Genomic DNA, 56632 nt, shown 5'->3' with positions numbered 1-56632 from the left:
TCCTGGGCGCGCTCGACAACGCGCTCGACGCGCTGCGCGACTACCGGCCGCAGGCGCTGGTACTGGCGCTGGGCTTCGACACCTATATCCACGATCCCATCAGCGTATTGCGCGTCGGGCTGGACGCGTACCGTGGCATCGGTGAGCGCATCAATGCGCTGGGCGTGCCCACGGTGGTGGTGCAGGAGGGCGGCTACGAGGTGGAGGCGATCGGTCCCGCGCTCGACGCTTTCCTGTCTGGCCTTGTCCCTGCGATGGCCGGGGTATGAGCGATCCGGGGCACGCAGGCGCGGCGGGCTGGTGGCGCGGTGGCCTGATCTTTCTCTGCGCGGTGGCGTTGTTCGCCACCGTGGATGCCACCGCCAAGCATCTGGTGGGGCGCTATCCCGCGCCTTTCCTCAATGCTGTGCGCTATGCCATTACCGCCACCGTGGCCATCGCCATGCTGGCGGGCTCGGGACGCCTGCGCTTCTGGCGCACGCCCCACCGCGGGATGYTGGCGCTGCGCGGCGTGATGCTGGCGCTGGTGGGCACCTGCTTCATGACCGCGCTGCTGTGGATGCCGCTGGCCGAGGCCACGGCGATCTACTTCATGTCGCCGCTGGTCATCGTCGCGCTCTCGCCGTGGCTGCTGGGCGAGCGCGTGGGGCCGCGCAAGTGGGTGGCGGTGGCGGCGGGCTTCGCGGGCATGCTGCTGATCGTGCGGCCCGGCGGGGAACTGTCGGCAGTGGGCACGGTGCTGATGGTCGCCGCGGCGGTGGCGTATGCCCTGCTGCAGCTGCTGACGCGGCGCCTTGCCGGGAAGGTGGAGGCGGGCGTGCAGTACGGTTTCGCGGCGGTGATCTGCATGATTGCCACAGGGTTGCCGGCGCCGTTCTTCCTGCCCGCGGCATGGCCTGGCATGGCAGACTGGCTGGCCATTCTCGCCATGGGATTCATGAGCGCGATCGCACAGGTGCTGCTGATCCTCGCTCTGCAGCGCGCGCCGGCATCCACCGTGGCGCCGCTCAATTATTGCCATTTGCTGCTGGCGCTGGTGTACAGCGCGCTGTGGTTCGGCCGCTGGCCGGATGGTCCCGCCATGGCGGGTATCGCGCTGATCATCGCAGCCGGGCTGTCGCTGACGTTGCCGCAGCGGGCCGGGGCCGATGCGGGAAATCGCCTTCGTTCCACTTCCATCGCGGAATCATCATGAGTGATTTGCGCGCGCCCAAACCGGTGCGCCGCGCAGGCAATATGCACTAACGGCGGAAGGCCGGATACCCAACACGGTGCGCCAGCATCTCAAAGCGATGGTAGCGATGGGGGCGGCTTGGTCGCGCCCTGAAAATGCCGGAGTTTACTGCGAGCCGGATGGCACGGGGCTTGCTGCTGATGCGTATCCGCCGTCCTTTGGATCACGACGGTTCACTACCAGAAGCCAGGAATCCCATGACCTTCCCTTTGCTCCAAAGCCGCACCGTCGCCGCGCTGGCCGCCATGCTTGCCACCAGCCTCATTGCCGCCGCCCCTGCCTCTGCCCAGGCCCGGCATGACTGGCCCACTCAGCCGGTGCGCATTGTCGTCCCCTTCCAGGCTGGCTCCGCCACCGACCTGATCACACGCCAGCTCGGTATGGGCCTGGGCCGCGAATATGGCCAGACCTTCGTGGTCGAGAACCGTCCCGGCGCCGCCGCCATGATCGGCAGCGAGGCCGCCGCGCGCGCGCCCGGCGATGGCTACACGCTGCTGATGTCCGGTCCCGCCTCCATGGTGACCAACCGCTTTCTGTACAAGAAGCTCAGCTACGATCCCGATGCTTTCGAGAAGGTCGCGGTGGTGGCCTTCAYGCCGAATATTTTGCTGGCCAGTCCTGACCAGCCCTTCAAGACGCTGCCGGAAATGATCGCCTATGCCAAGGCCAATCCGGGCAAGCTGACCTACGCCTCGTTCGGCGCCGGTACCACCTCGCATATGGCGGGCGAGATGCTCAAGGCGCTGGCCGGAATCGATATCGTGCACGTGCCGTACAAGGGGGCGGGGGAGGCGATTCCCGCACTGCTTTCGGGACAGGTATCGATGTATTTCGATACGATCATGACGGGCCTGCCTTATGTGAAGGCGGGCAAGTTGCGGGCGCTGGGCGTGTCGAACAGCAAGCGTTCGGCGATGGCGCCGGAGATTCCTACGATTGCCGAGCAGGGGTATCCGGGGTTCGATATTGCGCCCTGGTATGGGATCGTTGCGCCCAAGGGCACGCCGGCGGAGGTGGTTGCCAAGTTGAATGCATCGATCAACAAGCTGCTTAAGGATCCAGGCTTTCGGGAGAAGCTGGCGGCTACTGGTGCCGAGCCGCGAGGGGGCTCGGTGGCGGATTTTGGGGCGATGGTTGGGGCGGAGATTCCGCGGACGGAGAAGTTGGTCAGGCAGGCCGGGGTTAGTTTGCAGTAGGGTGGTTTGGTGAATTGCAGTGTTGGAGGCTTTGACGTCAAAGGCCTTACTTCAAAAGCTTAAAGTCAAAGGCAGTTTCACCACCCCTGCGCGGCCTGGTAGGTAAACCTTCACGGCTCGCTTTGCATCGTGCTGTGTGTGGCCCGCTCGCGGGCCACACACTTCGGTTTGCTACATCATGCGGCGCGAGAAATGCCCTTGTTCTGCTCCTGCCATCAGGTCTGCGAACTGGTCGCCGCTCATGTGGACGAGTTGCTGGTGGTCGCCTGCCTCGAAGAATACTTCCGGCTGGGCCAGCAGGCTGTCATCGAGATAGGTGTGCATGCCGTAGGCCATGGCGACTGGCGGAATGGCGCCGAGATCGCAATCCTTGAAGACTTCGCGGATTTCGTCTTCATGCGCCAGTACCAGCGTGCGCCCGGTTTGCGCGCAGATGGCGGCGAGGTTGAGGTGGTGGCTGGACGGGATCACCGCGGCTACGTAGCCGATGTCATCCTCCAGCAACAGGGTCTTGGCCAGGCGATCTCCGGGAACGTGCGCAGCCTCTGCAGTGGCCATGCTGCTGAGGGTGTAGGGATGGCGGATGGTGTCGAAACGGCTGTTCCTGCTGTTGAGGCAATTTGCCAGGGTGGTAGCCAAGGCCATGATGCGTCTCCTTCGCTGTACGTGCGGCGGCCACGGGGGCGGGCCCCTGCGTTTCCTACTATAGTCCGTGCCCCCGCCGGCTGCGCTGCTATCCGCCTTGCCCGCGTTGCCTCGCGTCGCCGTCATGCCTCGTCGTCCGCTTGCGCGGGGGCGGCCTGGCGCGGCTGGGGCCACAAAGCCTGCAATTCGGTCTTGAGGAAGTTCAGCAGGTAACGCGTGGCCATGGTCTGGTAGCGGTTCGGCATGGTCAGCATATAGAGACGGCTACCGAATACGCTGATCTGGTAGTCCGCCAGCACGGGCAGCAAGGCGCCCGTGTCGAGCTCCGCGCCGACAGCGTAGAGCGGGAAGATGCCCAGGCCGAGATCGCCCATCACGCCATCCTTCAGGAAGGCGAAGTTCTCGGAACTCAGCGTGGGCTCCAGCGACACTTGCTCGCGTGCGGCGCCGCTGCCATTGCCGCGCGTGCCGAAGGCCTTGAGCTTCTGGCCGATGGGCGAGGCGCAGACGATGGCGTGGTCCTTGAGATCGGCCAGCTCGCGCGGAGGCGGCTGCGTGGCCAGGTAGCCTGGCGATCCGCACACCACCCATTCGACCACGCCGATCTCGGTCGCTACCACTGAATCCGGTGGCGTGGAGATGATGCGCAGCGCCACTTCCACATCCTCGGACACCAGGTTGTGGATGCGGTTGTCGAACACCACGTCGAGCGTGATGTCGGGATAGCGGTGCTTGAACTTCACCAGCAGCGGCGACAGCATCGAATGCCCCAGCCCGGTGGGTACCGACAGGCGTACGTGGCCTTGCAGGCTCTTGCCCATGCTGTTGATCAGCGCGTTGGCCGCCGCCACTTCGCCCAGGATGTTGCGGCCGTGCTCGTACAGCCCCGCGCCCACTGGCGTGGGTTCGACATGGCGGGTGGTACGGCGCAGCAATTGCACGCCCAGTTCTTCTTCAAGGGCCTTCAGGTGGTAGCTCACGTTGGCGCGGGTCATCTTGAGCTTGCGCGCGGCAGCCGAGAGGTTGCCGGCGTCGACGATGTCCACGAAAAGGCGCAGGGCGTTCAGGTCCATGTGGCGGGTTGGTTCCTTCGGGTGAAAACGTGCCGGCAGGCGCCGGCACGGCAGACAGTGTAGCTTTTGCGGCGGGCGGCGCCGTGCGCGGCCTCTGGCGCTATAGCGACTGCGCGACCTCCTTGAACGACTGCACGAGCTGGCTCAGCCCAGGGCTCTCCGCATTCCTGTTCCACAGCATCCCGAGCGCGCTGAAGGCGACTTCCGGCGTCATCCGCACGCATTCCAGCAGGCCCATCGCGGCATAGTGAGCGGCGACCGACCCGGACAGCACGGTCAGGTATGGCGACTCGCGCAGCAGCATCTGGATGGTGATGATGGAAGCGGTCTCGATGCGCGGCATCGGCACCGGGGTGGCGGCGTGCATGAACGCATCTTCCAGCCGCGTGCGCATCAGGGTGCCGGCCGGCGGCATGATCCAGTCGTAGGCCGCCGCCTGCGCCCAGGTCGGCTTGCGCTTGCGCGCCATCGCATGGCCCGGGCTTGCCACCACCTTCACGGTGTCTTCCATCAGCAACTCGCTGGCGAAGCCGGACTTATGAGCGCGGATGTCGAGCGGGCCCAGTATCAGGTCCAGTTCGCGGCGCCCCAGCCGCTCCAGCAAAGTCTCCAGCGTGGCCTCGACCACATGGATGAAGATGCCCGGCATCTGGCGCTGCAGCCGCGCAATGCCCTTGGGCAGGATCACCGGCGCGGCGGAGAGGATGGAGCCCACATGCAGGCGCCCCACCAGACCGGTGCGGATCGTGCCGAGTTCATCGTTTACGCGGCGCACATCGCCCAGCATGCGCAGCGCGTGACGCCGCAGCACTTCCCCGGCCGGCGTCAGTTGCAATTGTCGTCCGCGGACAAATAGCGCGGTGCCCACCACATCTTCGAGGTCCTTCAGCCAGTGAGAGACCGCGGGCTGCGTCATGTGCATCGCCTCGGCGGCCGCAGTGATGCCGCCGGATTCCACCAGCGTGAGGAAAACCTCCAGGTGGCGCAGCTTCATCCGGCGTGCCCAGAGGATGTCGTCAAGGTTCCATGTCATGCACGAATGCTAATGGAAGTCTCAAGTTATTTCATTATTAATTCATGAATAGGCTATGCATAATCGGTCGTGGATTTCACTTCGATGACACGCCCGGCGCGGGCTGGGACGACAACCGGGAGTGCAGCGTGAGGACATGGAAAAGCAGGGCGGTGGCAGGCGCGCTCGTGATGGGCGCCATAGCCGGTTTGCAGTTTGGCGCGGCATCCGCGCACGCCGATGCGGTGTACCCGGCCAAGCCGGTGCGCCTGGTGGTGCCGCAAGCGCCGGGCGGCGGCACCGATGTGGTCGGGCGGCTGTGGGCCGATTACATGTCGCGCCATCTCGGGGCGCCGGTGGTGGTGGAAAACCGGGCCGGCGCGAACGGCGTGGTGGCGGCCAGCTTCGTCGCCAAGCAGGCGCCGGATGGCTATACGGTAATGGTGGCGGGCATTTCCTATCTCGCTTTCAACCCGTATATGTACAAGGCATTGCCCTATGACCCGCAGAAGGATTTCGACGGCGTCAGCCTGCTGGTCAATACGCCATTCCTGCTGGTGGCCAGCCCGTCCACAGGGATCAAGTCGCTGGAGGATCTGGCGAGAGCGGCAAAGGCGAAGCCGGCGGAATTGAATTTTGCCTCGGCGGGGAAAGGCAACTCGACCCACCTCGTCGTTGAAATGCTGGAGCAGCGCCTGGGCCTGCAACTGACCCACGTGCCATACAACGGCGCGGCGGCCGGACTGACGAGCGTAATGGGAAACCAGACGCAATTGATGGCAGATGTGCTGAACACCGCCGCGGTGCAGGCGAATGGCGGCAAGGTGCAACCGCTGGCAGTTATCGGTACGCGGCGCGCATCGAGCGTACCCAATGTGCCCACGCTGGCCGAACTCGGCATCAAGGATTTTCCTTTGCCGGGCTGGTACGCGCTGGTAGTGCCGGCTGGCACGCCAAGGATAATCATTGACCGGCTGAATGCGGAAACCCGGAAGTTCTTTGCCGATGCTTCGGTGAAAGCCAGGCTCGATGCGCTTCAGCTCGAGCCGCTGCCATCCAGCCCGGAAGCGGTAAAGGAATGGATGCAGCGCGATAGCAGGATATGGGGTCCCCTGATCAGGCAACTCGGCCTGAGCAACGACTAGATTAGACAGCCAAAGGAAATACTGCCGTGCCAATACTTACCAAAGCCGTCTGGGACAGCCGCTATCGCAAGATGCTCGCCTTGATGGACGACATCCATGCCGATGCGATCATCTTCACCAGCAGCGACTTCTTTCAGTTCGCGACCAATTTCCACACCGATGTATTGCCCTGGGAGCGGCCGGTCTTTGCCGTGGTGCCACGCAATGGCACGCCGTTCCTGGTGATGAACGAGTTGTCCACCAACCATATGCGGTTCTCCCAGGAGCGGGAGAAAGTCTGGATTACCGATATCAGCTATTACGCCGAGCATCCCAGGCTGAGCCACCGCCTGCCCTTGCTCGGGCAAGTGCCGGAATTGCTCGCCGAGCGCCTTAAAGGGGCTGGCCTGGCGCGCTCGCGCATTGCTGTCGAAGGCGGCAGTGCCGCGCTGGCCGCCGCTGCCCGGCTGCTGCCCGAGCTGACGCTGCAGCCCGCCACGGCGGAATGCCGCAGCCTGCGCTGGCAAAAGCATGCGGAGGAACTCGCGGTGATGGCGGCCATCGGATCGATTTCCGACTGGGTCCAGGATCGCTACCGGGAAAATATCCGCCCCGGCAGGCTGGTGCAGGAACTGGATTTCGCCATGGCCTCGCTGTTCGTGCAGGAGGCGGCTGAGCGCTTTCCCGGCGAGCATTTCGAGGTGATCCGCTGCTGGACCCTGAGCGGTCCGGCATCGGCTTCGCCCCATGGCGACGGGGCCTCCTGCGGCGCGCGCATCAAGGAGGGCGACGTGCTGGTCAATATCGTGATACCGCGCCTCAACGGCCTGGCCATCGAAAACGAGCGGACATGGTTCTGCGGCCGGCCGGGCGACGAGCAGGTCAGGCTATGGACCGCGGCCCGGAACGCCAACGAAGCCGCCATTGCCGCGGCCCGCACCGGCAACCCGGTGAGTGCCATCGATGCCGCCGCACAGGCACAGATCGAGCAGGCGGGCTTTGGCGACTATATTCGCCATCGCACCGGCCATGCGATCGGCATCATCCATCACGAGTATCCGGAGGATATGGCCTTCTGCCACCGGCCTCTGCTCGATGACGAAGTGTATTCGGCTGAGCCGGGCATCTATGCCTATGGCATTGGTGGATTCAGGCTGGACGACACGGTCGTGGTCGGGCAGACGCCGCGCACGCTGACCTCCACGCCCAAGACGCTGGAATACGCGACCGTGCTTTAAAGCAATGCCATGGGCAGTGATTCAAGCCGTCACCGGCAAGCCAAGGACCAAGGACAAYGCTGGCTACAACTCTTCCTGCAGCGGCAGCAGCCGCAGCAGGCCCTGGCCGAAATGCTGGAAGACACTCATGTCGGGTTCACTGTCGTAGGTCCGCAGTAGCCCGTTGTCGCGCGTTACCCAGACCAGCTTCGGCTCCCCGCCGGCGGGGTCTGGTTCCAGCATTACCTTGTAGGCCACATCAAGCAGCTTTTCGTCCAGCGCCGCGCCAAGCTGCGTGCACAGCGTCGCGTTGTCGACCACCACGCCCATCTCGGTATTGAGCCGGGCCGAGCGCGGGTCCAGGTTGAGCGAGCCGACGAACAGCAAGCGGCGGTCGACCATATAGCTTTTGGCGTGCAGGCTTGCACGGCTCTTGCTGATCAGGCTGCGGTGCCCTTCGTGCGCCATCTCCGCATAGGCCGACGGTTTGAGCTCGTAAAGCTGGATGCCTGCCGCCAGCAGCGCCTTGCGCGTGGGCGCATAGCCGGCGTGCACGGCGCTCACGTCGGTGGCCGCGAAGGAGTTGGTCAGGATACTGACGCGCACCCCGCGGCGCGCCATGCCGGCAAGCCAATCGACCGCTGATGCGTTCGGCACGAAATACGGCGAAACCAGTGACAGCTCCCGCCGGGCGCTATCCAACAGGTGCACCAGCTTGGGGATGGCGTGGCTGCTGTTGTCTTCGGGCGGAAGCGTGACCTTGACAGCCTGGTCCGCAATCACGGAGCCCTGCCCCCAGTAAGCGGGCAACTTGCCGCCTTCCAGCGCCTGCGCCATGCCGGAATCGAGCAATTCCCGCGCATAATCGCCGCCCCTGGCCTCGGCCGCATGTTCGTCCAGGTATGTGCGCAGGRCCTGCACCTCGGCTTGCGCATCGGCAGGGGCCGGCATCAGGCTGGCCACGGGATAGCTCGCCGCGCCATTCCAATAGTCATCGAACACGGCCGATACCTGCGGCACCACCGGGCCGCCGGCGAGCACATCGAAGTCGCTAAAGTCCGTTGCCGTACTGGCGGAGAAATAGGGGTCGCCGATATTGCGCCCGCCCACCACCGTCAGCTGGTTATCGGCGGTCATTGATTTGTTGTGCATGCGCCGGTCCAGACGCCGGAAATCAGTGGCGAACTCCAGCCAGCGCGCGCTGCGGTTGGCGAAGGGATTGAACAGCCGCACCTCGATATTCGGATGGGCGTCGATTGCCGCCAACTCGCGGTCCTGCCCGCTCAGGTGCAGGTCGTCGAGCAGCAGGCGCACCCGCACGCCGCGGTCGGCCGCGGCAACCACCGCCGCCAGCAAGGTCTTGCCGGTGAGGTCGCCGTCGAAGATGTAGTACTGCAGGTCCAGGCTGCGCTCGGCGCCGCGCGCCAGCGCCAGGCGTGCCACCAGCGCATCCGGCCCGGACGAAAGCGGGTAGAAGACCGATTGGCCAGGGTGCTGCGCCTGGCCGGGGGCGAGCGCCCTGCCCAGGCGCGTGCCGGCGGTGTCGGCAAGGGCTCGCGATGGCGTCCGGCTGGCCGGCTCGGGCAGGCTGGCGCAGGCCGTCAGCAGGGCGGCTGCCATTGCGCTGCCGGCAAACAGGCCGAAGCGGCGGAGCCAGCGTCCTTGCGCTTTCCCGGCGGCCACTACCTGCGCCTCATGGATTTCCTCCAGGCAATGCGACATGGTGTTTTCCCCAAATTGGCTGTGCCAATGCCCCAAGGGGGCGGCGCGTTTTGCAAGGTACCACCAGTCCGGTTGGCATGGAACTGAAAGATTTCTGGCCAGCCAGATCTCGTGGCACGCGCGCTGCTTTTTGGAAAGGCGCGGGCGCCAGAATCCATAAGCCGGAACGCTGCCTATCAAACGCCGCAGGCGTTCCAGGCTAAAACGCAATCAACCCGGAATTGGGCAAATGCCGGGTAAAAAAAGTCGCCACAGATGCATAAGCGAGGCTTCGGCAGCGCCGATTTGCTAGTGTTTCTGGCGCGCGGATTGCCCGGCATTTCTTGCTTTGACGATCATCGATCGCCAGCTTTCCGCGCGGTTCCAGGGTGGGATTGACGGCGAGGCACGGCCCGAATTGGATGGGAAAGTGGATACTGCTTAGCATCGTGGCCGAACCCTATGCCTTTGCCTGGCAATTTCCGGAAACCCGTGCTCGCCGGTTCAGCCTTCCTTATCACATTGGCATGGCCTGCACAATGTCCGCACATCGCTCGGATTAGTCGGGCATCGCGTTTGCCAACGACTTGCAAGACCGTCCTTTCAAAGACCTTTCGGACAGAGTTGTCTTATTGCATCTTAGTGCCGGCGGGTGATTGCGGCGCCGTGGCGCACGTCAATGCCGTTAGCAGCGTGCGGGAGCAAATTGTTGAGCCGCCTTTGCCGCGCAAGCTATTACTTGAATCCGGCAATGCGCACAGGTATTCGTCTGCTTCGACGGGGCATTCCGGCTGCCGATCCTGGGTGCAATGTGGGTGTCCGCCGGGCTTTTCAATTCGCTACAATTCGGGGCGGATGTATCATCTTCTTACGCGATTGGATTTTCTTTAATCAAACGTGGTAGGCTGTGCCAGCAAAATTTCCCCTATCATTGAATTAACACCGCTCCAGGAGAATCAAAATGGCGACTTACAAGCAACTGATCGCAGAAAAGGAAGCGCTCGAAGCCAAGCTGGCGGAGATGCGTGCTAGTGAAGTGGCGGGCGTTATTGCCCAGATCCAGGGGCTCATGGCGGAATACGAACTGACGGCTGACGATATCGCCCCGAAGCGCCGCCGGGGCCGCCCGGCAGCCAGCGCGAACGGCGCCGCGGCCAAGCCCAAGTCCAGCCTGCCTCCCAAGTATCGCGATCCCAAGACAGGCGCCACCTGGACCGGCCGTGGCCGCGCACCGGCCTGGCTGGGTAAGAACCGTGCCCGCTTCCTGATCGCAGAAGCCTGATCACGCAATAGCAGACTGAAAGCGCTGGCTCCAGCCGGCGCTCGCTTGCCCACATTTGTCCGCTTGCCGGGCATGGTGGCAAGCCAATGGCCGCGCCTTGTGCGCGGCCATTGGCGTCCAGGAAACAATTCCCCCAAGATTCGATATGAAAAAAGCGCTGCTTTCAGCGTTGCTGCTTGCCGCGTCCTTTGCCGCGCATGCTGACGAAAAACTGTTGTCGAAACAGTACGGGGCCTGCATGGAGCGCCCGGATGTCACTACTGCCGGCATGCACGAGTGCATTGCGGCGGAGACCGCACGGCAGGACAAGACCCTGAATACCATTTATAAGCGTCTGCAGCAGGCGATTTCGCCCGCCAGGAAGCCCAGGCTGCTTGATGCGCAGCGTGCATGGCTGAAGTTCAGGGATGCCAACTGCGATTTCCAGGCCGATCCCGACGGCGGCACGCTTGCTGGCGTCAATGCGTCCGCCTGTGTGATGCAGATGACGGCGGACCGGGCCAAGGAACTGGCCGACCTCGCCGTCGAAGCGGGAGCGCGCTGACCAGTCGGATCGGCCATGCGGCGAGGAATGCGCCGTTTTGGCCATATTCCACCGTTGTCAAAATTTGTTATCCATTCTGTTCAAGACCGGGGGGATTGTCAAAGCCAGGTGACGGCGTACCATGTGGGCCACATCGTTGTTTGCTTTGACCGGAGACCCCCATGAGCCTGGATGCAGAATCCTTTTCGCTGCTGCGCGCGTCGGTGCAGCGTTTCATCGACGAACGCCTGAAGCCGGCGGAAGACACGCTCGAGGAAACCGACGACGTACCAGCCGATATCGTTGCCGACATGAAGGAGATGGGCCTGTTCGGGATCTCCATTCCGGAAAACTACGGCGGCATCGGTTTGTCGATGGCGCAGGAATGCGACGTGGTGTATGACCTCGGTCATACCGCTTTCGCTTTCCGCTCGGTATTCGGCACCAATGTGGGCATCGGCTCGCAGGGCATCCTGATGGACGGCACCGAAGCGCAGAAGCAGGAATATCTGCCCAAGATCGCCAGCGGCGAGCTGGTCATCTCGTTCGCGCTGACGGAGCCGAACGCGGGTTCCGACGCGGCTTCGCTGCAGACCAAGGCAGAGCTCGACGGCGATCACTACATCATCAACGGCACCAAGCGCTTCATCACCAACGCCCCGCGTGCCGGCGCCTTTACGCTGATGGCACGCACCGGCGGCGCCGGGGCATCGGGCATTTCCTCGTTCATCGTGCCGGCGAATACGCCGGGCATCTCGCTTGGCAAGCCGGACAAGAAGATGGGCCAGCGAGGCACCAAGACCTGCGACGTGGTGCTGGAAAACGTGCGCGTGCCTGCCGCCAACATCATCGGCGGCGTGCCCGGCGTGGGCTTCAAGACCGCCATGAAGGTGCTCGACCGGGGCCGCCTGCATATCTCCGCGCTGGCCTGCGGCATGGCGCACCGCCTGATTACCGATGCCGTGGCCTATGCCAAGGAGCGCAAGCAGTTCGGTCAGCCGATCGGCGATTTCCAGCTGATCCAGGCCATGCTGGCCGATAGCCAGACCGAGCTGTATGCCGGCTTGTCGATGGTGCGCGACTGCGCCCAGCGCTACGATGCCAAGACGCCTGGCAAGAGCGATCCGGAAGTCAGCATGCTGGCCTCCTGCACCAAGATGTTCTGTACCGAGATGGTGGGCCGCGTGGCCGACCGCGCCGTGCAGATCCATGGCGGCGCGGGCTATATCGCCGAGTACAAGGCCGAGCGCTTCTATCGCGATGTGCGCCTGCYGCGCCTCTACGAGGGCACCACGCAGATCCAGCAACTGATCATCGCCAAGCAGCTGCTGCGCGACTGACCGGAAGACGCGAAGCGAGGCGGGCGCAAGGCCAGCCTTGCCGTTAGCGTGCGGACCCCCGGCCCGCGGCGCGCCGGCCGGTGTCCGCGCCGGGTCCGGGCAGTGTTCGTGCCGCGATGGCGCTGCGCCCGCGGGCTAACCGAAGCGCGCACGCGATGTCCTGTTGTATTCAACGGAGGCCGCCCCGATGGCAATTGCCGCTTTCAATTTTCCCGTTCCCAGTACTGACCACCTGCGCCGGCCGCACTCGTCCGGCAACGGCACGTGGACCGATGGCGCACCGTGCTACCCGATTATCGAAGCCCTGATGGCCGGCGCCGCGCGTGGGTCAGGCGCGCCGCTGGACTGTATCCGCCTGGCGCTGGACGCGGCCGGCGCGCTGGGCCGTGCCGATCCGGTGACCTCGGTCCAGCCGGCTCGCCTGCAAAGCTTCGACGGCGCGCTCTACCGCACCGGCACCGGCGCGTGGACCATCCTCCACAGCGATCGCCTGGCAGCGTCGGATGTGCGTTTCATGATCGCTTACCTGCTGGGCCGCCAGCTTCTTGGCGGCAGCGAGATGGACTACGTGGAGTGCGCGAACGCCGACGTGATGGTCATGCCGGAAGATGACTCCGCTGGCGGCCTGGCCTACGCCTTTGCGAGCCGGTTGCTGATGCCGCTCAATGCCTTCCGCCTGGCATTGCCCGGCGCGGTGGACCTGGATGTGCTGGCCGGGCTGGCCGAACGTCTCTGCCTGCCGGTGCATCATGTGGCGCGGCGCTGGTTGTCCTATACCTCCCGCAGGGCCCGGCTGACCTTGCGGCGCGACGGTATCACGCTCGGCACCTGGGCCAGCGAGACGGCATTCGGGCTGTGGGGCGAGGGCCTCGACGGCGCGAAGGGCTTGCGCGCGGCGCCACAGACGTTGCGGCTCGACGACGGCGCCAGCATCGAGCTGGCCGTGGGCCCCAGGCATCTTGCTGCGCGGACCGGCGCGTACCAGTGCGCAGCCTTTCCCCGCTAACCCAGGCCACCCCCGGCCGGGCGCCGGCGTCAGTGTTCGTGATGCAGGTACTTGGCCTGCCGCGGCAGGCGGAAGCTGACCATGAACACGATCACCATCATCACCGTCACGTACCAGTAGAAGCTCGATTCGTGGCCCAGGGATTTCAGGTCCAGCGCGACGTATTCGGCGGAGCCGCCGAAGACCGCGTTCGCCACGGCATAGGCCAGGCCCACGCCCAGCGCCCGGATCTCCGTCGGGAACATCTCGGCCTTGACGATGCCGCTGATGGACGTGTACAGGCTGACGATGGCCAGCGCCAGGGAAATCAGCACGAAGGCGACGAAGGGACTGTGGACGCCGCCCAGCGCCGTGAGGRTCGGTACGGTAGCCAGCGCTCCCAGCGCGCCGAACAGCAGCATATTGTTGCGCCGCCCGATGCGGTCGGAGAGCGCGCCGAACAACGGCTGCATGCACATGTAGAAAAACAGGCAGCCGGTCATCACGTAGCTGGCGGTCTTGATCGACATGCCGGCGCTGTTCACCAGGTACTTCTGCATATACGTGGTGAACGTGTAGAAGATCAGCGAGCCGCCCGCGGTGTAGCCGAGCACCGTGAAGAAGGCCGCCTTGTGATTGCGGAACAGCTCGGTCAGGGTGCCGGCCTCCTTGCTCGCGCGGGTGGCGGCAGAGGTGGTTTCGTGCAGGGTGCGGCGCAGGAAGAGCGCCACCACTGCCGTGACGGCGCCGATCACGAACGGAATGCGCCAGCCCCAGGCCTTGAGTTCCTGCTCGTCGAGAAACTGCTGCAGCACCACCACCACGAGCACCGCCAGCAACTGGCCGCCGATCAGCGTGACGTACTGGAACGACGAGAAAAAACCGCGCTGGCCCTTGAGCGCCACCTCGCTCATATATGTGGCGGTGGTCCCGTACTCGCCGCCCACCGAGAGCCCCTGCAACAGCCGTGCCATCAGCAGGAGCGCGGGCGCCCAGGCTCCGATGCTGTTGTAGGTGGGCAGGCTGGCGATCATCAGCGAGCCGCAGCACATCATCGTCACCGAGATCAGCAGCGAGTTCTTGCGGCCATGCCTGTCCGCGATACGGCCAAAAAGCCACCCGCCGATCGGCCGCATCAGGAAACCCGCGGCAAACACGCCCGCGGTATTCAGCAGCTGCGCCGTCGGGTCGGATTTGGGGAAGAAGGATCCCGCGAAATAAATGGCGCAGAACGCGTAGACGTAGAAGTCGAACCACTCGACGAGATTGCCGGATGAGGCGGCGACGATGGCGTAAATGCGCTTGCGCTTTTCCTCGGCGCTCGGCGGTGCGTCGAGAAGGGGGGCGGACAGGTCAGTCATGATTTGTCTCTTCCTTTCGGCATGCCGCCCCACGTGAAGAGCCGTGGTGCGAGATCGGCACGCAGGATTCCAGTGTAGTGCGCTTGCGCCGAACTGCCGGGCCGCCGTCAGGCCGGGAACTGCGTGGTGGACAGCACCTGCCTGAGCATCAGGAAGTCAAAGACCTGCCGCACGCTGGGCAGTTACACCAATTGCCTGGCGTGCAGGCGGTTGAAGCTTTCGCTGGCCCGAGTGCGCAGCAACCCAGTCCGTGACGGCCGATCCGCAACCGGCCTGGGGCCAAGCGTGGAGGGAGYCGGGGGAGGGGTGCGATGCCTGTGAAGAACGGCGTATCGCCTGGATTGGACCGGGAGGCGTCCGGTGCGCGGGGAGCATCGCCGCACATAAACGATGCTGGCCGCATCGCGCGGCTGGGCAAGCGCCGCTAAGCCGCTTCAGTTGCGAGGCGCCTGGCCTGGACGGCTGTTTTCGACGTGGATAGCGCCTCTTGCTACCACTTGCCGCCTTATTGCGTGGGTTCTTGCGTTTCTTGTGCTTCTTGCGGCCAGACTCCGTCCACATCCCTTAGCAGATGACCTGCCAGGATGTAGTCGCCCAGTCGGGTCGCCTTGGCTTCGAGATCAAGCAGTTCATGATCGGCCAGCGTGCCGAGATCGAACTGGCAATACAGGTTGCGCTGCCGGAAGGTGGTCTTGGTTTTGGCCAGGCCCTCGATCAGGGCTTCGCGCGAATGGACAGCAATGCTTTCCTGTCCGCGGTATTGCACTTTGATGCCGCGCTTTTCTCCGAGCCGGCCGAGTTCGACGGCGTCCTGCCATCCGGTTTCATAGTCCAGCTCAAGCGCCAGCACATCTTTCGATGCGAGAAGCCGAAGCGCTTCTGCTTTGCTGCTAGCTCGCACTATTGACATCCACACCTCTTATATCGTCTTATACTGTACGAATATACAGTCAACGCGTCATTGCGGCAAGGGGTTGCCCCCCGGCCCTTTGGACTACTCTTGGGCTACCGCGCCGGCGGCGTCTTCCGCCGCCCCGCGGTACCGCTATTTTCCTCCAGTCTGGCCCTTTTAGGGGGCGGGTGTGGTCTCGGTGGCCGCACTATCCGCCTTTATGGTCGCTCCGGCATTTTGCGCTGCCGTGACAGAAAAATCGCCCGCATAGACATGCACCACCCGCGCCGGGTCCAGGTACCTGCGGATTACCGCGTTGACCTGTTCGACGGTCGCCGTGGCGATAGCTTGCTCATATTCCGTGACAAAGCGCATCGTGCGCCCCAGGAATAGCTGGTTGGCCAGCGCGCCGGCCAGTGCCGAATCGCTGGTGCGGGAAAGCGTGCCTAGCTGCAGCAGGCCGCTCCTGGCTTGCGCCAACTCCTCCGGCGTAATCCCGGTATCCGTAAGGCGGGACATTTCCTCTTCGACGCCGCGCTTGAGTCTATCCAGGTTCTGCGGCGCATAAAGCGCTTGCATGCCAAACCTGCCGTTGGTGTCGAGCGCGCCCACTTGCACGAAACTGCCGACACTGTAACTGATGCCGTCGCGTTGGCGTAGCCGATCCGCAAGCCGGCCCTTGAGCGCGTTGCCGCCGAACACGCGATTGGCAATGACCAGGGCCGGATAATCCGGGGAATTGCTGGTCAGCTCGATCGGCAGGGCGGCCAGGTAGATGGCATTGGCCTTACCAGGTGTCTCCCGGGTCAGGCGGGCGGGCGCGAGCGGTACGAAGGGGCGGTCGACACGCGCATAGGGCGCCTGCGCCTCCCAGTCGCCGAACAGGGTAGCCAGCTGCGCCTGAGCCGCCTCGCGGTCGAAGTCCCCGACCAGCACCGCCTGTCCGTGGCTGGCGCCATAGAAGCGCGTGTGAAAGTAGCGCAAGTCGGCCAGCCGCAGCTGTCTGAGTGCTGCAATATTCTCTTGCGTCGTGGGCACATAACGCGGGTCCCCCAGCTCGTAGGGATTGCTGTGGCGGCCGAGCGCATTCGATGCAACCGTTTCGGGCTGGCTCAGCCCGCTTTCGACGCCGGCAATGGCGTTGGCACGCAGCGTCTCGAACTCGGCGGCTGGCAGGCTGGGTTCGCGCAAGATCTCGCGCAGCAGCGCCAGCGTCTCGGCAAGTGTTTCCCGCCGCGCCTCGAAACGAACGTTGACCGATTCGGCGTCGCCCTGGATCGACACCACTGCCCTGAGCGCATTCAGCCGGTCGGCGATCTGCTGCCGTTCCAGGCGAAGGGTGCCGCGCATCAGCATGGCGGCGGTCAGGCTGCCGGCCGCGTCCAGGCCCTGCAGGCTGTTCACGTCGCCCATGCGCAGGATCAGCATGCCATTGACGGTCTGCCCGCGGCTGGGCTTGGGCAGCAAGGCGAACTGCATGCCGTTGGCCAGCTTGCCGCGCAGCGTATGGGCCTCGATATTGTCCGGGCTCGGGTCGAACGCCGGCACCGCGGCCTTGGCTGGCTTGGCCTGGTAGGCGGCCACCAGCGCGGCGATATCCGGAGCGGCGGGCACGCTGGCCGACGCAGGCGTCTCGGCTGGCTTGTCCCCGGGCATGTCGAGCGGCACGAAGCGTCCCAGCGTGCGGTTGCTGGCGCGCAGGTAGTTCTGCGCCACCCGCTGCAGGTCGGCCAGCGTCACGCGCTCGGCCTGCTGGCGCGCGATCAGCAGCAGGCGCCAGTCGCCCTTGGCAATCGCCTCGGACAGGGCCACGGCATAGCCGGAGGGGTTTTCCAGCAGGCGCTCGTAGCCGTTGAGCATGCGGGTGCGGGCACGCTCCAGTTCCACCTCGGTGACCGGCCGCTCGGCGAAGCCCTCGACCTGCGCCACCAGCGTCTGCCGCGCCACTTCGAGATCCTTCGACTTGCTCAGCCCGGCGCCGAACAGGACCGAGCCGGGATCCTTCATTGACGATACCGAGCCGAACTGCCAGCTGGCCTTGCCGCTTTCCACCAGCGCCTTGTACAGGCGGCCGCCGGAGCCATCCGAGAGGATGTCCGCCAGCAACTGCATGGCCACCGCATCCGGATGGGCGCCGGGGGCAATGTGGTACTGCACGGCCACCACTTGCGAGTCACCGACGCGGCGCAGCGTGATCTCGCGCGCGCCTTCCTGCGGCGGCTCCACGGTGTACTGCGCCGGCAGCGTGCGCGCCGGGCGCGGGATCGCGCCGAAGTGCGTGCCGATGCGCGCCAGCGTGGCGGCTACGTCGAACTTGCCGGCCACCACCAGCACCGCGTTGTCGGGCTGGTAATAGCGGCGGTAGAAGTCCTGCAGGTTGCCGATGGCGACATGCTCCACGTCGCTGCGCGCGCCGATCGGCGCCTTGCCATAGTTGTGCCAGCGATAGGCGGCCGAGCGCATCTGCTGCATCAGCACGCTGCCGGGGTTGTTCTCGGCGCGCTCCATCTCATTGCGCACCACCGTCATCTCGCTGTCGAGGGCCTCGCGGGCGACGAAGCTGTTGACCATGCGGTCCGCTTCCATCTTCAGCGCCCAGTCGAGATTCTCATCGCTGGCGGTGAAGCTCTCGTAGTAGTTGGTGCGGTCGAAGGCAGTCGTGCCGTTGAACTGCATGCCGCGGCGCGTGAGTTCCTGCGCGATGGTGTTGCCCGGCAGCGCTGGCGTGCCCTTGAACAGCAGGTGCTCGAGCAAGTGCGCCATGCCGGTCTCGCCATAGTTCTCATGGCGGCTGCCGACGAGGTAAGTCATGTTCACGGTGGTGACTGGCTGCGCCGCGTCGGGCGCCAGCAGTATGCGCAGGCCGTTGGGGAGCCGGTACTCGGTAATGCCCTCCACGCTGGCCACTTCGACCGGCGCGGCGGAAGACAGCCTGGCACCTGCTGCGGTCGCCGGGACTGCCGGGGCGGCGGCAGGTACGGGTACGCTGAAAGTCAGGGCCAGCAGGCAGGAAAGGCACTTGAACGTGAGACGCATGCGGAATTCGAGGTGTGGATTGGCTCCCTTGTCGCGGAGATCTGTGCGATTCTGCGGGGCGCGGCAAGGCAGCGGTAAGGTCGGCCCGATGGCTGATTCTAGCTCTTGCCAGGCCCGTAGCGGCATGGCGCAGCGCTTTTCAGCCGGTTCGCAGTGAATTTGGGAATATTCCGCATGCTTCAAGCCGCGGCAGGGCACCGGGTGTCCTGAATCAAAATTCGTTGAATTCAGGTTCAGGACATCAAGACAAGATGCCAGCGGATTGCTGCTCCGGCCGGTCCCCGTCAACAGACCGGCAGCGCACCGGCATCATCCATCGTCGCTCTCGCCCTCCTGCTCATCCAACGCGGCCAGTTCGCTCAACACCAGCGTTTCGTGCGCAAGCACGGTCACCAGCGAAAGCAGATGGCCCTGGGTCTCTTCGGTGAGGTTGCAGAAGGTGCCGCCCGCCGCGTTCTCGATGGCAACCGACAACAACGCATTGAGCTGCGCGGTCTTTTCGGCGGCGAGGCTTAGCGGGCTTTCGGATGGGGCATGCGCGGTCAGGAAGGTATCGCGGCCCGCGCGTTGGGCGGTGATGTTGTAGCGCGGGTAGTAGTTATGCATCGAGTGCCCTCCGTCGGGATGCGCGCAGGCGCTGGCAGATTAGGGGGAGCTTGGGGGATGCGATTTGCCCGGAACGGGCGAGCGAAGACTGGGGCATGGGAGTGCCTCCTCTGTCAGCGTATTTTGACTCCGCTCCCTGCTGCTAATCGGGGTGGGCGGGCGCAAGGCGAGGTTAGCAGACCGGGACAGAGATCCGGCGAGCCCGAAGGCTCCCCCGCCTAGGCCCGCCCATAAGGACGTGCAGAGGCACGACGGACGCAAAAACGCCGCCTGGTGGCGGCTGTCCGCCTCTGTCATCCGGGCTGCTAAACCCGGCCGCTGTGGTTGCAGCGACGAGCGAAGTATAGCGTGGGGCAATGCGGCCCAACCCGGCCGCAACAAAAAGTCACGCCCGCTACGCCATCAAACCACCACCGGCACCAGATCGATCCTGCCGGCCGTCCAGCCGAGCAAGCATGCTTTCCCGTCGGTGATGTGGGACTCAGCCCCGGCCAAGCGTTCTGCGCACCTTTTGAAGCATCGGCATTCCAGCACCTCAACCGGGCGCCTGAGGGCGCAGTGCCGTCGGTTCGATGCCGAACATGCGCTTGTGCGTGCGAGTAAGGTGAGCCGAGTCCGCAAATCCTGCCTCATGCGCAGCTTCGGTCCAGGATGCGCCCGACATGACCGCCTCGACGGCCAGATTGATGCGCAGCCATAGGAGATACGCTCTGAACGAGCTCCCGGTCCCGGCGACGAACAGATGCCGAAAACGACTCTCCGACAGGGCGACCACCGAGGCCACGTCATTTAATGAGAGGGGATTTCGAATGTTCGACCGGATATAGTCCAGGGCCCGGCTAAGGCGCGGGTCCATGTCCTTGTCCGGCCTCGTCGCGGTCCCACACAACTCTGCAACGGCCAACGTTGCTGCCTCGACCATGTCTTTGGCCAACTGGCTCGACTGCAAAGCCTCGGACAGCAACCTGGCAGCCGCGCGGGCACCTGCGGCCGGGAGTTCAGCGACGGCATTCGAACCGAAGCGTGCCGTGAGTGCGCGCCCGGCGCTGGTTTCGGGTTCCACGAAGAGATGGGCCATGGTAGCGGCGCCAACAACTTCGAACTGGTGCGTGCATTCACTGGGGACGATGGCGGCCTCGTAGTCAGTCCAGGCACCATCAGCCGTGGTGCGAAAGCGGAAGCTACCGCGCAACGCGATGACGAGTTGATGGGCATGGTGCCCATGCCATTGCGTTCTGCCCTGACCTTCGCCTATCCAGAGAATGCCGCCTTGCCATAAGTAGCTGCGACCCGTGGATGTGACGGCCGAGAAACGACCGTGCGCGATGGACGGTTGCGCGGAATCGCCCTGCAGTGCTGTCACGATGCGCCCCCCCTCAACTCAGCCGTTTCGTTCAAGTTCATTCCGTGCGCGGCCCCGACAATGGCTCGCATATTAGCAGCCCATCCCGGACACCCACGATGTACCGCTCTACCTTCGCCTTTCAAATTCGCCCCCACGTCCAGGCCGAGCTCGATGCCGCAGCGGCGCACGAAGCTCGGGGCGAGTCAATCTTGGCGTTCACGCATCTCGAGCGCGCCCACATCCTTGGGCAGGAATCCACTGTGGAACACGTGCGCACCCACTGTGCGATGTTCCGCTGGGCGCTCCGCCAGAACATTGCGGGCGAAGCTTTCGGCCAGACCTGGCGAATCGTTGCCGCGGCATTGAAAACCTGGCCGGGTTGGGTGCCCATCGGTAATACCGGCGGTGCCAAAGTCAGCGGCTTCAAGCCCATGCCGGTTCCGGCAGACCTGCAGCAGCTCATCGACGCCGCTCGCTCAGTGCACTAGCGGCCACGACGCGCCATCGACGGCGCCCCCGGATTCCCGACAACTTCTTTAGGTGCCTCATTAGGGCACCCGGACTTAGCTCATTCCATCGTCATCGGAAAAAAGGACCCAACCATGTTCAAACTCTCCGCGCCGACCGCGCTCGCAGCAGTCGCCTTCTCCCTTCTCACCGCCGCCTGCGGCACACCGCCGGCGAACCTTGACCTTTCCCTGCAGCATCCTAGTTCCCAAGGCCAGTTCGTTGTCCGCATGGACCCTCCGGCTTCGGGGCCAGCTATCAACCAGATGCACGCATGGCAGGTGCACCTGGAGACACCCGATGGAAAACCTGTGTCGCGAGCCGTGATTGGCTTCGACGGGGGCATGCCGCAGCACGGCCACGGCTTCCCTACCAAGCCTCGCATCACACGCGAGGTAGCGCCTGGCGTCTACGCACTCGAAGGCATGAAGTTCAGCATGACCGGCTGGTGGGACATGCGCCTGGCAATTCAGGCCGGGGATGTGACCGACGGAGCCGTGTTCAACGTCATCGTCGGGGACTCGGGGATTCAGCGCTAAGCGTCTTGGTCAGGGAGACAGTTTAATGAGCCAGCTCCACAAATCCAAGCTGCCTGCGTCACGGCAGGCGAGCAAGCGCGGAAGGCTGACGGGCGCACTCGCCGCTGTGGCCGTGGTCCTGGCCCCGCTTGCCTTGCTTACCGGCTTCGGACGTGCCGGCGACGCCATGGACGGCGCCGCCTCGTGGTCGCAGGAGGAACGGGCCGTCCTATCCTCAACGCGCCTTAACAAGCTTCCCGCACCGCCGCCCGACCCGTCGAACGCCGTGGCGGACAAGCCAGAAGCAGTCGCGCTCGGCAGGCGGCTGTTCGCGGATGCACGCCTATCTCGCAACGGGGCGGTGTCGTGCGCCAGTTGCCATGCGCCCGACCGCCAGTTCCAGGACGGACTGCCTCTCGGAAGGGGTATCGGAGTCGGGAAACGCCGGACCATGCCAATCGTGGCGACGGCGCACAGCCCGTTCTTGTTTTGGGACGGTCGCAAGGACAGCCAGTGGTCTCAAGCGTTGGGTCCCTTAGAGGATGCTGTTGAGCACGGCGGCAACCGCGTCCAGTTCGCCCGGGTCGTGCGGACGCACTACCAGCGGGAGTATGAGTCGCTGTTTGGCGCCCTCCCGAACCTGCAGGATCTGCCGGCCGACGCGAGCCCCCTGGGCGGCGCCGACGAGAAGCGCGCCTGGTCTCGGCTGACGAACGAGCAACGCGATGCCGTCAACCGCGTCTTCGCCAATCTCGGCAAAGCCATCGCGGCCTACGAACGGACAGTGACCTACGGTGAGTCCCGCTTCGACCGGTACGTTGACGCGGTTCTCATAGGTGACCGCGCGGGCCAGAAAACGTTATCGACCCAAGAGGTCAATGGCCTTCGTCTGTTCATCGGCAAGGCTCAATGCGCGACGTGCCACAACGGCCCGCTCCTGACGGACCAGGCCTTCCACAACACGGGCGTCCCGCCCAGAGAGCCAGCACGCCCGGACAGTGGCCGCGCTCCCGCCACAGCCAAGGTCTTGGCGGACGAGTTCAATTGCCTGAGCCGCTACAGCGACGCGCCACCGCAAGTCTGCCAAGAGCTGCGCTTCATGGCCACCGGCGAACCGGGCATGGAAGGCGCCTTCAAGACCCCGAGCTTGCGCAACGTGGCACTACGGGCTCCGTACATGCACGCGGGCCAGCTCGCGACCCTGGAAGAGGTAGTAAGGCACTACGTGCGTTCGCCGGCAGCGGCTGTCGGTCATTCCGAGCTGGCACATGGTGGCACGGGGCACGCCGAGCGCAAGCCCATCCGCTTGACGGAGGAGGAGATGCGCGATGTTGTCGCGTTCCTGCGGACCCTGTCGGGTCCCGTCATGGAGCGTTCTTCTCGCTAAGAACCGAGAGGGTTGCCCTATCATTTCAGCCGCGTTGCACTGGGGAAGATGGACGCAGGTTCACCCCTCAGCCATGGCGCGCGACCATACCCTCGCGGGCAACGCATTGATTTGCGTACTGATACAGGTACTCCTGGGCGAAGCGGAATGCGTCCATCGGCAGCGTGCTGGCTCCATGCCTGCGAACCGCTACCTTCGCCGCGCGCAGGGCATTGAGGCGGAGGTCACGAAATCCACGTTCCGTCGCGGCCACGTAAATGCGGCAAGTCGTCGCAACGGCGACGGCTGGAAAGAGTAGCTTGCGGACGAGCGGATTGGAATCGGACGAATCCGTATTTTGCTGCGGAATCTTCGCAAAAATATGCATTGCATTTTAGGACTTGTCTGATTGATTTCCATGAGGAATTACGTGCAAATGGAGGGCGAATTTGCGCACATAGCCCATCCTGACGGAGATCGTATGCAGGAAGACAAACAGCCCATCTGCAGTTGGGCGGCCCAACCATGAAGCGAAGCACTGCCTGCGTTGGCGACGCGCTGGAGCGCGGGGGGAAGACCCTGCCTGATGCAGGCCAGGCTTACTGCGAAGCTTGCAACAGCACCGGCACGATTGCCAGGTCCGGGCCGGGATCTTCGGGGAGGGTGCCTGATGCAGCCGATCAAGACAGTTAAGGTGCAACATGCGCCCGTCGAGGACCGGGCGCCGGCCAAGGTCGATTTGCCGCCGCCGCGCGGCACCCTGTATTGGGGCGGTGCCGGGCTGGACGGCGGATATGTTCAGCCGCTGCTCGATGCGTTCCGGAAGGCGGGGATTGCGCACTGCTTCGCTGGACTGACCCATACCGCCAGAGCGGCCATGCCAGATGGATACGAGTTCGCTGGCACGTTGCTTGATGCCATCCATTCGGGAATGCTGATCCGCTCACGCGACGACAGCGAGTGGACGATTACGGGGCGCATGGCGGCGGAGGCGCCGCAGTTCAACCTGATCGGTTACAGCTACGGCTCTCTCCTGGCCGCGCAAACCGCATGGTCATATGCCCGCGCCGGCCACGTGATCGACCATTTGGTATTGGTGGGCTCGCCGATTGAGGCGGGATTCCTTGCGCACCTGCGCAGCCACGAGAACATCCGCAAGATCGTGGTTATCGATTTGAAGCAGCTCGGAGACCCGATCTACGCCGGAATGCCCTGGCGCGCGCTGGTCGAATCGGCACCGATGCTAAATATGCAGATGCTCGCCGGCAAGGGCGAGGGGCACTTCTACTATGCCCATGTTGTGCGAGACAGCCCGAAACGATGGGCGGCACTTGCCGAGCGCGTTGCGGCGGAGGGCCTTGAATGACGACGCGCAAAAGGGCCGTGGTGCGCATCGTTGACTGCATCGCCGTGCTTCTCGCCCTGGATGGGTTCGCCTTTGCGGTGGCCACCATGCTGACACCGATAACTCGGCAGCAGGTGACTACGGGCGCCCTCGTCGTCTATGCCGCGGTGGCATTCCTTCTGGCTGCCGTGCCGCTGCTGGTGGGGTTGGTGTTTGTGCTGGTGGCTATGGTCCGGCGGTCCGCTGGCGCATTCTCAGTTCCTACTGCATCGGGTTCGCGCTGTTCGGCGGGGGGGAGTCTTCGTGTCGGAGTGGATCGCCGCGCGTCTCCCATAGTGAACAAAGCCATTCTTGGCCGAGGATGGTTCGCGCTCCGCCGCCAACTCGATTGCAAGCTGGCATGGAATGGTCGATACCTGATTCCTTCAAAATGAAAGCGAAGATGCTAACCTTGATTGCCGCGATGCCGGCACTGATGTCGATACTGTATGTTGTGTATCGAGTTTAGAACCGCCATGCACCGGAAGTCATGTTGACCTGTGGATTGATTCTTGGCTGACCAGCAACAATACTCCCGCCCTGTTTCAACAGCGCGACATAGCAAGCGATATTTTTCCATTTCACCGAGGCCCCTCCGAGCCAGCGCCACCTCACGCCTGATCCACATCGCTTGAGGCGCGGCAGGTCAATACACGCCGTCCAGGCAAATGTCCGAATCCAGCTAGTACCGCCCTCGCAACGGAGTAGCATGCTGGCTATGAAACTCGATCCGGACACCTGCTACAAGGCCGTTGCCTCGCACGACCGCCGCTTCGACGGGCGCTTTTTCGTGGGCGTGTCGTCCACCGGCGTCTACTGCCGGCCGGTGTGCGCCGTGCGTACACCCAAGCGCGAGAACTGCTCCTTCTACGAAACCGCGGCGGCCGCCGAGAAGCAGGGCTTTCGCCCCTGCCTGCGCTGCCGTCCCGAACTGGCGCCGGGGCACGGTCTGGCTGATCTGTCGGGACGGCTGGCCCAGGCGGCGGCCACGCTGATCGACGATGGCTTCATGGCCGATGCCGGCGTCGCCGCCCTGGCCGCGCGCATCGGCGTCACCGAGCGCCACCTGCGCCGGCTGTTCGATGCGCAGTTCGGCGTCTCGGTGCTGGAGTACGCACAGACCCAGCGGTTGCTGCTGGCCAAGCGCCTGCTGACGGATACCGCGCTGACGGTGACCGATGTGGCGCACGCCGCCGGGTTTGGCAGCGTGCGGCGCTTCAACGACGTGCTCAAGACGCGTTACGGGCTCACGCCGCTGGCGATGCGCAAGCGCGCCGCCGACAGCGTGGCCGAGGAACTCGTGTTCGAGCTGGGATACCGCCCGCCGATGGCCTGGGCGGCCTTCCTGCAGTTCCTGGGGGTGCGGGCGGTGGACGGCATCGAGCAGCTTGCCGATGGCAGCTATGCGCGCACGCTGGCGATCGACAGCGGGGGCCGCACGCATCTCGGCTGGCTGCGGCTGGCGCATGTGGAGCGCCGCCATGTGATCAGGGTCACCTTGTCGGGCTCGCTGGCGCACGTGATTCCGCAGGCGCTGGGGCGCGTGCGGCGTTTGTGCGACCTGGGTTGCCGGCCCGATGTGGTCGATCAGCACCTGGGGCCCCTGGCGGCCGGGGTGCCCGGCATGCGCCTGCCCGGCGCGGTGGATGGTTTCGAGATCGCCGTGCGCGCGGTGGTGGGTCAGGTGATTTCGGCGAAGCATGCCCGCACCCTGCTGGCGCGGCTGGCCGAGCGCCATGGCCGCGTGCTGGCGCAGCCGGCGCCTGCCCTGCGCCTTGCCTTTCCCGACGCCGCCACGCTTGCCGCGGTGACGCCGGAGAGCCTGCGCGAGATCGGCATCCCGCTGGGCAAGGGCCGGGCCATCCACGCCATCGCCAGCCGCGTGGCGACTGGCGAGCTCAAGCTGGAACCCAGCGCCGCGCCGGAAGACACGCTGGCGCGCCTGCGTGCGATCGACGGCGTGGGCGACTGGACCGCGCAGTACGTGGCCATGCGCGCGCTCGGCTGGCCGGACGCCTTCCCGGGCACCGACTATGTCTTGCGCAAGGTGCTCGGCATCGCTACCGTGCGAGGCATGAGCCAGCACGCCGCGCAGTGGGCGCCGTGGCGTGCCTACGCAGCCATCCACCTGTGGCGGCGCCACGAAGACAGCAAGCCGGGACAAGAAGACAAGGAAAGGGGCGCACCATGATTGCATACCGTATCGTCGCCAGCCCGCTGGGCGAAGTCCTGCTGCGCGCCGATGGCGCGCGCTTGAGCGGCGTGTTCTTTGCCGGGCAGAAGTACTACCCGGCGGCGGCCACGCCGGATACCGATGTACCCGCCGCCGCGAAGCCGGTCTTCGAGCAGGCGGCCGACGAGCTGGCCGATTATTTTGCCGAACGCCTGCAGGCCTTCTCGGTGCCCATGATGCTGGCCGGCAGCCCCTTCCAGCGCAGCGTCTGGCAAGCGCTGTGCGAGATCCCGTTCGGCGAGACCACGTCCTATGGCGAACTCGCTGCCGGGCTCGGGCTCCCACCGACCCATGCGCGCGCGGTAGGCGGCGCGGTGGGGCGCAACCCCTTGTCGGTGATCGTGCCCTGCCACCGGGTGCTGGGCGCCAGCGGCGACCTGACCGGATACGCCGGCGGCACTGACCGCAAGCGCGCGCTGCTCAGGCTGGAGGGCACGGCCGCGGCAATGGCGCTGCCCATCCTGCGCCAGTCAGCGTTGGCGTTTGCGTGAGCGGGCACGGCGCAGGCGCCGCCGCGCAAGTTGGCGAGAGGATACCGATGGCACGCCTGTTCGTGGCAATCGAAGTCCCGCAGGCGCTCGCCGGCGCGCTGCTCGCGCGCGTGCCCCGCGTGGCGGGTATCCGGCCGGCGACGCTGAACCAGATCCACCTCACGCTGCATTTCCTCGGCGAGCAGGACGAAGCCGCGGCGATGCGCATCGAGCAGGCGCTGGGGACGGTGTCATGCGCGGCCTTTGCGCTCACTGTGAAAGAGGCAGGCTATTTTCGCGGCCGGCGCGCGAGCGTGCTGTGGGCGGGGTTGGAGTCCAACGCGGCGCTGGATGATCTGTACGCGGGCGTGGAGCGGGCGCTCGCCGGGAACGGTATCGACACGGGTATCGGGCACGATGAGAACAACGCGTTGCCGGACTCTGGCTCAAGGCCTCAGGCGCGCTTCCATCCGCATATCACGCTGGCCCGTTGCGCGCCCGCCGTGGCGCACGCCACGCTGCAGGCATGGCGCGGCTCGCAGTCCGGGCTGGTGTGCGAACCGTTCCACGTCGATCGCTTCATCCTGTATCAAAGCCATCTCCTTCCCGGTGGCGCGCAGCATGTGTGCCGGCGCGCCTATGCGCTGAATGCGAGCGAGGATCCGCCGGCAGGCTGATGGCGCATTCGGCTCAAGCCGTCACGCCAGGTTGCTCAGGCCAAGCGCAAGGCCAAGCCCAAGCAGCGCCGAGCCAATCACGCGGTCCAGCACACGCTGTCGCTTCAGCATCGCGGTGCGCAGCGCGGGCGTGGTGAAGCAGCACGCAATCAGCCCGAACCAGACCAGGTGCGCCAGCGACATGAACAAGCCATAGCCGAACTGCACGGACAGCGGCGTTTGCGTGTTCACCACCTGCGTATAGGTGCTGACGACGAACAGCGTGGTCTTGGGATTGAGCGCATTGGTGAGAAAACCCATCTTGAGCGCGCCGGACGAGGTCAGGGCAGCAATGCCCCCATCCGCCGCGAGCGGCGCCGCGCTGGCGTCCGGCACGCGCTTGCGCAAGGTCTGGATGCCAATCCAGATCAGGTAGGCGGCGCCGAGGATCTTGACCACGGTCAGCAGGCCATGCGCGTGCTCCATCAGCAGCGCCACGCCGAACATCGTGTAGAAGACGTGCACTTGCACGCCCAGCGCGATGCCGAGCGCGCAAAGCAGCCCGGCCCTGCGGCCATGCAGATAGCTGTTGCGCATCACCATGGCGAAGTCGGGGCCGGGGCTGATGACGGCCAGCACGGTGATGGTGGCGACGGCCAGGAGTTCGGTGAGGGGATGCATATCGTGTGAGTATCTCTGACGGAGATGGGCGGGGAATCTTGCGGCCCATGTTTGAAACCAGGATGGGAATGTCGCTATTTTCAGAGTCCACGCGGTGCGCCACAACCGATTTATACTCGTGCAAATCGGTGAGTAAAACTGATACATCAAGGCAATCATGCACTGGCTGGGCGGGATACGTTTTTTCGAGGCGGCGGCGCGGCACCAGAGCTTCATGCGGGCAGCCGACGAACTGCACCTGACCCACGGGGCGGTCAGCCGCCAGATTCGCCAGCTGGAGGAGGCGCTCGGCGTGGCGTTGTTCGAGCGGCGCAACCGGGCCGTCTTCCTGACCGAGTCCGGACGCATCCTGCATGCCGCCGCCACGCAGTCGCTGGAAGTCCTGGCCACGGCGGCCGAGCGCATCCGCGCGCACGGGCAGCACAAGGCGCTGGTGCTGTCGTGCGAACCCACCATTGCCATGCGCTGGCTGATTCCCCGCCTGCCGCGCTTTGCCGAGGCGCATCCGGGCGTGACGCTGCATCTGATGGCCGCCGGGGGAGCGGTCGACTTCGCCCGCAGCGGCGTGGACCTTGCGCTGCGCCGCAACGATTTCCACTTCGGCACGCAGCTGCACGTGTGCAAGATTGCCGAGGAATGGGTGGGCGTGGTGTGCCGCGCCGGCACCCCGGCGGCGCGGGCGCCGGCCTTGAGTTCGCTCGCCCGCCTGCACACGCGCTCGCGTCCCGATGCCTGGCAGCGCTGGGCCCGAGCCACCGGCAGTACGCAGCGCTTTGGCGCGGATGCCTGGTACGAGCATTTCTACCTGACCATCCAGGCCGCCGCCGCCGGGCTTGGCTGCGCCATCGCCTCGCGCCTGATGGTGGCTGACGAGATGGCCGATGGCCGCATCGCCGCGCCGCGTGGGTTCGTGCGCGACGGCTCGTCCTACCACCTGCTCTCGCCGGTGGCGTTCGAGCGCGACGAGCGGCGCCGCGCAGTCCGCGACTGGCTGTGCCAGGAGGCGCAAGCGTCGCTCGGCGCGGACCCGGCCACGGCAGCCGTGCAGGCGGGCACGGCAAATGGCCGCCGCCGCGGCAAGAGCGCAACGGACCAGGGGCGGCGTGCAAAGGCATCCTAGATCACAGGCCGGCAAAGCCCGGCGAGTCCGCGCGGATCGCCGATGCGTAAACCCGCCCGGGCGGGCTACCCCACGGAAGTCTGTCTCAAGTTTTGCCACACTCCGCCGTTGTCCAAACAAGAGCTTGCACAGCGGCGGGCGCCGCGCTTAACATGCGGCGCTGGCCGCTCGCACCCCGGTTGTATTTCGATTGCAACCCGGTAAGCGGGCAGCCCGAATTCCCCGTCGCAAGCCAGTCTGGCGCGACGCAGGCCTCTCTCAGACGTTTGCGTGATTTTCATGAGTCTCCAAGATTCCCCGGAGCAATCCGAGCTTGACGCCGGCGCGTTGCCAGACGACCGCTATCGCCTTACCCATTCCTCGCAGATCGGCACGGTGCTGCGCGACCTTGCCTGGCAGAAGTGCAGCCTGAACGTGCGTGCGCGTACCGCCCACGAGATGGTCACCACCGTGCTGCATGTGGACCCGGCCAGCCGCACTTTTGTCTTCGACTGGTGCCGCACCGAGCCCGAGCGCGAAGCGTTGCTGGCTTCCAGCGAGAATGCCTTTTCGGCGTCCCTGCGCGGCGTGCCGGTGAACTTCATCATCGGTACCCCCGAAACCACCCAGTTCAAGGGCGGCCCGGCCTTCTCCGCGCCGTTCCCGGAGAAGCTCTACCACTTCCAGCGCCGCCGCCATTTCCGTGCGCGCACGCTGGTGACCAAGGGCTACGTCTGCACAATCAAGATGAGCGACGGCACTGTGCTCACGCTCGATATTGCCGATCTCTCGCTTTCGGGTGTCGGCCTGCGCTCCAAGACCGTGGATGCCACGAAGTTGCCGGTCGGCACCACGATCCCGGGCGTGCAGCTGGATTTCGGCGCGCTGGGCAAGCTCACCCTGAGCCTGCAAGTGGTGGGCCACTGGCTCGCCGGGCACAATGACAGCGCCATCCACCACTTCGGCTGTGCCTTCTCCAATCTCGATGGCCGCATGGAGAACTTCCTGCAGCGCCTGGTGTTCGCGCTGGAACTAGCCAGCCGGGGTTGAACGACGCTGGCCGCACGCAGCGCCGTTCGCTGACGGCGCGCGCCGGCCGGCCGGCTGCCTCGCCTCGCCATGCCGGCATTGCCCGCCGGCGTCTTCCCGATTCTTGTCTTTCCTTCCAGGCATGTCTCCGGCCCGGCAGCCTGGCTGCCAGGGTTCGCCGCTTTGCGCCGATTCGCTAAATTTTGCGTATCCGCAAAATTTGGGTTACGCTTGCCGACATCGGATCTGCCGCTGAGGGGCTTCCCGCAACGGCGCACGCATGGATGAAGGAGGGCTTCGATGACAGCATACGATTCCGCGGATTTCCTGGTGATCGGCGGCGGCATTGCCGGTGCCTCACTGGCCTACTGGCTGGCCCAGGCCGGGCGCGTGATCGTGCTCGAACGCGAGGCGCATCCCGGCTACCATTCCACCGGCCGTTCGGCCGCGCTGTTCATGGAGAGCTATGGCACGCCGCAGGTACGCGCGCTCACCATGGCCAGCCGCGCCTTTATGGACGCGCCGCCGGCCGGTTTTGCCGAGCATCCCGTCCTGAGCCCGCGCGGCGCCATGACAGTGGGCAAGCCGGGCGAGGCCGCCGAACTCGACCAGCATTTCGAGGCGCTGGCGGCGCTTGGCGCACGCGCGCAGCGCCTGGACCGTGACGCCACCTGCGCCCTGGTGCCGGTGCTGCGTGCCGGCAAGGTGCTCGGCGCCGTCCTGGAGCCCGATGCCGCCGACATGGACGTGCACAGCCTGCACCAGGGCTACCTGCGCGGCATGCGCCAGCGCGGCGGCACCCTGGTGTGCGATGCGGAGGTGACGGCGCTCGCGCGCAACCAGGGCTTGTGGGAAGTGCAGGCAGGCGGGCGCGCCTATCGCGCGCCGGTGGTGGTCAATGCGGCCGGCGCCTGGTGCGACGTGGTGGCCGCGCTGGCTGGCGTCAGGCCGCTGGGGCTCACGCCCAAGCGGCGCTCGGCCTTTGTCTTCGCACCGCCCGAGGGCGTGGAGATCGCGCACTGGCCCATGTTCGTCTGCTTCGACGAGACCTGGTACCTCAAGCCCGACGCCGGCATGCTGCTGGGCTCGCCCGCCAATGCCGATCCGGTGCCGCCGCACGATGTGCAGGCCGAGGAGATGGACATTGCCCTTGGCATCCATCACATCGAAGACATGACCACGCTCGCCATCCGCCGCCCGGCCCGCGTCTGGGCGGGCTTGCGCTCGTTCGTCGCCGACGGCGACCTGGTGGGCGGATTCGACGGCCAGGCCGAAGGTTTCTTCTGGGTGGCCGCGCAAGGCGGCTACGGCATCCAGACCTCGGCCGCCATGGGCGAGGCCTGCGCCGCGCTGGTACAGGGCAAGCCCTTGCCGCAGCGCATCGCGGATTTCGGGCTGACCGAAGCCATGCTCGGACCCGGCCGGCTGCGGCGCTGAATCGCTGAAGCACGCAGGCACTCAGGCGCGGCGGCAATCCAGCGCTCAGGCCGCGCTGATGCGGATCCGGTTGCGGCCGGCCCGCTTCGCTTCATAGAGCGCCCGGTCCGTTTGGGTCAGCCACTCCTGATGGCCTTGCATGCGTGTATCGAACGCGGCCACGCCCAGGCTGGCGGTGTGGCCCCGCAGCGCGGCGATCTCCGCGCTGGCGCCGGAGCCGGGTTGCAGCGCGCGCGACAGGCGCTCGGCCATCTCTACGGCCTGCGTCAGGCTCGCGCCGCTGAGCAGCACGCCGAATTCCTCGCCGCCGTAGCGCCCCACCAGGCATTGGCGCGGTTCGCCGCGGCCCGGGGGGTGAAGTTGCACAGTGTGCTGCACCACCAGCGCGGCGAATGCCTTGAGTGCTTCGTCGCCGGCCACGTGGCCGTGGGCGTCGTTGAGTTGCTTGAAATGATCGATATCCAGCAGCACCAGGCTGGCGGCCTGGCGGCGGCCGTTCTTGCAGGCCTGGAACTCCTCGGCCAGCTTGGCTTCCCAGTAGCCGCGGTTGAGCACGCCGGTGAGCCCGTCGAGACGGCTGCTGGCCTCGACCGCCTTGCCGTGCGCAGCCAGGCGGCGCGAGATGCTGTAGGTGGTGCGTCCCAGCGCCAGCGGGTAGAGCACCAGCATGGGCAGGCTGGCCACGATGGTGGTGAGGTCAGCCTCCGGATGCCAGGCCGCGCCGAAGGCCAGCACCCCGGCCAGCGCGCCTGCCAGGTGCCAGCCCAGGCCGCGCAGCAGCAGGCGGGTGCCGCCTGCCGCCACGTTGTTCATGCTCATCATCGACAGGATCAGCACGCTTGGCAGCAGGTTGAATTTCATGCATGCCGCCCACACCCCGCCCAGTGCCGCGTCAATCATCAAGTTGCGGATTTCCGCCAGGAAGGGTACCTCGCTGTGCCTGGACCACCATGCCGCCACGTGCGGCCAGACAAAGCCGTGCAGGAACACCGGCGCCAGCAGCCAGCGCGGCACTCCCGCTTCCAGCATGGCGGCCGCCACCGCGAAGAACCCGATGGCAAGGCCGACGACGCGCATGGCATAGACGCGCCGGACAAAGCGCATGCCCTTGCCCGCCTGCGGATTGGGGGTGCCTGGCGCCACGGCTCAGGCGGCGATCAGCTTGCCGATGGCCGCCGCGGCTTCACGCATCGGCGGCAACAGGCGGGAGATCATCTCGGCTTCCGATACCTGCGCCGCGCGCACGCTTACGCTGATGCCGGCCATCACGGTCCCCGAGATGCCGCGCACCGGCACCGCGATGGCGCGCAGGCCAGGTTCCAGTTCTTCGTCGATCACCACGTAGTCCAGCTCGCGCGCTTTCGCGAAACTGATTTCCAGCTCGGGGCGCGAGATCTTGGTCTGCAGCGTGCGCGGGCGCAGATCGACGTGGTCGAAGAAATCTTCCAGCGCCGGCTCGGCGAGGTGGGCCAGCAGCAGGCGGCCGATCGAGGTGCAGTAGGCCGGCAGGCGGCTGCCCATGCCGAGCGAATAAGTGAGCACGCGCTGCACTTCCGAGCGCACCAGGTAAAGGATGTCGGTGTCGTCCAGGATGGCGAGCGCCGAAGTCTGCTGGATGCGCGTGCTCAGGCTGTCGAGGATGGGCTGGGCCAGCGACACCAGGGAGGTCGACGAGAAATACGCGTGTCCCAGGTGCAGCACGCGGGGCCGCAGCGCGAACTGGCCGGCTTGCTGGCTGACGTAGCCAAGCTGTTCCAGCGTGTACAGGCAGCGCCTGACCGATGCCCGCGAAAGCTGGGTGCGTTGGGCCACCTGGGAGATGGTGAGCGGGCGCTTACGCTCCGAGAAGGCCTCCAGCACGCTCAGGCCGCGTGCCAGCGATAGCATGAAGTTCGGGTCGCCGGAGAAGCTGTTGAGCAGGTCTGCCTGGGGCCGGGCGACGCGGACAGTGGCGGCCGTTGCCTGGCCAGGGCTGGTAGGAGGGGGGGCGTCCATGTGTGCGGGTGCGCGCGGGTTGTTCGATAATCGCGCATCTTAAACCGGCTGGGCGCCTCGGGCCAGCGCTTTTGTCAGGCACGAGCCCGGGTTTGGTGCGAGAAGGGGGCCGGCGGGCAAAAAAAACGTCGCCGTCTAAAATTGGCGGCGACCGGAAGGGGTTCGTCATCAAGACGGGGGCCTTGGCGACGCTTCCAGCATAGGACGTGGCACACAGACATTAAATACAACTTCGGAGGGGATCGGTGTGCCGTCATGGCCGCGCCCGAGGCGGCTGGCGGGATGCCGCGCCCGCCCCCACGGCGGGACGGGTAAAATCGCGTCCTTGTTGCCGCCGCCGTCCCGTCCTCCCGCCGCCAGGCATTGCGTGGTCCGGGCGACGCCCGCAGTCCACCGCGCAGCCCCGAATTGAAGCCAGCCATGACCAATCAGCCCGAACTTTCGCCCGAAACCGATGACCACGACGCCGGCGGGGACAACGCAGACAAGATCCAGGAGCCGCGCCTGTGGCGCGCCGACGGATGGACCGCCCGCGTGATCAAGAACGAGGATGACGAGGGTTGGGCTGTTGCCATGATCAAGGATGGCGAGCCGGAGCCTGCTCTGGTGGGGCCGTGGACCATGGGGCGCGACAAGAAGAACCCCAAGCCGCTCGATGCCAATGCCTTTTCGACGCTGGTCAAGACGGCTTCCGAAGTGCTGCGGCGGCATGAGCAGCAGTTGCATGCCATGTTGCACAAGAGTGTGGTTGTGGATACGGATGCTGCGCGGATCAGTGTGACGCTGGATATCGTGCCGGATGAGGATAATCCTTATGCGGTGCTGAGTGCTGTTGATGAGAATGGGGATGAGTTGGCGCAGGTGCGGGTGTCGGCTGGATTTAAGTTGAGTAAGGCTAGTGCGGGGGATTGGATTGAGGATGAGTTTCGGAAGCCTCGGTAGGGGCTGATTGACTGCAGAGTCAACTTCAACTTCAACTTCAACTTCAACTGCAAAGGCTTAAAGTCAAAGGCAGTTTCACCCCCCTGCGGGGGGCGACCTACTTTCTTGTCTTGCCAAGAAAGTAGGCAAAGAAGGCGCGCCGGATGGGGCGACACCCCCTCGGGATCCGACGAAAAGAGCGGCCGGGACCCAAACTCGCATCGCCTTAAGGCGATACTCAAACATGGGTCCCTCTTTTCCGCTCTTTTCGCCGGATCCCGAGGCGCCCCATACGGCCTGGTACACCTTSACGGCTCGCTTCGCATCGCGGGTCGGTGTTTGCCGCCCCTCGGGCGGTAAACACGGCTACACCGAATCGTTGTTCGGCGGCTGCGCTGTTGTTTTGGCCATCGGATATCGAATGTTTGGCGCTCGCTATGCCGTTGTGCCGCAAGCTTCTGGCTTCGCCTTTCGTGGCGCTGACACGTATTTCGTATCCGGAATCCCGGAATGGCAAACCAAGGCAGTGAAGCCACTGCGCCCTAGCGCCGCGCAGCCGGCGCTAGCCGCGCGATCAGCGTGGCGTGCCGTGGGTGCGTTGCCAGCAGGCTGTCGGTGTCGGCCAGCTCGAACTCGCTGAACTCGAAGCCCGGCGCCACCGTGCAGCCTACCAGCGAGAATCCGGCCGGATCGCTGCGCTCGGCGGCGAACCAGCAGCCCGCCTTGACCACGGCCTGGAAAACCGCGTCGTCTTGCGCGAGCGCGTTGCCCAGCCGGTGCGTGGTAAGGCCGCCACCGTCCTCCAGCACGTGTACGTCGAGCGGGCTGCCCGCGTAGAAGTGCCACACTTCGTCGGAGCGGATGCGGTGCCAGGCGGAGTAAGCGTTGTCGCACAGCAGGTAGTAGATCGCAGTGGAAGCGGCATGGGTGGCGGGGCCGCCGATTGTGCCTTCGCGTGCCACGCGCGCCGCATCGCGGTGGGTCTCGCGGTAGTAGCCGCCTTCCGGATGCGGCTGCAAGCCAAAGCGTTGGATCAACTGGTCTTGCGAGGCAGGTGGGGCAGACATGCGGGGCTCCGGGTTAGGTAGGCGCCATGATGCCCGCACGCGGGTGCGACAGGCAACAGGCCGGAACGCATGGCGCCATCAGGCGGTTGCCACCCGCCAGCCAGATCAGGGCGCGGCAGGATTCGCCGCCGGGCGATCCATGCGCGGCGCGCACCGCTTCGTCGTTGCGCCGGTGCGCCGGATAGACCAGGTAGTGGCCATCGCCTTCGATGACCGGCGGCGACCGGCTGGCGGCCGCGTGATGCGGCGCATGGACGGCATGGCTGAAGCCGCCGGCGCGCGGCTTGCCTGACGTCCGCGCCCGCTACGTTCTTCTTTGCATCCACGCCGCGCTGCGCGGCGTATCTGGTCTAACCGCGCGATTCACGTGCGGCCGGAGCGGCGCGATGCGCTGCCTCCCCGCAAGCCAGCGGCGATCCGCCGATCGCCAGAAGGAGACCATCATGAAGAACCATTGCCTCAAGTTGTTGATGACGTCGGCCGCTCTTGCCGGATTTGCCGCCATGGCGGCTCCCGCACAAGCCACCGGCCCGAAGGACAGCCCCGTGGCGGCGGACCGCTATGGTTACGTTTTCCATGCCTCGCGCTTCAATGTGTACAGCGATGGCGCACGGCTCGACCCGGCCGCGTCCGGCGCCGACGCCAGCCGGACGCGCAAGCCCGATCCGTTCACGGACGGCGCGCGGAAGCTGTCCGGCCTGGACCGGACTGGCGTTTCCTCCGACCCGGCACGGAAGGTCGATCCCTTCCTGGACGGTGCGGAAAAGCTGGCCGGCATGGACCGCACCGGCGTTTCCTCGGATCCCGCGCGCAAGTTCGATACGTTCCAGGACGGCGCCCACGCCTGACGATTGGCGAGCTAGCCCAGCGCCCGGGGCATCGCCCGTTCGTTCAGGGTTTTTGATGTTGGCATGCAAGACAACGCACTGCACCGCGCCGCCTTGGTGGCACACTACTGCCTATGCCCGTCGGCGCGAGCGAGTCGCTCGCGCCGAATACCTTGAAGGGCCGGAAACAGCGCAGGCGCGCAAGCGCGGGAGATCGGTGTGGGTGAGTTGCAGTCCTTGCTGGAGAGCCACGGCGTCATGCTGGTGTTTCTCAATGTGCTGGCCGAGCAGGCCGGGCTGCCCGTGCCGGCCGTTCCCATGCTGTTCGTCGCCGGCGCGCTCGGCATGCGCGAGGGCGGCCCGGCGCTGGGCGCGGTGCTGGCGGCGGTCATCCTGGCCTGCCTGATTGCCGACACGGCCTGGTACTTCGCCGGCAAGCGCCTCGGGCAACCCATGCTGCGCACCATTTGCCGCGTGTCGATCTCTCCCGACAGTTGTATCCGCCAGACTCAGTCGCTGTACCTGCGGGTGGGTCCGCGCTCGCTGGTGTTCGCCAAGCTGCTGCCTGGCGCCGGCGCGCTGTCCACGGCCATGGCCGGCATGACGTCCACGCCTTTCCTCGTCTTCCTGTTTTATGACGCGCTCGGCGCGCTGGTGTGGGCCGGCGGTGCGTTGCTGGTGGGCGCGGTGTTCACCGATTTCGTCGAGGTCATCCTGAGCACGTTCAGCACGTATGGCCCGGTGGCCGTGATGGTGCTGGTGGCTGGGTTCGCGGCCTTCGTGGCGTGGAAGTTCTGGCGCCGCGTGCGCCTGCTGCGCCGCACGCGCCTCGTGCCCCGCATGTCGGTAAGCGAACTGGAGGCGCGTCGCCACGGCGATCGCTTTCCGCTGGTCCTGGATGTGCGCAGCGACGCGGACGAACGCATCCCCGGCGCCATGACCATTGACCTGAACGCACCGCTGGCCTTGCTCTCCGACCATCCACGCACGACCGACATCGTCATCTACTGCGCGTGTCCGAACGAGGTGTCGGCCGCAATCCTGGCAGAGCGGCTCAAGTCCGCCGGTTACGCCAATACCTGGGCGCTGGCCGGCGGCTTCGACGAGTGGAAGCGGTTGCATGGCGAAGTGACACCGGACCCTGCCGAAGATAGCACCGAGGCGGCGCTCACGCCACACGCGGGCGGTCCTGGCGCTTTGCGCTAGTCCGCCGCCAGGCCAGTTGGCCGACGGGTCAGCAGCCGACCCAGTAGGCGTAGCCCACCAGCCGCTCGCCGAGGAAGTACAGGCGGTACTGGTCGCCGTCGCCATCCAGCGTGTAGAGCGTGGTGTAGGCGAGCTGTTCGAGCGGGTCATCCTCATCGCGGTCGGCGGGGCTGCGCACCTTGCCCGGCGCTTCGGCCATCTTCCAGTGCGGGTTCTTGCGCAGGGCCGCGTTGATCTGCGAGAGCGTGGAGGCCGCGGTGATGTCATGGCCTTCGAGCTTGAGCGTCAGCCCGGCCGGAATGCCATGCAGTGCGCGGATCACGGCGTCGCCGCTGCGGCCCACTTCGATCAGCGCATCCGGATAGCGGTAGTCCATCAGCTGCTCTTCATCGAGCGCCGTACCGCATTCTTCCTGGTTGGGCGTGATGTCGGGTGGCTTGCCCCAGGCGGCCTGGACGTCCGCCATGCTGCTCAGGCCGCGCAGGGCCACCAGCGGGCGGGCCAGCGGCGCGGGGGCGAAGACGGGCGTGTCGTCCGGCTGGGCGGCGGCGTCGGCGCGAGCGGCCTGCGCATCCGAGGCAGTTGCCGCCGCGGGGGCGGCCGGCGCCGGTTCATTGCGCTCGCAGCCGGGCAGCGCGGCCAGCGCCGCACAGGCGGCGAGGGCGTACAGGCAGCGGGACAGCGCGTGGCTTTCGGGGTCGTTCAGGCGGAGCATGTTGCAAGAATAGCCGCTAGGGCGGGGACTGCGTCAGGTGCGCAACCATACACCGAAGCGCGTCCGCTGAAAATGCCCGCGTGTTGCCTGCCGCACATGGGAGCGCCGCCCCGCCGGGTCTCAGCGCGCGGTGCCGGCGCGCTGGAATACTGTCATGTCGGGATAGATCGCGCGGATCTTGTCCCATTCCACCGCGTTGAAGAACTGGCACTTGCCGTTGCCGAAGCGTTTGGCGACTTCCACGCAGAAGCGTACGGCCTCGGCAATGTCGATCTCGTGGTTGGCGCTGGTGGCGCTGCCAGAGACCACCGACCGCGCCGTCAAGGCTACGCCAACGACCGGCGCGCCGGTGGCCACGTGCGGCTGCATGATGCTGTTGAAGTGATAAAGGCCGTTATGGTAGGGCGTGATGTCCTGCTGCGAGATCGGGAAGGTGACCGCCGGGCAGCCGGTGGTGGACTCCATCGTTGCCACCAGGTCGGGGCTCACGCGCAGGATATAGCCCTGCATGGCCGTCGGCGAGATCGCAAAGCCGCGCTGCTTGATGATGCTGTTGCCCTTGGACGCATCGATCGACAGGATGGCGTCCATCTCCGGCAGCACCTGGTAATCGTTCATGGTGTCGGACGACACCGGCATGCCCATGAAGGGCACCGGATCGTGCGGCTGCATCGACACGTTGGTGGACAGGTGCGTGGTCACGATGACGTCGCCGGCGAGGTGGTCGCCCTTGTGCTTCATCTGCGCCAGCTTGAGCGCCACCGCCAGGCTGCCGATCGGTCCGTCCGCGTCGGATACCAGGCCGACCAGTTCCGGGCGGGCGCCGATGGCGCCGTTGCGGCCGATCACGCCGAGCGTAGGTGCTTTGCCGCCGTTACGCTTGCCGTTTTTGCCGGGGATGACGATGGTGATGAAGTCGGTGGTGTTCTCTGTGCTTTCCGGGGGGGCGTTGTTGACGGTGGCGACTTCCACTGTCACGCCAGTGGCGGTGTAGGCGTCGAACAGTTCGCGTATCACCGTGCCGTTGGCGGCGGGGCTATCGAGGGCTTCGTGGATGACCAGGGTTTGCTGCAGGGACATGGGGTTCTCCTTGATGGGGTTTGGTTGAAGCCAACTTCAACTTCAACTTCAACGTCAAAATTCAAAAATTAAAGGTCAAGGTCAACTTCAGGGGCTTGGAGGCAAAGGTGGTTTCACCCCCAGCCGGGGGAGAGGGCGGGCGCTCGCCATGCTTCGCCGTGCGCATCCGAACCTGCGCGACGCCCGCGCACCGCGCCTTTAAAACAAGTGACGCATCCCCAGCATCACCGTCGTCTGGTTGTTCCGTCCATCCAGCGTCTTGCCGCTGCCGCCGGTCCAGTTGGTCGTGCCGTTGCCAAACAGCCCCGACCAGTCGCCGCGCACCCAGTCGTACGCCAGCGCCAGGTAGACATCGGTGCGCTTACTGAAGGCGTAGTCCGCCACGCCGTAGGCGGTGGTGCGGCTGCCGCTGAAGGCGTCGGCGCGGGTGCGGTCGTGCATCGCGCTGGCGGTCAGGGTGACCGCGGGGGTGACCGCGTAGTTGGCGCCCACGGTGAAGAAATCATCGTGGCGGCTGCCGCCGAACACCGAGTTGAAGGCCGCGCGGTTGGTGGCCGTGGCGGCGGTCGACATGCTGGTGATGGTGGCGGTGTCGGTGCCGCCCTTGGAGGAGTCGAAGCCGGCGTCGCGGTCGCTGTGGATGTAGTTGGCGAACAGGCTGGCGCGGCCCGCCGAGGCTTTCAGCCCCGCCAGGTAGATGCGCGCGGCGCGGCTCATGTTGTCGCGGGTCTGCTGGAAATCGCCGACGGCCACGATCGGCCCCGATGCGTACTTCACGCCGAGCGAGATGGACGACATCGCCGAGCCCTTGCCGGCGGTCTCGCCCAGCGCGTACTCCGCAATTACCGACACCGGGCCGTAGTTGCCGGTGTAGCTGATCGCGTTGTCGTAGCGCTGGCCGGTCAGGTAGACCATCCACGCATTGGACGGCGCGGCGCCAACGCCAAGCGGGTCAACGTAGTACAGCATGGTGTTGGCCGTGGTGTATTGCCGGCCCAGTGCCAGTTCGCCGTAGCGCTTGCTGCCGATCCGCACATAGGCCTGGCGGCCGAACAGCTGGCCCTGCTGGTCGAATTTGCCGGTGTCGGCGAGAAAGCCGTTTTCCAGTACGAAGCCCGCCGACAGGTCGCCACCCAGGTCTTCATTGCCCTTGAAGCCGAAGCGGCTGCCGGACAGGAAGCCTTCGCCGCCCTGTTGCAGCCCGGTCTGCGCGTTGCCGCTGGGGTCCGAGTGTGTCTGGTAGGTGAGCGCGGTGTCGATGACGCCGTACAGCGTCAGCCCGTCCTGCGCCATCGCGGCGGCGGGCAGGCTCAGGGCGAGCGCACCCAGCCAGTGCTTGCTTGTCATGTTGTTCTTCTCCTCCAAGGGTAAAAGGGGGCCCGCGCAGGGGTCTGTCGCCCTGCGTCCGGTGCTATTGCGTGTGGGGTTTCGCGCCGCGCGGCGCGGGAGGTCAGGTCCGGAAGTCTTGCCAGCCGTCCATGCCGGCCGGTCCGGTGATGCGCGACAGCGGGAAGGTCTCGCCTTCGCGCAGCGTCTCTACCTGGCCCTCGGCCGTGAAGTGCAGCGCATGGCGCTCGCCCAGCACCTTGCCGTTGCTGCCATCGGAGAACAGGGCCGAACCTTCCGGCAGCGCGAAGACTTGCTCTGGCGCGTTGATGTGCAGGAACTCGGCGAGGCGCTCTTCGCGGCTTTCGCCATTGTGGCCGGCGGGTTTGCCGCTGATGAAGTGCGGGTTGACCTGGAATGGCACCAGGCGCAGCGCGCGCAGCGAGGGCGGCTGCACGATGGGCATGTCGTTGGTGGTGCGGATGGTCGGGCAAGCCACGTTGCTGCCGGCGCTCCAGCCGACGTAGGGCGTGCCGGCCCGCACCTTGGCGCGGATCGCCTCGACGATGTCGGCGTCGTACATGCGCTTGAGCAGGGCGAAGGTATTGCCGCCGCCCACCGCGATGGCTTCGGCCTGTTCCACCGCGCGGCGTGCGTCGGCGCTGTGATGGATGGACTCGAGCGCGTAGCCCAGGCGCTCGAACACCGGTTTGACCATGCCTTCATATGTGTCGAAGCTGAAGCTCACGCCGGCGAAGGGGACGAACAGGACCTTGCGTGGCTCGAGCTTCAACAAGGTGTGGATCTGCGCGTCGGCATGTTCCAGGTAGCCGAGGTTGTCCTTGCGTGAGCTGCTCATCAGCAGGATGCGTTGATTCATGTCAGGTTCCGGTTGTTCAGTCGTGAAGGAAGGCTCAGGCGACGGCGGCGGCGATCAGCTCGGCCACGCGGTCGATTTCCTCATGCGTATTGAAGTAGTGCAGAGAGACCCGCGCCATGGTGGAGACGCCGTAGCGTGCCAGGATGGCATCGGCCATGAAGTTGCCCGCTTCGATGATGCATTGCTGCTGTTCCAGCGCGGCCACGATGCGGGCCGGGTCCACGCCGCGCACGTTGAAGGGCACGATGCCGATGCGGTCGGCGGCGTTGACCGGGCCATAGAGTTCGAAGCCGGGGATGGCGGAGAGCTTCTGCACGGCGTACGCGGTGAGGTTGCGCACGCGCGCTTCGATGGCGTCGACGCCGATGCGTTGCGCATAGCCGATGGCGCTGCCGAGGCCGAGGATGGCGGGCACGATGGGGCAGCCGGCTTCAAAGCGGCGTGCGCCCGGCACCAGCGACAACGCGCCGGTGGCGCGGTCATAGCTGCCGTTCCACCAGCCAACGAGCGCAGGCTCGATCGACTCGATCAGCGCGCGGCGTACATAGAGGAACCCCGAGCCCTCGGTGGCGCGCAGCGCCTTGCGCCCGCAACTGGCCAGAAAGTCGCAATCCAGCGCTTGCACATCGGAGCGCAGGATGCCCACGCTTTGCGCGGCGTTGACCAGGGACAGCACGCCGTGCGTGCGCGCCACTGCGCAGATGGCGGCGGCGGGCTGCACCGCGCCGGTGGAGTTGGGCAGGTGCGAGAAGGTCAGCAGCCGAGTGCGTGGCGTCACGGCGGCGGCAAAGCTGCCGGGAGACAGCAGCCCCTGTGCATCGGCTGCCACCATCTTCACCACGATGCCGTGGGTCTGCTCCAGGCGCTTCCACGGCAGCAGGTTACTGAGCATTTCCGTGTCGGCCACCAGCACTTCGTCGCCCGCTTGCCACGCGATGCCGCGCGCCACGATGGAGATGCTCTCGGTGGCGTTCTTGGTAAAGGCGATCTCGTCGGCCCCGGCGTTGAGCAGGCCGGCCAGTTGCGCGCGCACCGCTTCCACGCGGGCGTAGGTGGCCTTGCGGAAGGCCGGCAGGTAGATGCCCACGTGGCCGGTATCGAGCAGATAGGCGCGCACCTCGTCGAGCACGGCGTCCGGCGGCAGCGAGGCCGCCGCGGTATCGAGGTAGATGGTGGAGGCCGTCAACGGGGTGTCGGCGCGGATTGCTTGGATATCCATGAAACGTCTCGGGGTCGTGCAGGAAAAAGGGGGCTTCTTGCGTTGGCAGCGCTTACTTGCGCAGCTTGGTCACGGAGCCGAAGAAGCTGAACAACGCATCGCCCGCGATCACGCCGCCGGCGAAGGCGCTCATCGCCGCGATATCGCGCTCGCCCCGCAGGCGCAGCAGCACGAAGCGGATCAGCAGGCCGGCGAGTACCGCCCAGCCGGCCAGCGGCGAGGCGATCAGCATGCCGGTGGAAAGCAGGATGCCGAGCTGGCGCCTGGAGCCGCCCAGCAACTGCAGCAGCGCGCCGGGAATGGCCCAGATCACCAGGTTGCGTGCGATCTCGGCGGAGGAGCCGGCCTTGATCGACGCGGCGTAGACGCGGTCCACCGGCGGCAGCATGTTCTGTGAAAAGAAGGTCCCGTGGAACACGATCACCACCACCGCGGCGACGGCGAAGCCGATCATGGCGGCGAAGAACTGCTGCTTGCGCCCGGCGAGTTCCGCCTCCATGTCGCGGCCTTCGCCACGCAGCAGGTAGCCGGTCTTCAGGTCGTAGCCCATGTCGGCGAAGGCTGGGCCGGTGGCGGCGGAGAAGCCCACCAGGACCGCCAGCGCGGTCGGCGGGAAGCCGATCAGGATGCCGATGGTCAGCGTGATCAGCGCCACCGCGAAGGCCGGGAACCAGCCCGAATGCATTGCGGCGATGCCGACGATCAGCTCGTGCACATAGGCGGCGAACGCCGCGTACAGCACGAACACGACCAGCATGCCCAGCGACATGTCGGAAACATGGCCGGCCAGCACCGAGATCAGCAGCGCGATAGCCAGGTAGACCAGGAAGCCGCCCGACAGGATGCGGCTGGCGCGCGACGCCGGGACCTCGATGGTGCGCTCGTCGGCAGCCAGGGCGTTGCGCGACTTGTGGATTTCACGCGCGACCTGGAACAGCGCTACCAGCCCGGCGCCGATCATCAGGCCATGCGGGATATAAGCCTTGGCGATGTCGATGCCGAGCAGCGGCACCGAGTAGCCGCGCGTCAGCAGCCCCAGGCCGAACATGGTCAGCGCGGCGAGGTTGCCGAGAAAGGCCRCACCAAAGGCCGACATCGGAATGCCGAACCACGCGCCGCCCACGCCCACCGCGATGCCCAGGCCCAGGAAGGCCGCCTTGCGTCCGCCGCGGTCGCCCGCCCAGATCGCCTCCGCCGTGGCAATGCCCGCCGGCCAGGTGCCCGTGGCCGGGAAGATCTTGCTGCCGAACAGGAAATACAGCATGGCGCCATCGACGAACATGGCGATCACCGCGCCAATCAGCATCGGCGTGGCCAGCTCCGGCATGCCCATGGCGTAGGGCACGCCAAGCGGGATCATCAGCGAATTGGCCGCGCCGAAGGTGGCCGAGGAAATCGCTGTCTGCACCAGGTTCTGGCGCTCCAGCACACGGAAGCGCCGCGTGATTTCCAGCGGGATGCGCGAGAACACGATGGCGATCAGCGCGCCGATGATCGACGTATTGGCCGAGATCCCAAGCGAGACGATCAGCTGCATGCCGATCATCGCGCCGAACACCGACAGCCCTACCGTGACCAGCAGCAGGAAGGGTTCGGTGATGCGCGAGCGGGTGGCGGCTGTTGCCGCCAGGGGTGGGTTCATTGCTGCCGGGGCTTCCATGGTTCTACCTTTCATCATCTGTCCTGCCAGTGTTCTCCGCACGTTTTATTTAGCGGATGAAACCGGCAACCTCCTCGATTGGCCCCTTGGCCCGGCGCATTGCGTCCAGCAGGCGGGGTACGGCCTGTATGTCCAGTCTTTGCAGCGGCCCGGCGATGCCGAGCGAGCCGACCACCGCGCGCCTGTCGCGCGACCACAGCGGTACGGCCAGCCCGGCCACCGTGGCGGCGGCTTCCTCGCGGGTATGCGCCCAGCCGTCCAGGCGGATGCGCGCCAGTTGCGCTTCCAGTGCGTCCACTGCCTCGTCTTTCAAGCCGCCCGCGCGGTACACCTCGCCGCGGAAACCCTCGTCCTGGTAGGCCAGAATGGCCTTGGCATGGGCACCGGCGAACAGCGGGAAGCGCTGGCCCACTTCGATGGAAAAGCGCAACTGGTGCTGGCTCTGGGCGATATCCGTGCACAGCCCCTCGAAGCCATCGCGCCACGACAGGAAGACGGTCTCGCCGCTCTGCGCGGCCAGGGCTTCCAGCACGGGTTGCACCACTTCGCTGGGCGAGAAGGTGTTGCGGGTTGCCTGGCCCAGTTCCAGCCAGCGCAGGCCCAGGCCATAGCGTCCGGCGGCGTCCTGCACCAGGAAGCCATTGGCGGCGAAGGTGGCGAGCACGCGATGCACCACGGCGTGATGCAGCCCGGCGTGCTTGGCGAGTTCGCGCACGCCCCAGCTTGGCTGGCGCACGGTGAAGTGCGTCATCAGGCCGAGGGCACCGTTCAGGGTCTTGAGCATGGAAGCAGTCGGTGTTGCGGTTTTTGTGTCTCTATATAAGAGACAGTGTCTCTGTATGTGTAAAATGCTAGGCCTCGATGCGAGGCTGAACAATCAGGGTAAACACCGGGCGGGCAGGCTCCCGGGCACATGGCGTGCGGCCTTCTCCACGCCGTGGCGCCGCCTATACTTGGGCGGGGATCTGCAAGGGAGGATCGGCATGCCAGTCGAAGACCAGGCTTCCGGAGACGAGTTGGCCCGCATCGCGCGCCGGCGCCGGCAACTCGGCATTGCCAGGCGCATCCGCGATGGCGACGGCAACTGGGCCGTGGCGCTCTCCGGCGGCGGGATTCGCAGCGCCACCTTCTGCCTGGGCGTGATGCAGGCGCTGGCCAAGGCGCCGCCGCCGCCGGTGGCCGGCGCGCCCGGCGCGACACTGCATGACGTGAAGCGCGACGGCGGGCAGGCCGCTACGGCGGCGGCCATGCCGGATGTCATGCAGGACGCCGTGCAGGAAGGCGATGGCCCCGCGCCTGCTCTCACCGCGCCCCCGCCAGCCACCACCGCACTGCTTGGCCAGTTCGATTACCTCTCCACCGTCAGCGGCGGCGGCTACCTCGGCGCCTTCTTCTGCAGCCTGTTCGTGCCCGGCCGCCTGAAACCGGGAACGACGCCGCCCGAGGCCGCCGCGCTTGCCTACCGCACGCTGCGGCAGGAGCCGCCGGGGCGCATCCGCTCCTCGGTGTCCTACGCCGCCGACCCCGGCCGCGCCGCCGTGGCGTGGTTGCGCGAGAACGGGCGCTACCTGACGCCCACCGGCGCCGGCGATTCGCTCTACGCGGCGTCGCTGATGGTGCGCAACTGGTTTGCCATGCAATACGTGATCGGCAGCGCGCTGCTGTTGCTGCTGGCATTGCTGGCCCTTTCCCGCCATCTCGCGGTGGGGACCTGGCTCGACCTGGGGCGGCATGAGATGGATCTGCTGCACGACGCGCGGCAGGTGTTCAACGAGGGCGGCCTGGCGATCTGGTGGAGCGAGTTGCTATGGCTGCCGCTGGCCGCGCTGCTGCTGTTCGCGGTGCCGCCCGGCCTGGCTTACTGGCTGGTCTACCCGCGCGCCGGCGACGGGCGGCCGGCGTTGCGCTTCGATAGCCTCGCCACGCGCCTTGCCGCGCTGGCTGGCGTTGTCATGCTGGGGCTGGCCGCCTGGCTGCACAACCTCGGGCCGGGGCTGGTAGTGTCTTGCCTGCTGCTGGCCATCGCGGTGCTGACCTTGCTGGGCGTGGCATGCTGCTTTGTCCTGTGCCGGAGCCAGCCTGCCACCGTGCAGGCCTACCGCGTGCGTGCCACGCGCGTGCTGAGCCGTGCCGTCGGCGTGGCGCTGTGGCTCGCGGCGCTGGGCGTGGCGGATACCGTGGCGCGTACCTTCTACCTCTACACGCAGGCCACGGGCCACCCCTGGGGCGCGCTCGGTCCGGCGGGGATGCTGGGTGGCCTGGTCTGGCTGATCCGCTATGGCGCGGGCCTGCTCGATGGCAAGGGCAGCGATGGCAAGGGGGGGACGTGGCTGTCGCGGCTGCCGGTGTCGCTGTTGGCCGGCATCGCCGCCGCCGTGGTGGCGATGCTGGTTTTCGTCATGTGGTCGTGGCTGGTGTTGTGGGTGAGGTGGAATGGGCGCGAGCCGGTCGACTGGCTGGTGTTCGGCACGGGCTACACCGCGCCGGTGCTGTCCGTGCTGAGCGCGCTGGCGCTCGGGCTCACGCTGATTTCCGGGCGCTTCGCCGGCTTCCTGAACCTGTCCACGCTGCAGCAGTTTTATTCGGCCCGCCTGACCCGCGCCTACCTCGGCGGCTCCAACGGCCAGCGCTTCGCGCCCGGCAGCGGGGCGGCACCGGCGCAGCAGCACGCCAGCCAGCGTGCCAGGCTCAGCGTGGCCGAGCCCGAGGCCGGCGATGCGCTCAGCCTGAACACCTACTACGATCCCGCCATGCTGGCGCCGCTGCACCTGATCAACGTCACGCTCAACCTCACCGTGGATCCCGCCGAGCAACTGGTGCAGCGCGACCGCAAGGGCAAGCCGCTGTGCATCGCGCCCGGGCCTTTCATGTTGCCGCCCACGGCCACGCGCGCCGTGCCCGCCGATTCCTTCGTGCGCTTCACCGTGGACGGGCAGTTGTATTACCCGGAGACGCACAAGGCGGGCGGCAGCGAGCTGTCGCAGTCGCGCACGCTCGGCGACTGGATCGCTACCTCCGGCGCGGCGATCTCCACCGGGCTGGGCCGTTCCACCACGCTGGGCACGTCGCTGTTGCTGGGGCTGGCCAACCTCCGCCTGGGCACCTGGTGGCCGTCGTATCCGCTGGATGCCGGCAGCGCGCCGCGCGCCGGCGGCGCCGACCGCGACTGCGTGCAGGCGGACCGTGCCGGGTTGCCCTGGCTGGGCGGCTTTATCACGCTGTTCCGCACCCAGTACTACCTGGCCTGCGAGCTGAGCGCGCGCTTTCATGGCACGCGGCGCGGCTGGCAGTATCTGTCGGACGGCGGCCATTTCGAGAACACGGCCGTGTATGAGCTGCTGCGTCCCGAGCGCGGCGTGACGCTGATCGTGCTGTGCGATTGCGGGGCGGATCCCCAATACCAGTTTGGCGATCTTGCCAACCTGATCCGGCTGGCGCGCATCGACATGGAGCTGGAGATAGTGGTGGATACCGCGGCCGCCGGTGACGATGTGCTCGGCAACGCGTTCGGCACGCCGGCGGATTTCCTGCCGTCGGCGCGACAGGCGTCGAGCGAGAAATGCGCGATCCTGCTGAACGTCTTTCGTGCCGCCGACCCGGCTGCCACGCGCCGGCCGGTATCGCGCATCGTCTTGCTCAAGCCCTGCATGATTGGCTCGGCGCCGGCCGATGTGCAGCAGTATGGCGCCGGCCATCCCGGGTTCCCGCAGGAGCCGACCAGCGACCAGTTCTTCGACGAGGCGCAGTGGGAGAGCTACCGCGAGCTGGGCTTCGCCATTGGCCAGCGCGTCTTCGGCGGCGGGGCGCAGGGCGATGCGGTGGCGCACGCCCTATGGCTACACTAGGCTCGCTCAGCGTCCGAAGCCCACCACCTCTTCCAGCCGGCGGCTCGCTTCGCGCAGCGCATCCAGCATGCGCGRCACCGATTCCTCGTTCAGGCGTTGCTGCGGGCCGGCAATCGCCAGCGAGCCGACCACCTCGGTGTGGTCGCGCGACCATAACGGCAGGGCCAGCCCAGCCACGCTGGCGGCGGCCTCGCCGCGCGTATGCGCCCAGCCTTGCGTGCGGATCTCGGCCAGCTGCGGCTCGATGACGGCGGGATCGGGCGCGGCCAGCGCGGGCTGCGCCTGGTCGCGGGCATTCTCCAGCACGCGGGCGCGAAAGGCATCGTCCTGGAAGGCCAGGATCACCTTGGCGTGCGCACCGGCGTGCAAGGGAAAGCGCTGGCCCAGCTCGATCGAGAACCGCAACTGGTGCTGGCTCTGGACCATGCCCACGCACAACCCCTCGTGACCATCGAGCCACGACAGGAACACCGTCTCGCCGCTTTGCTCGGCGAGCTTTTCCAGCACCGGCTGTACCACTTCCGCCGGCGAGAAGGTCTTGCGTACCACCTGGCCCAGTTCGAACAGCCGCAGCCCCAGCGAATACTTGCCGCTGACCGCGTCCTGCACCAGGAAGCCATTGGCGGCGAAGGTGGCGAGCACCCGATGCACCACCGCGTGATGGACCCCGCTGTGCTTGGCCAGCTCGCGCACGCCCCAGGTGGGCTGGCGCACGGTGAAGTAGGTCAGCAAGGCCAGCGCGCCGTCCAGAGTCTTGAGAGTCATACGAATTTCCTGCTTTGCATGGGCAGCATGGTACGGATAAGCGGCGTGGGGCTCAATGTCTGCGCGGGGTTTGCTGCGGATTCATGCAAAAACGGCGGACGGCACCCACAGGTGCCGTCCGCCGTTCTCGGCGAAGCGTTCGCCGTACAGGCTTTACCGGTTGACCACCTTGGCCGGCATCGCCAGCACCAGGAAGCAGCTCGCCAGCAGGCAGCCCGCAAACAGGATCAGGCCCGCGCTTGGGCTATGGAAGGTGTCCTTCAGCCAGCCCAGCAGGTAAGTGGCCGCAAAGCCACCGAGGTTGGCGATCGAGCAGGCCAGCGCAATGCCGGCGGCGGCCGCGGTGCCGCTCAGGAAGGTCGACGGCAGGCACCAGAACACCGGGAAGGTGGCCACGATGCCCACGTTGGCCAGCGTCAGCATCAGCACGGTGGCGGAGGTGGAACCGGTGACGAAGGTGCTGCCCACCAGGCCGGCGGCGCCCGCCAGGATGGGGATCACGATATGCCAGCGGCGCTCGCGCGTCTTGTCGGAGTGGGCGCCGTTGAGCAGCATCGCGATCACCGCCACCGCGTGCGGGATCGCGGTCAGCAGGCCGATCTGCAGCGGGCTCGCCACGCCGGAGTCGCGGATGATGGTCGGCATCCAGAAACCGATCGAGTACGTGCCCATCAGCAGGCACATGTCGATCAGGCCCAGCATCCACACGCGCTTGTCGGTAAAGGCCGCCTTGAGCGAGTGGCTGCTCTCCACCAGCACGTCGGTGTCCAGGTTGCGCTGCAGGGTGCGCTTCTCGTCGGCCTCCAGCCACTTGGCGTCCTTGATGCCGTTGGGCAGGTAGAAGAACACCATCACGCCCAGCAGCACCGAGGGAATGGCTTCCAGGAAGAACAGCCATTGCCAGCCGGCCCAGCCGTGCATGCCGGCGAAGGCGGTCATGATCCAGCCGGAGATCGGGCTGCCGATCATGCTGGCCAGGGGCAGGCCCATCATGAACAGCGCAATGATCTTGCTGCGCTTGTGCGTGGGGAACCAGTAGGTCAGGTACAGCAGCACGCCGGGCAGGAAGCCGGCCTCGGCGGCGCCCAGCAGGAAGCGCAGCACGTAGAACTGCGTTGGCGTGTTGACGAACATGGTGGCGCCGGACAGCAGGCCCCACGTCACCATGATGCGGGCGATCCAGATGCGCGCCCCCACCTTTTGCAGCACCAGGTTGCTCGGCACCTCGAACAGGATGTAGCCCACGAAGAACAGCCCGGCGCCCAGGCCGTAGACCGTTTCGCTGAAGTGCAGGTCGTCCAGCATCTGCAGCTTGGCCAGCCCGACGTTGATGCGGTCGAGATAGGCGGCGAGGTAGCAGGCACAGAAGAACGGGATCAGGCGCCAGGTCACCTTGCGATAGATGTCTGGCTGCGCTGCCGCGGGTAGCACGCCCGCCGCGCCGTCTTGATACTGATACGACATGTTTACTCCTTAACTGTTTTACCGTTGTCTACCGTGTGGATGTCTTTGCCATCGCTGTCGCCGCTTGGGTGCTGTTGCATATGCAAGCAGCGGGCCAGGGCCTGTGCAGTGATGGATGTTCGATTTTTATGGTTTCCGGCGGGCTGGCCGGGATGTTACGCGCCGTCCTTGTGCAGGGGCGGCACCGCTTTCCTTCATCCGGCACTCATGTAGTGCCTTCTACATGAAGCGTTCAGCGTAAGCTACATGAAACAAGCTCGCAAGGGAGCGATGGCGGTTTTCTCCTCGGGGTTTTCCCGTGCCGCGCGGCAAGCGCGCGGCAGCGGGCGGCGGCAAGGTGGCTTGCCGCAGGAATTGACGGATCGGGGGCCTCAGGCCGGCCTGTTTTTGTTCAGTGCCTGCTTAATGAGATGGGGCTGCGCGCAGCCGCGCGAGCGTGTCGTCCACGTTTTCCCATGCGGGTTTGTCGGGGGCGAAGCGGGCGCGCAGGTAATGCACCAGCTGCGTCAGTTGGCGGTCGTCGAGGCTTTCGCCGAAGGCCGGCATATAGCCCAGTTCGCTTGCCGCCGGCGTGGGAATACCGTCGAGCAGCACGCGGATCAGGTTGTCGGGCTTGTCGCCGTGCAGGTTGGTATTGAGCGCGAGCGACGGCTTGATGCCGAACTGCCTGATGCCCTGGTCGCCCTGGTGGCAGACCGCGCAGGCATTCTGGTAAAGGCGCGCGGCAGGGCCGCCAAGCGTACGCGCCGCGGTGGCGCTGCGCTGCTCGAGCAACATGGCTTGCGCGCTTGCCGCCGCCGCATCCGGCCCGGTCTCGCCGAACGACGCCACATAGTGCGCGATGGCGCGCACATCGTCCTCGGGCAGCAGCGCCAGTTCTTCCACCACCGGCGCCATCGGGCCGGCGGCGGCGCCATGATGTGGCGCGTAGCCGGTGCGCAGGTATTCAAACAGCGATTGTTCCGTCCACGGCACCGGCGCATGCGAGAGCTTGCCCAGCGCGGGCGCCTCCCAGCCTTCGGCTTCGCCGCCGCCCAGGTAGAGGCGGCCGCCGCGTTCGGCGCCCAGCGCATTGCGCGGCGAATGGCAGGCGCTGCAATGGCCCAGGCCCTCGGCCAGGTAGGCGCCGCGGTTCCACTGCGCCGAGCGGGCCGGATTGGCCTCGAAGGGCTTGGCGCGGTGGAACAGCAGGTTCCATCCGGCCATCAGCGGACGCAGGTTGTAGGGGAAGGCCAGCGCGGTCTCGGGCGCCTTGGCGCGCACCGGCTCGGCGGCCATCAGGTAGGCGTAGAGCGCCTGCAGGTCGCCATCGCTGACCTTGGCGAAGGCGGTGTACGGGAACGCCGGGTACAGGTGCCGGCCATCGCGATGAATGCCCTGGCGCATGGCGCGCTCGAACGCCGCGTAGGACCAGTTGCCGATGCCGGTCTCGACATCGGGCGTGATGTTGGTGCTGTAGATGGTGCCGAACGGCGTATCCAGCGCCAGCCCGCCGGCATTGCGCACGCCGTTGGGTGCGGTGTGGCAGACCGCGCAGTCGCCCGCGGCGGCCACCAGCCGGCCGCGTTCGATGGTGGCGGCGGAATAGAAGCCGGCTTCGGGCGGGGCGACCGGCGCGATCGGCGCGCGCCACGGCATCGCGGTGGCGAACAGGCCGACGGCGGCGGTGGCGCCGGCCAGCAGCCAGTTGCGCTTGCGCGCGGCGCCTCGCTTGCTGGTGCCATCGGCACTGCCCTGCGCGGCAAGCGCAAGGCGGATACGTTCGCCGCTGAACGGCGGCTCGCGCAGGCGCACGCCGGTGGCGTCGAAGATGGCGTTGGCCACGGCGGGCGCGGCGGGCAGGGTGGCCGCCGCGCTGGTACCCAGCGTGGTGGTTGCCGCACCGAGTGCGCCGGCAATGCGTACCTGCGGCAACGGCACGGTGGCGAGCGCGGGCAGGCCGGCGTCGTGCCGTGCAGCCAATGCCGGTGCCGCTGTGCCCGGCCAGCTGTCGAAGGTGCCGCCGGCGATGAGTTGCTGTGCCGCCCGCGCGGCTTCCTGCTGCAAGGCCAGGGCGTTGCCCGCGCCTTGCTCGCCCGCATCGCTGTCATGGCCAAGCGTGACACCGGTCACGCTGACCTCGCCGGTGCTGGCATCGACTTCGACTTCGGCCACCCAGGCGGACCAGCTTTGCGCGGGCTGGCCCGCGTTGGCTTCGCCGGCTTCGATGGTGCTGGCATAGGCAAATCCACGCCCGCGCCGTACGTTCTGGTTCGCTTGCGTGCGTTCCCCGCGCGGCTGCCAGTTGGCTTGCGCCGCGACCCGGCGCACCAGGCCGGCCCCGCGCGCGTCGTCGAGGTGCCGCAGCCGCAAGGCCACCGGATCCTGTGCGCTGGCCGCCGCTACCTCGTCCAGGTGCGATTCATGTGCGAAGACATAGGCCCTTGCCGTCTGGCCAGGCGTGCCGGCGGCGCGCGGCAGGCCGGGCGCGCCGGCCTGCGTCACGCTCAGGCTGGCGAAGCGGTAGGGCGGCAGGATGGCGTCGCCCCTGGTTTCGTCGCTTGCGCCGGATGCATCGAGGTCAATCTCGCCRACCGGCGCCGGCGTTCCGGTCAGCCACAGGGCAAGCGGCGGGRCCGCCATCACGGCCGCGCTGCCGCGCGCATCGACAGCCGCATTGACAGCGTAAGCGGCGATCTCGCCATCGCCCGTCCACGCGCTCTCGATATGGGTATTCACCTGTGCCTGCGTGGCGCCCAGCTCATGCGCTTCCACGCGCACCCGGACCGTGCCGCCGGCGGCCTGCGCCAGCAAGGCGGCATCGGCAGCCGCATGATGGGCGTACAGCGCATCTTCGCCGGCGCGGTTGTTGTCGCTGTCCATGGCCTGCCAGCAGACCAGCGTGATGCGGTCTTCGCCGACGCCTAGCAGGGCCGCCAGTTCCATGCGCAAGGCCCCGGGGTTGCGGCTGGGCAGCCACACGCGCAGCGCGCCATCGCGCCAGTCGGCGACGGCGGTGCAACCTCTAGGTTGCAGCCCGGCAAGCGGCCATTGATAGTCTTGCGCGCTCCGGCCCGTGGCGTCCGCCATGGCCTGGGTGGTGTCACCGTGCGCGGCAAGCAGGCGGCGGGTGAGCGGCGCGCCTGGGGCCACGGGTTTGGGGGGTGCCTGCCAGCGGGCACGCAGCACGCCGGCTGCCTGCGCGGCCTGCTGCGCCGTGGCGGCGGCAATGCCCAGGAAATCGCCGCGCCGCACTACCGAAGCAACGCCGGGTAGTGCGCGCGCAGCGGCGTCGTCGCATTCAAGCAGCCGTGCGCTGCGCAGGCTGCCTGCGTGCCATTCCAGCACGGGAGGGCGTATCACGTGGCCTGCCAGCCATTGCCGCTCGGGCGGCGGCTGCCATGCCGTCACGCTGTCCTGGCCGATCACGAGTTGGTCGCGCCCGCTCATGGCGTGCCTTCCGGGGCGGCAGCCTGCCGCAGCAGCACGGCGGCGCGCCGGACCGCGCGCAGGATCTCCACATGCGTGCCGCAGCGGCAAAGGTTGAAGCGCAGTGCCTCGCGGATCTGCGCTTCGTCGGGGTCCGGGTTTTCCGCCAGCAGGGCCTTGGCGGTCATGATCATGCCGTTCAGGCAATAGCCGCACTGCGCCGCCTGTTCGTCGATAAAGGCCTGCTGCACCGGGTCGGGCTCGCCCGGCGCGCCCAGCCCGTCGAGCGTAGTGATGGCGCGCTGCGCCACCGCTTTCACGGGGATCACGCAGGAACGCGCCGCCACGCCATCCACCAGCACCGTGCAGGCGCCGCACTGCCCCAGCCCGCAGCCGTATTTAGGACCGTTGCAGGCCAGGTCGTTGCGCAGGATATAGAGCAGCGGCGTGCCGGGATCGACCTCGGCATCGAGCTGGTATGTGGTTCGGTTGACCCGGAGGCACAGGGGGCGGGGCGTGTTCATCGTGGGGCTGGGGGCGTTTTAGAACATCACTCGCGTGGCCGGGCGCCCGTTTGGGGGCGCCCGGCGGTCTTGCCGGGACGTGGCTCAGGCTGCGACGGCCACGCGCCCGGCTTCCACCAGTGGCACGCTGAACACATCGTAACCGAAGCACCAGTCCGGGTTCTCGTTGGTGCGCAGCCACGTGTTGTTGTGCGAAACCAGTTGCACCTTGCTGGCGCGCTCGGCACGGTTGGCCTCGTACAGCGCGAAGGCGGCGCCGAAGTCCGATACGCCGGTCTGGTCCAGGCAGCGCGCCAGCATGGCGGCGTCCTCGATGGCCATCGCCGCGCCCTGTGCCATGTGCGGCTTCATCGGGTGGCAGGCATCGCCGAGCAGCACCAGGCGGCCGCGGCTCCACACCGGCAGCGGATCGCGTTCCAGCAGCGGCCACTTGGTCACTTCCACGGTGCCTTCGATCAGCGATTGCACGCCTTCATGCCAGCCGTCGAACGCGGCGCGCATTTCCTCGATGCTGCTGGGCAGCCAGCTCTTGCTCATGTCCCAGGTGGGCTCGGGCACACCGGTCACGTAATAGATTTCGTCGAGCTTGCTGGTGTCGAAGTAGACCATCATGTGGCGGTCGTCGGACCACCACTTGGTGCAACGTTCGTGGGTGAAGCCTTTCACGCGCGAGATCGGGAACACGGCGCGGTGCGCCACGTAGCCCGTGTACTTGGGCGGCTCGGCGCCCAGCAGGCTTTCGCGGATGCGGGAGTTCACGCCGTCCGCGCCGATCACGATATCGGCTTCATCGACGGTGCCGTCGGCAAAGCGCAGGCGCACCACATGGCCCAGGTCTTCCACGCTGGCCAGCTTCTTGTCGAACAGCAGCGTGCCGGGCGCCACCGCTTCGGTCAGCAGGGCATGGAAGTCGCCACGGTGCACGGTCAGGTAGCTCGCGCCATAGTGCGACACGGCATAGTCGCCAAGCGGGATCTGCGCGATCACTTCGCCGCTTTGCCAGTCGCGGCTGTACCAGAAGTCCGGGTGGCAGCCCATGTTGTTGAGCGCATCCTCCAGGCCGATCCTGCGCATGACCTTCATGACATTGGGCCCGACGTGGATGCCGGCGCCCAGGCGCGAAAACGCCGGCGCCTGCTCATACAGCCTGACTTGATGTCCGGCGCGCTGCAGCAGGGCGGCCGCGACCGTCCCTCCCAGTCCGGCGCCGATCACTGCGATGCGTGGTTTGCCTTGCACGATGTTTCTCCTGGCGGTGTGATGTGGGTCTGAACAGGCCGTCTGGCCAATCGATGAATCGAGTGTACACACGAGAAATTTGCTTGTAAAGAAATGACATGCCACCCCTATGGAAAACCCTGATATCAAAGTGACTGAGCCGATTCAATGCCCATCATGCGTGAAAATACGCACCATTAAAGGGGTTGGTTCATTAAGCGGGCACTGAAATAGTGCCTATTCCTCCAGTCATGGTTTTGTTGTGCAAATAGCGTGTGTACACTACAATCGTTCGCAGGCTACGGAGACCATTGAAGGCTCCGGGCCGGCCGTGCAGGGCGCTGCCGCGAAGACGGGCGCCAGGGCGGGTGGACAGAACACATAGATGACGGAGTCGACAGTGCAGAAAATTTTCCGTATCGGCCAGATCGTGCCGAGCTCGAACACCACCATGGAAACCGAAATCCCCGCGATGCTGCTGGCGCGCCAGCAGGTGCGGCCCGAGCGGTTCACCTTCCACTCCAGCCGCATGCGCATGAAGAAGGTGGTCAAGGAGGAAC

Annotated in this window: 51 protein-coding genes and 1 pseudogene (1 of these 52 cut by a window edge); 26 read left to right on the top strand and 26 right to left on the bottom strand. The window is 66.2% G+C overall.

What is annotated here, in order from left to right; all coding sequences use genetic code 11:
- The 3 genes from AC1DN0_RS15250 to AC1DN0_RS15240 all read left to right on the top strand — a co-directional run.
- Positions 1-269, top strand: the 3' portion of a protein-coding gene (locus AC1DN0_RS15250) for a histone deacetylase family protein (protein WP_441631438.1). 811 nt of this gene lie to the left of the window's left edge; the window shows 269 of its 1080 coding nt (coding positions 812-1080); its start codon lies beyond the left edge, outside the window; its stop codon occupies positions 267-269.
- Entirely contained in the window at positions 266-1195 is a 930-nt protein-coding gene (locus tag AC1DN0_RS15245; protein ID WP_441631412.1) for a DMT family transporter, read from the top strand. The genes AC1DN0_RS15250 and AC1DN0_RS15245 overlap by 4 nt, the downstream gene beginning before the upstream one ends.
- A gap of 236 nt (positions 1196-1431) precedes the next feature.
- Positions 1432-2430 (top strand): Bug family tripartite tricarboxylate transporter substrate binding protein, encoded by a 999-nt coding sequence (locus AC1DN0_RS15240; protein WP_477145826.1) that lies wholly within the window; start codon positions 1432-1434, stop codon positions 2428-2430.
- A 171-nt stretch (positions 2431-2601) separates the two neighbouring features.
- Here AC1DN0_RS15240 and AC1DN0_RS15235 read toward each other — a convergent pair whose 3' ends face one another.
- The 3 genes from AC1DN0_RS15235 to AC1DN0_RS15225 form a co-directional block, all read right to left on the bottom strand.
- Complete coding sequence (locus AC1DN0_RS15235; RefSeq protein ID WP_441631408.1) at positions 2602-3075, bottom strand: aminoacyl-tRNA deacylase; 474 nt, start codon at positions 3073-3075, stop codon at positions 2602-2604.
- A gap of 122 nt (positions 3076-3197) precedes the next feature.
- The gene (locus tag AC1DN0_RS15230) at positions 3198-4148 is read right to left on the bottom strand and encodes a LysR family transcriptional regulator (protein WP_441631406.1); all 951 of its coding nucleotides are present in this window, start codon (positions 4146-4148) and stop codon (positions 3198-3200) included.
- 100 nt (positions 4149-4248) lie between these two features.
- Complete coding sequence (locus AC1DN0_RS15225; RefSeq protein ID WP_441631404.1) at positions 4249-5181, bottom strand: LysR family transcriptional regulator; 933 nt, start codon at positions 5179-5181, stop codon at positions 4249-4251.
- 128 nt (positions 5182-5309) lie between these two features.
- Between AC1DN0_RS15225 and AC1DN0_RS15220 the strand changes: the two genes are divergently transcribed.
- Both AC1DN0_RS15220 and AC1DN0_RS15215 read left to right on the top strand, forming a co-directional pair.
- Positions 5310-6305 (top strand): Bug family tripartite tricarboxylate transporter substrate binding protein, encoded by a 996-nt coding sequence (locus AC1DN0_RS15220; RefSeq protein WP_441631402.1) that lies wholly within the window; start codon positions 5310-5312, stop codon positions 6303-6305.
- Positions 6306-6331: 26 nt separating this feature from the next.
- Positions 6332-7522 carry a M24 family metallopeptidase gene (locus AC1DN0_RS15215; protein ID WP_441631400.1) on the top strand — a complete coding sequence of 397 codons (1191 nt, stop codon included), beginning with the start codon at positions 6332-6334 and terminating at the stop codon, positions 7520-7522.
- 63 nt (positions 7523-7585) lie between these two features.
- Here AC1DN0_RS15215 and AC1DN0_RS15210 read toward each other — a convergent pair whose 3' ends face one another.
- Positions 7586-9223 carry a phospholipase D family protein gene (locus AC1DN0_RS15210; protein WP_477145825.1) on the bottom strand — a complete coding sequence of 546 codons (1638 nt, stop codon included), beginning with the start codon at positions 9221-9223 and terminating at the stop codon, positions 7586-7588.
- Between the two features lie 940 nt (positions 9224-10163).
- Between AC1DN0_RS15210 and AC1DN0_RS15205 the strand changes: the two genes are divergently transcribed.
- The 4 genes from AC1DN0_RS15205 (at position 10164) to AC1DN0_RS15190 (ending at position 13353) form a co-directional block, all read left to right on the top strand.
- Positions 10164-10484, top strand: coding sequence for an H-NS histone family protein (locus AC1DN0_RS15205; protein WP_035874525.1), 321 nt, complete (start codon positions 10164-10166; stop codon positions 10482-10484).
- Positions 10485-10629: 145 nt separating this feature from the next.
- Positions 10630-11028, top strand: a complete 399-nt coding sequence (locus AC1DN0_RS15200) for a lysozyme inhibitor LprI family protein (protein WP_441631395.1) — start codon at positions 10630-10632, stop codon at positions 11026-11028.
- A gap of 161 nt (positions 11029-11189) precedes the next feature.
- Positions 11190-12347 (top strand): acyl-CoA dehydrogenase family protein, encoded by a 1158-nt coding sequence (locus AC1DN0_RS15195; RefSeq protein WP_477145824.1) that lies wholly within the window; start codon positions 11190-11192, stop codon positions 12345-12347.
- A 187-nt stretch (positions 12348-12534) separates the two neighbouring features.
- A complete protein-coding gene (locus AC1DN0_RS15190) occupies positions 12535-13353 on the top strand; it encodes a M78 family metallopeptidase domain-containing protein (RefSeq protein ID WP_441631391.1) in 819 nt (272 codons plus the stop codon).
- A 29-nt stretch (positions 13354-13382) separates the two neighbouring features.
- Here AC1DN0_RS15190 and AC1DN0_RS15185 read toward each other — a convergent pair whose 3' ends face one another.
- The 5 genes from AC1DN0_RS15185 to AC1DN0_RS15165 all read right to left on the bottom strand — a co-directional run bounded on the left by AC1DN0_RS15185 (position 13383) and on the right by AC1DN0_RS15165 (position 20590).
- Positions 13383-14693 (bottom strand): MFS family transporter, encoded by a 1311-nt coding sequence (locus tag AC1DN0_RS15185; protein ID WP_477145823.1) that lies wholly within the window; start codon positions 14691-14693, stop codon positions 13383-13385.
- Positions 14694-15198: 505 nt separating this feature from the next.
- Positions 15199-15603, bottom strand: coding sequence for a hypothetical protein (locus AC1DN0_RS15180; protein WP_035874511.1), 405 nt, complete (start codon positions 15601-15603; stop codon positions 15199-15201).
- Positions 15604-15762: 159 nt separating this feature from the next.
- Entirely contained in the window at positions 15763-18621 is a 2859-nt protein-coding gene (locus tag AC1DN0_RS15175) for a M16 family metallopeptidase (protein ID WP_441631388.1), read from the bottom strand.
- A gap of 309 nt (positions 18622-18930) precedes the next feature.
- Complete coding sequence (locus tag AC1DN0_RS15170; RefSeq protein ID WP_441631386.1) at positions 18931-19227, bottom strand: hypothetical protein; 297 nt, start codon at positions 19225-19227, stop codon at positions 18931-18933.
- A gap of 535 nt (positions 19228-19762) precedes the next feature.
- Positions 19763-20590 (bottom strand): helix-turn-helix domain-containing protein, encoded by an 828-nt coding sequence (locus AC1DN0_RS15165; protein WP_441631384.1) that lies wholly within the window; start codon positions 20588-20590, stop codon positions 19763-19765.
- A 98-nt stretch (positions 20591-20688) separates the two neighbouring features.
- Here AC1DN0_RS15165 and AC1DN0_RS15160 point away from each other — a divergent pair, with 98 nt between their 5' ends.
- The 3 genes from AC1DN0_RS15160 to AC1DN0_RS15150 all read left to right on the top strand — a co-directional run bounded on the left by AC1DN0_RS15160 (position 20689) and on the right by AC1DN0_RS15150 (position 22984).
- A complete protein-coding gene (locus AC1DN0_RS15160) occupies positions 20689-21060 on the top strand; it encodes a DUF3703 domain-containing protein (RefSeq protein ID WP_441631382.1) in 372 nt (123 codons plus the stop codon).
- A gap of 114 nt (positions 21061-21174) precedes the next feature.
- On the top strand, positions 21175-21618 hold the full coding sequence (locus AC1DN0_RS15155) for a FixH family protein (protein ID WP_441631380.1): 444 nt from the start codon (positions 21175-21177) through the stop codon (positions 21616-21618).
- Between the two features lie 25 nt (positions 21619-21643).
- The gene (locus tag AC1DN0_RS15150) at positions 21644-22984 is read left to right on the top strand and encodes a cytochrome-c peroxidase (RefSeq protein ID WP_441631378.1); all 1341 of its coding nucleotides are present in this window, start codon (positions 21644-21646) and stop codon (positions 22982-22984) included.
- Between the two features lie 67 nt (positions 22985-23051).
- Here the strand turns inward: AC1DN0_RS15150 and AC1DN0_RS15145 are convergent, their stop codons facing one another.
- A complete protein-coding gene (locus AC1DN0_RS15145) occupies positions 23052-23351 on the bottom strand; it encodes a hypothetical protein (RefSeq protein ID WP_441631376.1) in 300 nt (99 codons plus the stop codon).
- A 282-nt stretch (positions 23352-23633) separates the two neighbouring features.
- On the opposite strand from AC1DN0_RS15145, the gene AC1DN0_RS15140 reads away from it, so the two are divergent.
- From AC1DN0_RS15140 to thpR, 5 genes are all read left to right on the top strand, one after another.
- On the top strand, positions 23634-24329 hold the full coding sequence (locus AC1DN0_RS15140) for a hypothetical protein (RefSeq protein WP_441631374.1): 696 nt from the start codon (positions 23634-23636) through the stop codon (positions 24327-24329).
- Complete coding sequence (locus AC1DN0_RS15135; RefSeq protein ID WP_441631372.1) at positions 24326-24742, top strand: hypothetical protein; 417 nt, start codon at positions 24326-24328, stop codon at positions 24740-24742. Before AC1DN0_RS15140 ends, AC1DN0_RS15135 begins: the two co-directional genes overlap by 4 nt.
- A gap of 323 nt (positions 24743-25065) precedes the next feature.
- Complete coding sequence (locus tag AC1DN0_RS15130) at positions 25066-26538, top strand: AlkA N-terminal domain-containing protein (protein WP_441631436.1); 1473 nt, start codon at positions 25066-25068, stop codon at positions 26536-26538.
- The gene (locus AC1DN0_RS15125; RefSeq protein WP_441631370.1) at positions 26535-27071 is read left to right on the top strand and encodes a methylated-DNA--[protein]-cysteine S-methyltransferase; all 537 of its coding nucleotides are present in this window, start codon (positions 26535-26537) and stop codon (positions 27069-27071) included. The genes AC1DN0_RS15130 and AC1DN0_RS15125 overlap by 4 nt, the downstream gene beginning before the upstream one ends.
- A 47-nt stretch (positions 27072-27118) precedes the next feature.
- A complete protein-coding gene (gene thpR / locus AC1DN0_RS15120) occupies positions 27119-27727 on the top strand; it encodes an RNA 2',3'-cyclic phosphodiesterase (protein WP_441631368.1) in 609 nt (202 codons plus the stop codon).
- Between the two features lie 21 nt (positions 27728-27748).
- On the opposite strand, the gene AC1DN0_RS15115 is transcribed toward thpR, so the two are convergent.
- Positions 27749-28387, bottom strand: coding sequence for a LysE family translocator (locus AC1DN0_RS15115; RefSeq protein ID WP_441631366.1), 639 nt, complete (start codon positions 28385-28387; stop codon positions 27749-27751).
- Positions 28388-28544: 157 nt separating this feature from the next.
- On the opposite strand from AC1DN0_RS15115, the gene AC1DN0_RS15110 reads away from it, so the two are divergent.
- From AC1DN0_RS15110 to AC1DN0_RS15100, 3 genes are all read left to right on the top strand, one after another.
- A complete protein-coding gene (locus AC1DN0_RS15110; RefSeq protein WP_441631364.1) occupies positions 28545-29507 on the top strand; it encodes a LysR substrate-binding domain-containing protein in 963 nt (320 codons plus the stop codon).
- A gap of 279 nt (positions 29508-29786) precedes the next feature.
- Positions 29787-30536 (top strand): flagellar brake protein, encoded by a 750-nt coding sequence (locus AC1DN0_RS15105; RefSeq protein WP_441631362.1) that lies wholly within the window; start codon positions 29787-29789, stop codon positions 30534-30536.
- A 279-nt stretch (positions 30537-30815) separates the two neighbouring features.
- Complete coding sequence (locus AC1DN0_RS15100; RefSeq protein ID WP_441631360.1) at positions 30816-31952, top strand: NAD(P)/FAD-dependent oxidoreductase; 1137 nt, start codon at positions 30816-30818, stop codon at positions 31950-31952.
- A gap of 45 nt (positions 31953-31997) precedes the next feature.
- On the opposite strand, the gene AC1DN0_RS15095 is transcribed toward AC1DN0_RS15100, so the two are convergent.
- Positions 31998-33095 (bottom strand): diguanylate cyclase, encoded by a 1098-nt coding sequence (locus AC1DN0_RS15095; protein WP_441631358.1) that lies wholly within the window; start codon positions 33093-33095, stop codon positions 31998-32000.
- A gap of 3 nt (positions 33096-33098) precedes the next feature.
- Entirely contained in the window at positions 33099-33947 is an 849-nt protein-coding gene (locus AC1DN0_RS15090) for an IclR family transcriptional regulator domain-containing protein (protein ID WP_045240097.1), read from the bottom strand.
- 420 nt (positions 33948-34367) lie between these two features.
- Between AC1DN0_RS15090 and AC1DN0_RS15085 the strand changes: the two genes are divergently transcribed.
- A complete protein-coding gene (locus AC1DN0_RS15085; protein ID WP_441631355.1) occupies positions 34368-34889 on the top strand; it encodes a hypothetical protein in 522 nt (173 codons plus the stop codon).
- Between the two features lie 521 nt (positions 34890-35410).
- Here AC1DN0_RS15085 and AC1DN0_RS15080 read toward each other — a convergent pair.
- Complete coding sequence (locus AC1DN0_RS15080) at positions 35411-35935, bottom strand: cupin domain-containing protein (RefSeq protein ID WP_441637622.1); 525 nt, start codon at positions 35933-35935, stop codon at positions 35411-35413.
- Positions 35936-36074: 139 nt separating this feature from the next.
- Here AC1DN0_RS15080 and AC1DN0_RS15075 point away from each other — a divergent pair, with 139 nt between their 5' ends.
- The 3 genes from AC1DN0_RS15075 to AC1DN0_RS15065 all read left to right on the top strand — a co-directional run bounded on the left by AC1DN0_RS15075 (position 36075) and on the right by AC1DN0_RS15065 (position 37968).
- Entirely contained in the window at positions 36075-36227 is a 153-nt protein-coding gene (locus tag AC1DN0_RS15075; RefSeq protein WP_441637620.1) for a hypothetical protein, read from the top strand.
- A gap of 151 nt (positions 36228-36378) precedes the next feature.
- Entirely contained in the window at positions 36379-36783 is a 405-nt protein-coding gene (locus tag AC1DN0_RS15070) for a copper resistance protein CopQ (RefSeq protein WP_441637618.1), read from the top strand.
- A gap of 198 nt (positions 36784-36981) precedes the next feature.
- Positions 36982-37968 carry a rhodanese-like domain-containing protein gene (locus AC1DN0_RS15065; protein WP_441637616.1) on the top strand — a complete coding sequence of 329 codons (987 nt, stop codon included), beginning with the start codon at positions 36982-36984 and terminating at the stop codon, positions 37966-37968.
- A gap of 28 nt (positions 37969-37996) precedes the next feature.
- On the opposite strand, the gene AC1DN0_RS15060 is transcribed toward AC1DN0_RS15065, so the two are convergent.
- From AC1DN0_RS15060 to AC1DN0_RS15030, 7 genes are all read right to left on the bottom strand, one after another.
- Positions 37997-38683: a hypothetical protein gene (locus tag AC1DN0_RS15060; protein ID WP_477104603.1), complete on the bottom strand. Its 687-nt coding sequence runs from the start codon at positions 38681-38683 to the stop codon at positions 37997-37999.
- Positions 38684-38803: 120 nt separating this feature from the next.
- On the bottom strand, positions 38804-39763 hold the full coding sequence (locus tag AC1DN0_RS15055; RefSeq protein WP_441635963.1) for a DUF1177 domain-containing protein: 960 nt from the start codon (positions 39761-39763) through the stop codon (positions 38804-38806).
- 198 nt (positions 39764-39961) lie between these two features.
- Positions 39962-41110, bottom strand: coding sequence for a porin (locus AC1DN0_RS15050; RefSeq protein WP_441635961.1), 1149 nt, complete (start codon positions 41108-41110; stop codon positions 39962-39964).
- Between the two features lie 103 nt (positions 41111-41213).
- Positions 41214-41969, bottom strand: a complete 756-nt coding sequence (gene pepE / locus AC1DN0_RS15045; protein ID WP_441635959.1) for a dipeptidase PepE — start codon at positions 41967-41969, stop codon at positions 41214-41216.
- Positions 41970-42003: 34 nt separating this feature from the next.
- On the bottom strand, positions 42004-43188 hold the full coding sequence (locus AC1DN0_RS15040; protein WP_441635957.1) for an aminotransferase class V-fold PLP-dependent enzyme: 1185 nt from the start codon (positions 43186-43188) through the stop codon (positions 42004-42006).
- A gap of 52 nt (positions 43189-43240) precedes the next feature.
- Entirely contained in the window at positions 43241-44830 is a 1590-nt protein-coding gene (locus AC1DN0_RS15035; protein WP_477145822.1) for an OPT/YSL family transporter, read from the bottom strand.
- Between the two features lie 67 nt (positions 44831-44897).
- On the bottom strand, positions 44898-45632 hold the full coding sequence (locus tag AC1DN0_RS15030) for an IclR family transcriptional regulator (RefSeq protein WP_477104598.1): 735 nt from the start codon (positions 45630-45632) through the stop codon (positions 44898-44900).
- 199 nt (positions 45633-45831) lie between these two features.
- Between AC1DN0_RS15030 and AC1DN0_RS15025 the strand changes: the two genes are divergently transcribed.
- Complete coding sequence (locus AC1DN0_RS15025) at positions 45832-48693, top strand: hypothetical protein (protein ID WP_441635951.1); 2862 nt, start codon at positions 45832-45834, stop codon at positions 48691-48693.
- 6 nt (positions 48694-48699) lie between these two features.
- Here the strand turns inward: AC1DN0_RS15025 and AC1DN0_RS15020 are convergent, their stop codons facing one another.
- From AC1DN0_RS15020 to AC1DN0_RS15000, 5 genes are all read right to left on the bottom strand, one after another.
- Complete coding sequence (locus AC1DN0_RS15020; protein WP_477145821.1) at positions 48700-49458, bottom strand: IclR family transcriptional regulator; 759 nt, start codon at positions 49456-49458, stop codon at positions 48700-48702.
- A 153-nt stretch (positions 49459-49611) separates the two neighbouring features.
- Positions 49612-50922 (bottom strand): MFS transporter, encoded by a 1311-nt coding sequence (locus tag AC1DN0_RS15015; RefSeq protein ID WP_276285969.1) that lies wholly within the window; start codon positions 50920-50922, stop codon positions 49612-49614.
- 402 nt (positions 50923-51324) lie between these two features.
- Positions 51325-54351, bottom strand: coding sequence for a c-type cytochrome (locus AC1DN0_RS15010; protein WP_477145820.1), 3027 nt, complete (start codon positions 54349-54351; stop codon positions 51325-51327).
- Positions 54348-54854, bottom strand: coding sequence for a (2Fe-2S)-binding protein (locus AC1DN0_RS15005; protein ID WP_441635946.1), 507 nt, complete (start codon positions 54852-54854; stop codon positions 54348-54350). Before AC1DN0_RS15005 ends, AC1DN0_RS15010 begins: the two co-directional genes overlap by 4 nt.
- A gap of 84 nt (positions 54855-54938) precedes the next feature.
- A complete protein-coding gene (locus tag AC1DN0_RS15000) occupies positions 54939-56093 on the bottom strand; it encodes an FAD-dependent monooxygenase (RefSeq protein ID WP_441635944.1) in 1155 nt (384 codons plus the stop codon).
- A 364-nt stretch (positions 56094-56457) separates the two neighbouring features.
- On the opposite strand from AC1DN0_RS15000, the pseudogene AC1DN0_RS14995 reads away from it, so the two are divergent.
- Positions 56458-56632, top strand: a pseudogene (locus AC1DN0_RS14995) (Asp/Glu racemase); the annotation flags it as partial.

It is taken from the genome of Cupriavidus sp. 05N39, from assembly GCF_056397325.1.
Note: the sequence above shows the minus strand (reverse complement) of the source record. Positions and strands in the feature narration are given on the sequence as shown.

Excerpts from the sequence above, each read along its gene's own strand:
- AC1DN0_RS15235 (WP_441631408.1), bottom strand. The coding sequence starts at position 3,075 with ATGGCCTTGGCTACCACCCTGGCAAATTGCCTCAACAGCAGGAACAGC.
- AC1DN0_RS15230 (WP_441631406.1), bottom strand. The coding sequence starts at position 4,148 with ATGGACCTGAACGCCCTGCGCCTTTTCGTGGACATCGTCGACGCCGGC.
- AC1DN0_RS15225 (WP_441631404.1), bottom strand. The coding sequence starts at position 5,181 with ATGACATGGAACCTTGACGACATCCTCTGGGCACGCCGGATGAAGCTG.
- AC1DN0_RS15205 (WP_035874525.1), top strand. The coding sequence starts at position 10,164 with ATGGCGACTTACAAGCAACTGATCGCAGAAAAGGAAGCGCTCGAAGCC.
- AC1DN0_RS15200 (WP_441631395.1), top strand. The coding sequence starts at position 10,630 with ATGAAAAAAGCGCTGCTTTCAGCGTTGCTGCTTGCCGCGTCCTTTGCC.
- AC1DN0_RS15190 (WP_441631391.1), top strand. The coding sequence starts at position 12,535 with ATGGCAATTGCCGCTTTCAATTTTCCCGTTCCCAGTACTGACCACCTG.
- AC1DN0_RS15180 (WP_035874511.1), bottom strand. The coding sequence starts at position 15,603 with ATGTCAATAGTGCGAGCTAGCAGCAAAGCAGAAGCGCTTCGGCTTCTC.
- AC1DN0_RS15175 (WP_441631388.1), bottom strand. The coding sequence starts at position 18,621 with ATGCGTCTCACGTTCAAGTGCCTTTCCTGCCTGCTGGCCCTGACTTTC.
- AC1DN0_RS15170 (WP_441631386.1), bottom strand. The coding sequence starts at position 19,227 with ATGCATAACTACTACCCGCGCTACAACATCACCGCCCAACGCGCGGGC.
- AC1DN0_RS15160 (WP_441631382.1), top strand. The coding sequence starts at position 20,689 with ATGTACCGCTCTACCTTCGCCTTTCAAATTCGCCCCCACGTCCAGGCC.
- AC1DN0_RS15155 (WP_441631380.1), top strand. The coding sequence starts at position 21,175 with ATGTTCAAACTCTCCGCGCCGACCGCGCTCGCAGCAGTCGCCTTCTCC.
- AC1DN0_RS15150 (WP_441631378.1), top strand. The coding sequence starts at position 21,644 with ATGAGCCAGCTCCACAAATCCAAGCTGCCTGCGTCACGGCAGGCGAGC.
- AC1DN0_RS15145 (WP_441631376.1), bottom strand. The coding sequence starts at position 23,351 with ATGCATATTTTTGCGAAGATTCCGCAGCAAAATACGGATTCGTCCGAT.
- AC1DN0_RS15140 (WP_441631374.1), top strand. The coding sequence starts at position 23,634 with ATGCAGCCGATCAAGACAGTTAAGGTGCAACATGCGCCCGTCGAGGAC.
- AC1DN0_RS15135 (WP_441631372.1), top strand. The coding sequence starts at position 24,326 with ATGACGACGCGCAAAAGGGCCGTGGTGCGCATCGTTGACTGCATCGCC.
- AC1DN0_RS15130 (WP_441631436.1), top strand. The coding sequence starts at position 25,066 with ATGAAACTCGATCCGGACACCTGCTACAAGGCCGTTGCCTCGCACGAC.
- AC1DN0_RS15125 (WP_441631370.1), top strand. The coding sequence starts at position 26,535 with ATGATTGCATACCGTATCGTCGCCAGCCCGCTGGGCGAAGTCCTGCTG.
- thpR (WP_441631368.1), top strand. The coding sequence starts at position 27,119 with ATGGCACGCCTGTTCGTGGCAATCGAAGTCCCGCAGGCGCTCGCCGGC.
- AC1DN0_RS15115 (WP_441631366.1), bottom strand. The coding sequence starts at position 28,387 with ATGCATCCCCTCACCGAACTCCTGGCCGTCGCCACCATCACCGTGCTG.
- AC1DN0_RS15110 (WP_441631364.1), top strand. The coding sequence starts at position 28,545 with ATGCACTGGCTGGGCGGGATACGTTTTTTCGAGGCGGCGGCGCGGCAC.
- AC1DN0_RS15105 (WP_441631362.1), top strand. The coding sequence starts at position 29,787 with ATGAGTCTCCAAGATTCCCCGGAGCAATCCGAGCTTGACGCCGGCGCG.
- AC1DN0_RS15100 (WP_441631360.1), top strand. The coding sequence starts at position 30,816 with ATGACAGCATACGATTCCGCGGATTTCCTGGTGATCGGCGGCGGCATT.
- AC1DN0_RS15090 (WP_045240097.1), bottom strand. The coding sequence starts at position 33,947 with ATGGACGCCCCCCCTCCTACCAGCCCTGGCCAGGCAACGGCCGCCACT.
- AC1DN0_RS15085 (WP_441631355.1), top strand. The coding sequence starts at position 34,368 with ATGACCAATCAGCCCGAACTTTCGCCCGAAACCGATGACCACGACGCC.
- AC1DN0_RS15080 (WP_441637622.1), bottom strand. The coding sequence starts at position 35,935 with ATGTCTGCCCCACCTGCCTCGCAAGACCAGTTGATCCAACGCTTTGGC.
- AC1DN0_RS15075 (WP_441637620.1), top strand. The coding sequence starts at position 36,075 with ATGCGCGGCGCGCACCGCTTCGTCGTTGCGCCGGTGCGCCGGATAGAC.
- AC1DN0_RS15070 (WP_441637618.1), top strand. The coding sequence starts at position 36,379 with ATGAAGAACCATTGCCTCAAGTTGTTGATGACGTCGGCCGCTCTTGCC.
- AC1DN0_RS15060 (WP_477104603.1), bottom strand. The coding sequence starts at position 38,683 with ATGCTCCGCCTGAACGACCCCGAAAGCCACGCGCTGTCCCGCTGCCTG.
- AC1DN0_RS15055 (WP_441635963.1), bottom strand. The coding sequence starts at position 39,763 with ATGTCCCTGCAGCAAACCCTGGTCATCCACGAAGCCCTCGATAGCCCC.
- AC1DN0_RS15050 (WP_441635961.1), bottom strand. The coding sequence starts at position 41,110 with ATGACAAGCAAGCACTGGCTGGGTGCGCTCGCCCTGAGCCTGCCCGCC.
- pepE (WP_441635959.1), bottom strand. The coding sequence starts at position 41,969 with ATGAATCAACGCATCCTGCTGATGAGCAGCTCACGCAAGGACAACCTC.
- AC1DN0_RS15040 (WP_441635957.1), bottom strand. The coding sequence starts at position 43,188 with ATGGATATCCAAGCAATCCGCGCCGACACCCCGTTGACGGCCTCCACC.
- AC1DN0_RS15030 (WP_477104598.1), bottom strand. The coding sequence starts at position 45,632 with ATGCTCAAGACCCTGAACGGTGCCCTCGGCCTGATGACGCACTTCACC.
- AC1DN0_RS15025 (WP_441635951.1), top strand. The coding sequence starts at position 45,832 with ATGCCAGTCGAAGACCAGGCTTCCGGAGACGAGTTGGCCCGCATCGCG.
- AC1DN0_RS15015 (WP_276285969.1), bottom strand. The coding sequence starts at position 50,922 with ATGTCGTATCAGTATCAAGACGGCGCGGCGGGCGTGCTACCCGCGGCA.
- AC1DN0_RS15005 (WP_441635946.1), bottom strand. The coding sequence starts at position 54,854 with ATGAACACGCCCCGCCCCCTGTGCCTCCGGGTCAACCGAACCACATAC.